This is a genomic window from Roseibium sp. AWQ4_290, assembly GCF_056160985.1.
The window spans coordinates 114458-171893 of record NZ_JBSWYG010000015.1 but is presented as its reverse complement, the minus strand read 5'-3'; the positions used below and the strand labels follow the sequence as shown (position 1 = coordinate 171893).

Below are 57436 nucleotides of genomic sequence, written 5' to 3'. Positions count from 1 at the left end.
CACCTTCAAAAGGCCCATGATGGTTTTCAAAAGGGTCGACTTGCCAACGCCGTTGCGCCCCATCAGGCCGACCACCGTTCCCGCCTCGAGCGACAGGGACAAATCCTGCAGCACGGCGCCTTCGCCATAACCGGCGGTCACATGGTCCAATTCAAGCAGGGGTTGGGCCAATATATGCCTCCTGCACGGCTTTCATCTGCCGGATCTCCTCAAAGCGGCCATCCGCAATGAGCTTTCCTTCCATCATCACGGCCACCCGGGCGCCCAGTTTTTCGACAAACCACATGTCATGTTCAATCAGGATGACCGAGACGGTTTTGGAGCGCATCAAAGCGGCGATGAGATCGGCCGTCTTCCGGGTCTCCTGCCGGGTCATGCCGGCTGTGGGCTCATCCAGAAGCACCAGGTCCGGCTCGGTGCACAGAACCATGGCGATCTCCAGCCATTGCTTCTGCCCGTGGGACAGATGTCCGGCGGTCACACGGGCAAGACCGGCCAGCCCGGCTGTTTCCAGGATCTCCGCCATGCGGGCCGCCTTGGCATTTTCGGAGGAGAAAACGCCGAGCAGCCCGCGCTGGCCCGCCTTGGAAAAGGCGGCCACGTTCAGATTGTCCTGAACCGTCAGGTCGTCATAGACGGACGGCACCTGAAACTTCCGCCCGATCCCGCACCGTGCAATCTGGTGCGGGGCAAGCCCTTTCAAGGGGCGGCCGCGAAAGGCAACACTGCCACCGGTGGGGGTCAGAAACCCGGAAACCAGATTGAACAAGGTGGTCTTGCCGCAGCCGTTCGGCCCGATGATGCATAAAAGCTCACCATTACCGACGGACAGGTCAAGCCCGGCAAGGGCCTTGACCCCGCCGAAGCTCATCGACAAGTCCCGTATTTCCAGACACGCTCGGGACATGAGGGGCTCTTGATCTTTCAGGTCACGAACACAGGGCGTCCGGCGCGAGGCTGCCAAGGTCTTTGACGACCACCAGCTCCTGTCCCTCGGTCTTGGCCAAATACATGTTCATTGTGACGTGATGATCGGCCGCCCCAATGGTCAGCGGGCCTGTCGGCGTGTCGATTGTCAGGCCCTGCAGCCCGTCCACGAGAGCTTCCTTGTCCACAGTCCCTGCCTTTTGAACGGCGGCCTGAACGGCTTTCAGGGAGTTGTAGTGGGTCATGACATAGTGGGAGATGGGCGTACTGTCCCCCGCTGTTTTCCGGATCTTGGCCACGAACTCCTCAACGCCGGGTGTCTTGAGCGATTCCGCAAAGGGCACCGTGACCCACATGTTCTGACCCTTGCCATCGCCAAAAGCACCGAGATAGGTCTCGGCAAATCCGAGGAAGCCGACCGTCACCTGGTCCATAAGTCCCAGATCTTCCGCTTGTTTGATGAAGGTGATGCCATCTGCGCCCGGCAGGGCGAACAAGAGTACCTTGGCGCCGGATTCTTTGATCTTGCGGATGACCGGGGCAAAGTCCTTCACGCCCCAGGGGGTGAATTCGGTGCCGGCCACTGTGCCGCCCAGACTGTCGATCAGCCCGCTGGCGGTCGCGAACATTTTCTGCGGCCAGACATAATCTGCGCCGAACATGTAAAAGCTGTCGCCTGCATTTTCCTTCAGCGCCGGGACCAGTTTTTCCAGTTCCTGGTTGGGAACCGTGTTGAAGGCGAAGATATACCGGTCGCAGGCGCCGCCTTCATAGTTTGTCGCGTAAAGAAGCGGCGTTTTCATGCGTTTGATGGTCGGTGCCATGGCATCGCGCGCATTTGAGGTGATCGGGCCGCTCAGGGCCAGCACCCCGTCGCGCCTGATCAGGGACGTGGTCCGTTCAACGGAGGTTTTCGGGTCCGTCTTGTTGTCTTCATAGACCAGTTCCACAGGCTGTCCGAGAAGGCCACCGGAGGCGTTTATTTCCTGGGCCGCAAGATCCAGTCCGAGTTTGGCCTGGTTGCCGAACAGTTCCAACCCACCGGAAAACGGCAGCACTGCTCCGATCTTGACCGGCTCTGCAGAGGCAAGGGCCGGGGCCGGCAGATGCGAGGCGGCAAGGGCGCCGCCGGCTGTGGTGAGCGTTGCCGACAAGAACCGGCGCCGAGACATATTTCCCATCAAATTGATCCCCTCTCTCATTCATGGAATTGCACAGCAGGTCTTCTGAACGCGCCTGATTAATTGTGTGTATACTAACAATTAAAGTGTGGCATGACAACGCCAGGCCGCCTGAAAATGCGGCGTGGCGAAAAAATGAGCAAAATTTAATGATTTGACGGCCACTCCCGATCCTTAAAGGAGTTTCTTCAAAAGCCGGGAGAGGGTGCGCCGTTCATTCATGGTCAGCGGGGCGATTGTGTCGGCGGAGACTTTGAGGCCAAGGGGGGCGTTGCGCAGAAAGTGCGCGCGCCCGTCTTCGGTCAAAGAGATCAATTGCCGGCGCTTGTCGGTTGGGTCTTGATCAGAGCGAAGCAGACCGCGCGCGCCGAGGCGGTCGACAACCCCTTTTGTGGTGGCCACATCAAGCCCGACGGTCCGGCCCAGACGGTTTTGCGAGACCGAACCGAGTTCCGCCAGCCGGGCCATGACGGCAAACTGGGTCGGGGTCAGGTCTTCAATCGTGTCGGAGAAGATGACCGCATTGCGCTGATAGGCTTTTCTGAGAAGATAGCCGATCTGTTCGTCGAGCACATAAGGGGCGTCGGCGGTCTCCCCGCCTTCAGATGCTTCCGGAAAGGGTTGGTTCAGCCTGTTTTCGGCGCGATCTGTCACTGATGTCCCCAATCCCGGATGCCTGCTGGAGGGTCACACTGTCAGATAGGCATCTCGAATGTCCGGTTGGCTTTCAAGTTCGGCAAATGTGCCGTCGAACTTTTTCTCACCGCTTTCGATTATAACCGCTCGGTCCGCAACAATCCCGGCAAAATGCAGGTTTTGCTCGGAAATCACAACCGTCAGGCCCTCTTGCTTGAAGCGCAGGATGGTCCTGGCCATCTGTTCGACAATCACCGGGGCAATGCCTTCTGAGGGCTCGTCCAGAAGCAGAAGCTTGGGATTGCCCATCAGGGTCCGGGCAATGGTCAGCATCTGCTGTTCTCCGCCGGACAGGGCCTTGCCCCGGTTGTGGCGCCGCTCCAGAAGATTGGGAAAGATGTCGAACAGGGCTTCAAGCGTCCAGACTGGAGCTCCGTCCCGGGCGGGCTGGCGGCCCACTTCAAGGTTCTCCAAAATGGTTAGGTCCGTGAAGATGCGCCGTTCTTCGGGCACATAGCCAAGCCCCATGCGGGCGATCTTATGCGCCGGCAGTCCGCCAATCTCGGTGCCCTCGAAGCGGATGGTGCCGGATTTCGGGCGCACCAGTTGCATGACCGACTTCATGGTGGTCGACTTTCCGGCGCCATTGCGGCCCAAAAGCGCGACCACTTCGCCCCGCCCGACGCTGAAACCGAGATCGTTGAGAATGTGCGCCTTGCCGTAAAAGCTGTTTAGCCCGGAGACCTCAAGCATGGGCGTCTTCCTTTTCATAAAGCATGCCGCCGCCGAGATAGACGTCCTGCACCTTCTTGTTGTTGCGCACCTCTGAGGCGGTGCCATCGGCAATCAGAACGCCCCGGTTCAGCACCATGATGTGATGGGCATGGGCGAAAACCACGTCCATATCGTGTTCGGTAAAGAGCACGCTGACCCCGCGCTGCTTGACGATATCGGCGGTGAGCTGCATCAGCCGGATCCGCTCCTTTGGCGCCATTCCGGCCGTGGGCTCATCCATCAGCAGAAGGGTGGGGTCATGGGCAAGGGCAATGGCCAGCTCCAGACGTTTGAGGTCGCCATAGGCCAGAATGGCGCAGGCCCGGTCGGCCTGGTCCATCATGCCGACAATCTCCAGAAGGGCCAGGGCTTCGTCCCGGTAGAGTTTGTAGGCATAGGGGCGGATGGCAAACAGCTTGCGGTGATGAGACAGCAGCGCCATTTGCACATTTTCCGCCACCGTCATGCTCTGGTAGGTGCCGGTGATCTGAAAGGTCCGCCCGACGCCGCGCCGCCAGACCTGCCGGGGCGGCTTGCCGGTAATGTCCTCGCCATTGAGGAGAACCCGTCCCGAGCTGGGTTTCAACTGGCCCATGAGCATGTTGAAACAGGTGGATTTCCCCGCCCCGTTGGGGCCGATCAGGGCCTTCAATTCGCCGGGGGCGACCTCAAAGGAAACCCCGTCGACGGCCTTGATGCCGCCGAAGGATTTTTTCAGGTCGTCGACACGCAAAACAGCCGTCATCAGACAAACTCCCCGTTGCGGCCCCGGGTGACCCGGTCCTTGAGTTTGCGCAAGGTGCCGACAATCCCGTCCGGAGCGATGATGACCACGGCGATGATCAGAAGCCCCATGACAAGCCGCCAGTATTCCAGCCGGGTCAGCCAGTCCTTGATGCTTTCCATGAAGGCGGCGCCCACAACGCCACCTGAGAGGGTTTTCACCCCGCCGAGAAAGACAACAATCAGGGCATCGAAGCTTTTGGCGATCTCCAGCTCATTGGGAAAGACGGAGCCCTTGGAAAAGACGAACAGGCCACCCGCCAGTCCGGCCATGGCTCCGGCCACTGCGAAGCCGGTCCATTGCACGGTTTTCACATTGATCCCGGTGGCTTCCGCCTGCCGGGCACTGTCGCGGGTGGCGCGCAAGGTGTAGCCGAGCGGGGCGTGGTTCAGGTGACGCAGGGCAATGATCCCGCCGACAGCCACGATCAAGGTGAAATAATAATAGGCGGTGGTGTCCGACAGCCATTTTGCCGGCCAGATATTGACCAGCCCGTCATCGCCGCCCGTCACGTCATACCATTGGAACACCAGGGACCAGATCAACTGGCTGAAGGCCATGGTCAGCATGGCGAAATAGACCCCGCTGAGACGGATGCAGAACCAGCCAAAGAGGATTGCCAGCATGCCGGCGGCGACCGGCGCCAGCAGGAAAGCCAGTTCCATGGGCGTATTCGCATAGGTCACGAGCAGGGCGGCCGCATAGGCGCCGCCGCCGAAATAGGCCGCATGGCCGAAACTGACCAGACCGCCGGTACTCAGGATGAACTGGAGCGAGGCGGCAAACAGGCAGAAGATCAGGATGTCGATGATCAGCACCTGCTCGAAATTGCCGCCAAAGACCGGCACCAGCGCGAGCACACCCAAAAGCGCTGCCACAAGCAGCCGGCCTGTGGTGCCTGCCGGGCGGATTGGCCGGTCCGGTTCACCGACCTGGCCGTGTTCCCCTGCCTTTTCCTCCCGGCCGAACAGGCCATAGGGGCGGATCAGCAAGACAACGGCCATGACCACATACATCAGCACCAGGGTGCTTTGCGGAATGTAGGCAACGCCGAAAACATTGAGCACGGAGATGAGGACAGACGCCACAAAGGCGCCGGGGATGGATCCCATGCCGCCAATGACCACCACCACAAAGACCGCTGCGATGATGTTGAAATCCATTAGAAGATCAGCGCCCCCCTTTGGCAGCTGAATTGCGCCGCCCAGGCCCGCCAGGGCAGAGCCGAGAAAGAAAACACCGGTAAACAGCCAGGCCTGGTTGACGCCGAGTGCCCCGACCATCTCCCGGTCCTGGGTGGCTGCGCGCACCAGAACGCCAACACGGGTCCTGGCAATAAGCCACCACAGGCCGAACAGGATGAAGGGCGTGATGGCGATCAGCGCCAGGTCATATTGCGGCACCGGCTCGCCCAGAATACGCACAACGGATTTCAGTCCGGGGGCTCGTGGTCCCAGCTGGTCCTCCGCGCCCCAGATCATCAGGGCCAGGTCCTGGATCACCAGAATGACGCCGAAGGTTGCCACAAGCTGGAACAGTTCCGGGGCCCGGTAGACCGGGCGCAGCACACAGATTTCGATCACGGCCCCGATCAGGCCGACAATCAGACCGGACAGCAGGATCGAGCCCCAGAAGCCGAAGGCGCCGGGCAGGATCTGCATCAAGGTGACGCCAAAATAGGCGCCGAGCATATAGAGCGAGCCATGCGCGAAATTCACGATCCGCGTCACGCCGAAAATCAAGGACAGTCCGGAGGCAACAAGAAACAGCGCCGCCGCGTTTGCAAGCCCCGTCAGGAGCTGCGCCACAAAGAGACCCATAGCGTCGTATCAATCCAAATGGAGGCCAAAAGCCGGGAAGGGGCCGAAGGGAACAAGGGCGCTCCGGAGCGGCCAGAAAGTCCGGTCCGGAGCGTCGCTACCACCGTGTCGGTTTATTTGGCCGGACGTTTGGCCTTCACTTCCTCATCGCTCGGCATATAGGGGACCGGGTTCTTGTATTCCCAGTCGACCATGACCCCCTTGCCGTCCTGAAGGGCGGTGGTGCCCACATAGGCTCCCATCGTGGACTGATGATCCAGGGCCCGGTAAGTGATTTCACCCATCGGGGTGTCGACGTTCAGGCCTTCAAAGGCCTTGCGCAGGGCTTCTGTGTCGGTGGACCCGGCCTTTTCCAGGGCAGCGGCAATGCTTTCTACGGTCATATAGCCGACCAGCGAGCCGATTTTTGGTGTCTCGCCCGGATAGGCGGCCATGTATTTGTCGACAAATTCCTTGGCGGGGCCTTCAGTGAAACCGTACCAGGGATATCCGGTGACGAACCAGCCTTCGGGAGCCTCATCGGCCAGCGGCTCAAGATATTCCGGCTCCCCGGTGAGAAGGCCATAAACCTTGCGCCCCTCAAAAAGGCCGCGCGTCGTGCCTTCACGGACGAATTTCTGCAAATCGGTTCCGAAGGTCACGTTGTAGATCGCGTCCGGCTTGGCCGCTTCGATCGCCTGGACTTCAGCGCCCGCATCGATCTTGAACAGGGCCGGCCACTGTTCGGCGACAAATTCGACTTCCGGCTTCAGCTTCTTCAGGTTTTCCTTGAAAGCGGCAACGGCGGCCGTGCCATAGGCATAGTTCGGCGCGATGGTCGCAAAGCGGACAGCGTCCGTCTTGGCGGCGGCTTCTGCCAGCATGGCGGCCTGCACATAGGTGGAGGTACGCAAACGGAAGGTGTAGGGATTGCCCGATTCCCAGACAATGGCATCGGCCAGTGGTTCGGCAGCCAGATAGACATAGCCCTTTTCTCCGGCAAGGGAGGAAATGGCGAGGCCGATATTCGACAGGATCGTGCCGGTCAGCATGACGGCGCCATCCCGCGTCATCAGCTCTTCGGCAATCTTGACCGCATCGCCAGGCTTGCCATTGTCATCGCGGAAAATGAATTCCAGTGGTTTGCCGAGGACACCGCCATTGGAATTGACTTCGTCCAAAGCCAGTTCAATACCCTTCTTGTAAGGCTCGGCAAAGGCTGCCAGGCGTTTGTAGTGATTGATTTCGCCGATCTTGATGCTGTCTTCGGCAAGCGCTGTTCCGGTGAGTGCCAGCAGTGCGGTTGCCGCGGCCACCCATTTTGTCATCTTCTTCATACTTGTCCCTCTTTCTGGTCAGTGTCGGCGGTTTTGACCGCTCGTTATACTGTTGCACCGCCCGGATGAGCGGCGAAGCGCTCCGTCAATCGTGATAGACGAAGGCGGGCGTCGGATTGGACGCCAGATCCTGGGTTCTTTCCCGTTCAACGAGATCGTTGATGCGTTTGCGGTAGACCATCGGTCCCTTGTCGATGGCAATACGGATGGGGCGGCGCTTGGCGGGCCTGTCCTCTTCCTTCTGGATGGCCTCCAGCACCTCCTTGTCCTCCTGAAAGGCGATGCGGAACATGGCATCCATGGTCTCGGATGCCGTGTCATCGTCGATGGCTGTGTTGCGGATATGCAGCCAGCGGTCGATGGTGTAGTCGGCCGTGACCGGGGTCAAGAGATGCAAGGCATAGATCCGGTTGCCCTTGTCGCGCTCGTCTTCGCTCAGATTGTCTTTCGTCAGCGCGCTGCCGAAATCGATCACCGCCGTGCAGGGCGTATAGAGATAATAATAGTGCCAGCGGTCCACATTTTCGGTGAAGCCGCCGAAGGTCTTGAAGAACCCGATCGGGTCCGCGTCCCGGATCCAGCGCCAGGCGACAATGGCCTCGCCTTCCGTCGATACATGCACCGGCACGTTTTCAGAGGCCGAATTGCCAAGCGTCGTCGGGTGCACGAAACTCACATGGGCCGGGTCGACCAGGTTTTCCGCCACATTCAGATAGTTCGATTTCAGATGCAGCGCATCGCCATGATGCACTGCCCAGGCGGGGTCGGTGAATTCGGGCATGTCGAAAATGGTATCCGGATCGGCCTTGTCCTTGTCCCCCATCCAGATCCAGGCAATGCCGTGCCGTTCATGCACCGGATAGGCCTCCACATATGCGGAGGCGGGCAGGTTGCTCTGCCCGGGAATGCGCACGCATTTGCCATCGCAGTCAAAGGTCATGCCGTGATAGCCGCACTGGATGTCATCCCCCTGGCGCTTGCCCCGGGAAAGGGGGAGCAGCCGGTGCGGGCACCGGTCCTCAAGGGCAGCGACCGTGCCGTCGGATTTGCGGAAGAGTACGATATGCTCGTCCAGAATGGTGAACCGGCGGAGCTCGTCGTCGATCTCCGAAGACCAGCCGGCGACGTACCAAGCGTTTCGAACGAATTCCATGTGCACTCTCCCTCCTGTCCGGTCTATTTCAAGCCGTCTGCTCCGGTGATGTCCTCATGTCTCAGCCCGCCGACCCGTGGCAAGGGGCGCCCAGAAGGGGCCAGCGCAATGGCGATGAGCAGTTCGTCTGCGCGAGGGGCATCCGGAACGCGCACCGGCATGCCATCGAAATGAGAGCGTACATAGGCGGCATCCTTGTGACCAAGGGGCACATCCAGCACATCTCCCAGCGTGCCGTATTTCTTGCTGGAGGGCACGAGGGCCTTGCCGCCGCCCAGAACCGTGCGCAAGGGCGCCCCCATGGACGGGTGCAGAACGGCCGCCGCATGTTCCAGCTCTCCGGCTTCCCCGACAAGGGCGGCCTTGCCGAAACTCTGGATCTGGCCAGCGCTCAGACCGCTTAAAGTCAGGCAGCGTTCCGCAAGCATAGTGCCCATTTCGGCGCCGATGGCCACCAGATCCGGCAGGTCCTCGCTGTAGCGGCCCGCATAGGGGTTCTTGACCACGGCCGCACAACAGACCCGAACCGCAGCCGGTGTGACCGCCTGCCCGGCCTCGCGGCCGGTTGTCTCGATGAAGGTGACGAGCTTGCGGATCGCGGCGGTCATCTCAGGCCGTCTTCTCCCTTGACGTCAGCGGCCTTCAGACCGCCAACCCTGGCATGGATGCGCGGGCCGGTGGTCATGACCAGCGCCATCAGGATCTCATCCGCCTTGGGGCCGTCGGGCAGGCCGACTTCCATGGAATCAAAATGGGACCGCACATAAGAGGCGTTGCAATGGGTGACGGGAATGTCCAGCCGTGTGCCCGGACCGCCAAGTTTCTTTGAGGACGGCACAATAGCATTGGAGGCGGGCAGGATCTCCCGCATGGAATAGCCGCCGGGCACGTGCCAGAGCGCGCCATGTTCGAGTTCGCCTCCGGCACCGACAATCGCGCCCTTGCCATAGCCTTCCACAACGCTGGCATCCCCACCAAGCGCGGCCACCATCTCTTTGGCCATTTGAAGGCCAAGCGGTTTCAGGTCATCCATGAACCCGCTGATATCTTCCACATATTTTCCCGCAAACGGGTTCTGGATCAGGCTGACCATGGCCACGCGGCGCAAGGGCGTGCCGGGCTTCGGGCCGCCTTCATGGAAAATCTCTTCAATCGTCAGCGCAGTCTTGCGCAGGATCGGTTCAGGCACGGGTGGCCTCCCTCACATCGTGTTGTGTCAAACTCTGTTCTGGTTCGGCCACCTTGCGCACGCCGTCAAGGGCAAGATAAGCCGTTTTGATCAGCCCGGCGGAGATAAAGGCCCGGGCCTTGTCCAGGCCCCGGGCAAGCGCCTCCTCGATTTCGCTTCCCTCCAGGGGGGCGACGCCGGTGGTCACCGGCCGGGCGCCAAGATCGCTGTCTGGCGAAAGCGTGTCCGCCGGCTGCCGGGTGATCTTGGGCGATCCGGGCAGATCCACCGCATTGGCAATCAAGGTGGCGGCCGCATCCGCCTCTGCGGCGGACCCCGCCAGAACGGTGACCGCATCGGCAATGCCGAGCGAGTGGGAGCGGCCCCGCCAGCCGCTGGTGGCCAGCCCGCCGGCACCCGTGACCGGGCCTTTGCCACCCGGGCGGGTGTGGCCGGTCCCGAAAACATCCACGGCGCGCAGCCGGATCACACCGCCTGCGGTGCCGGTGGCCGGATCATCGCAGATGCCGGTCCGCAGTTCGCCGGCGGCAACCGTGAAGGCAATGTCACCGCCATTGTTGACATAGGCCTTGTTGAGCATCCGTCCCTCTGTGAGACGGCTCAGGACAAAATCCGCAACGCTTCCGGCGACTGCGGCCATGGGGGTGATGAACTCATGGGAGGCGAAAAGCGCGGTTGCCGCGACCATGCGTCTTGCAACGGGGCCTGCCGGGGCGGGGCCATTTGCTGCGCGCAGCCGGGGCAGTTCGCCGACAAGCGCGGGAAGAAGACTGTCAAAGGCGGCGCGGGCCTGGTCATAGGCGCTGGAAATGTCAGCCTCCTGACCGTCAGCCTCCACGATCAGATCAATCGGCCCGTGCTGCAAATGCAGGCGGCGCCCGTCCGGAAGCAAGTGTGCCGTGGCGGTTTCTGCCCAGGCCCCTGGCGTCATCCCGAGCCCCCCTTCCAGCGGTAGGACCCGGCCCGTGTCGGCCAGGGATTGTCTTTGGAGGACGACACGCCGCGCCGTCCGGTCAGGATGTGGTCGTTCTGCGGTCCGGTCTTGCCGGACATGGCCTCGCTCAAGGGCATGACATAGTCCATATGTCCGCCGAGCGCGCGGTAGTCTTCTGCCCGCATGGTGAATTCGATCGGGGCCACCAGCGCGGGGGTCGGCACATAGCCGAAGGCGTTTTTGGGCATGCGCGTGACATCGGCCATTACGGTGATACCACCGCCGGGCCAGATATAGACCGGGGCGCCGCCGCAGCTGACATAGGTCAGGGATTGCTGAACCGATCGCGTCAGGCCCACAGGATGTTCGGTGACCCCGGAGCGCAGAGAGCCGCCCGCTCCCGCCATGAAGAGCACGGAGGTCAAGGCCGGTTCGCAATTCTCCTCGATCCGCTTCACGGAGGGCAGCAACCGGTCCGGCATGTCCTTCTCAACCGGGGTGAGGTCCTCGTCCAGTTCGAAATAGGCCGCGTGTTCCCCGGTGGTGGACACCATCAAAAGGGACAGGCCGGGCCGGGCGGTTTTGGGATTGAAGCTGCCGATAATGGCCAGAGGGTCCCGCAGATTGGTGCCGCCCCAGCCGGTGCCGGGCTCAGCCACCTGAAAGTAGCGCCCGGGGGTGGACCGGCGGCCATTGATCTTGATGCCTGTGGGCTCCCAGCCGATGACCTTGCCAGCCTGATGCTCGGACATGACCCCGGTGATGTGGTCGTCAACCACCACCACCTCGTCAACCAGCCCCTTCCACTGGGAGGCGAACATGCCAACGGTTGCCGAGCCGCAGCCGACCCGCATGCGTTCTTCCGGAACGCCGTTGATTTCCGGCGCTTCGCCGGCCTGCACCTTCAGCGCGGCGCCGCCGTCTATCTCCAGATCCACCGCCTCGCCATTGCACAGCGCCAGCATGGTGGAACAGGTCAGGCGGCCTTCTTTCTTCGAACCGCCTGTCAGGTGGTGCACACCGCCAAGGGACAGCATCTGGCTGCCATATTCGGAGGTGGTGACATGGCCGATAACCTCACCGTCCGCGCGTACGGACGCACATTCCTCGCCCAGATGCCGGTCCGTGTCGATCTTCAGCTTGACGCCGCAATAGCTGAAGATCCCTTCCGTCACTACGGTGATCATGTCGACACCGTCGACCTCGGAAGACACGATGAAGGGGGCTGGCTTGTAGTCCGGATAGGTGGTGCCTGCGCCGATGGCCGTCACAAACCCGTCCCGTGGGGTGACGATCTCCCCGTCCCATTCCTTTTCCAGAAAGGGCACCAGTTCGCCGCCGGAGGCTTCCGTCTTTTCCAGGATCTTCAAGGGGTCGAGCCGGATCAGCTGGCCGTTGTCGTTGGCATAGCGGTCACAGGCCCCGGAGCGCCCTTCGGCGATGTAGCACATCACCGGGCAAGCATCACAGCGGATCTTTTCAGGTTTCCCATCTGCGGCAGGCAAAGTCCTGTCTCCCCTCATGCAGTGCTTGCATTCGTTAGTATGCAAACATAATTTTGAAAAACGTGTCAATGCGGTTTGTGGCCGGAACGCGCCAAATTGCTGGGCAGGTTTGCTGCAATTGGCGCCAGATCCGTCAGTCGACGAAGGCCCGTTCGACCACAAATTGAGCCGGCTTGTTGTTTGCGCCCTCTTCCAGTCCGTGGCTGAGGCACAGCTCCTTAGTGTCTTTCAGCATGGCCATGGAACCGCAGATCATGGCACGGTCCTCTGCGGCTGTCATGCGGGGCAGGCCGAGGTCATCAAACAGTTTGCCGGTTTCAATCAGGTCGGTGATCCTGCCGGTGCGCGCGAAGTCCTCGCGGGTCACGGTGGTGTAGTGGACCAGCTTGTCCTGAACGAGTTCGCCCACCAGCGGATCGTCCCGCAGGGCGTTCACAAGGTCCTCGCCATATTTCAGTTCGGCGACCGTGCGGCAACCATGGGTCAGGATCACCTCATCGAATTTCTCATAGGTTTCCGGGTCCCGGATCAGGCTCGCAAACGGGGCAAGGCCGGTGCCGGTAGAGAACATCCAGACCCGCTTGCCCGGAATGAGCGCGTCATTGACCAGAGTGCCCGTTGATTTCTTGCGCATCAGAACCGTGTCGCCGGGCTGGATCTTCTGCAGATGAGAGGTCAGTGGGCCGTCCGGCACCTTGATGGAATAAAATTCCAGCTCCTCGTCCCAGGCCGGACTGGCCACCGAATAGGCCCGGAAGACCGGCTTATCCGCATTGGGCAGTCCGATCATGACAAATTCGCCTGAGCGGAAACGGAACTGGGCGGGCCGGTCGAGACGGAAGCGGAACAGGCTGTCCGTATAGTGCTGGACCTCTTTCACGGTCAGGGCGTAACATCCTGCCGGTACCTGGAACGGGGACGGTTTGCCCTGAAGAATGGGCGTGTCTGCATCGAGCGTGTCCGTCATGGTCGAGGGTCTCCTGGCTGTCGAAGGCGCGCGCTGGGCATTAATTTCATTAGTATACAAACAAAAAAATCAAAAAAGGCAAACAAAAAAAGCATGATGAAAATTTAAGCTTAAATTTCCGGGACCTGCCTTGACAGCCTAAATTGTTTGAGGCTCTAATTCGTTAGTATGCAAATGAAATGCATTGAGGACGCCGATGCAATTCCACAGACCGCAAACGGTTCGTGCTGCGCTGGATGTCTTGGCCGGTGAGCCGGTGAAGATTCTGGCTGGCGGGACGGATTTTTTTCCAGCCCAGGCCGGGCGAACCCGGCAGGAGCCGGTGCTTGATCTCAGCCGGATTGACGCGCTGCGGGGCATAGCCTGGCAAGATGATGTCTGGCGCTTCGGGGCGATGACCACCTGGACGGATATCCGCACCGCAGACCTGCCCTCCTGTTTCTCAGCCTTGCAGCTCGCGGCAGCCGAGGTCGGCTCCGTCCAGATCCAGAATGCTGGAACGATTGCGGGCAATCTCTGCAATGCTTCACCTGCGGCCGATGGGGTGCCGCCGCTGCTGGCGCTGGATGCGAGCGTGGAAATCGCCGGTCCGCTTGGGGTGCGGGTGCTGCCGCTTGCGTCCTTCCTGCAAGGGGTGCGCAAGACGGCGCTGGAGCCGGGAGAGTTTGTCACCGCCGTCCTCGTGCCCGGCCGTCCTTGGGAGCGGGCCGCGTTTCGGAAGCTCGGCGCCCGACGCTATCTGGTCATTTCCATCGCCATGGTTGCGGCCAATGTCGCCTGCGGCAGCGATGGCACCTTGTCCCGAGTGTCTGTTGCGGTCGGGGCCTGCTCGGCCGTAGCGCAGCGGCTGAGGGGGCTTGAAAACGCCCTTTTGGGGCTGGTACCCGGCTCGGACGCCTTTGCAAAGGTGATTGAAGAGACCGGATTGCCGGAAATCAAACCGATTGATGATGTCCGGGCTACGGCGGACTACCGGCTGGATGCGGTCAGAACACTCATAGCGCGGGCCATCACGGCTGCAGCCGAGGGAAGGGACTAGGTCATGGCGCTCATTGACGACGATACCCACACCGGCATTTCTTTCGATCTGAACGGCAAGCCCGTCCGTATTGACGGCCCGCCAAGCGAACGCCTGTCGCTTGCCCTGCGCGAGCGTGCCGGCGCAAGAGATGTCAAGGTCGGCTGCGATGCGGGGGATTGCGGGGCCTGTACGGTTCTGGTTGATAGCCTGCCGGTCTGTGCCTGCACAACGGCGCTGGGGCAGGTGGAAGACGCGAAGGTGGAGACCCTGGCGGGACTGGTTGACAACGATCCGCTGGCCGGAGCACTGGCCCAGTCGTTCCAGCGTCATCAGGCTGCCCAATGCGGCATCTGTACCCCCGGGATGATGGTGGCAGCGGTGCATCTTTTGCGCACAACGCAGCAGCCGGAGGAAGAAGCGGTCAAGGAGGCCCTCGGCGGGGTCCTGTGCCGCTGCACCGGTTACCGAAAGATCATCGATGCGGTGATGGAATGCGGACCGGATGCGGTCCCGGCGCCCGCCGGCTGGGTTGGTGCGGCCATGTCCCGCGTCGACGGCCTGCCCAAGGTGCGTGGCACGGAAAAGTTCGGCGATGATGTTGCGCCCGAAGACGCCCTGACCGTCCGGGTCGTGCGCTGTCCGCACCACCGGGCGGAGGTGGTCTTTGGCGATCTTGAGGCCTACCGGCAGCGCGAAGGGCTGGATCTTGTCCTGACGGCCGCCGACATTCCAGGCGCCAATTGTTTCGGAGTGATCCCGGGTTTTGAGGATCAGCCGGTTTTTGCCGAGGGTGAAACCCGGTTCAAGAATGAGGCTGTAGCAGCCATTGCCGGTCCCGGCGAGGTGGTGAATGCGCTTGATCTGACGCAATTCCCGGTCTCTTTCATGGCCCTGCCTCATGTCTTGCTGCCTGAAGGGGCTGAAGAGGCGGCGAAGCTTCATGCGGAGCGGGACGGCAACGTCATGTGCCGGGGCTTTGTCCGCCACGGGGCGCCGGAAGACGCGATGAAGACCGCCGCAGTTGTTGCGGAAGGGTCTTTTTCAACCGGCTTTATCGAACACGGCTATATCGAGCCGGAAGCCGCCTTTGCCCGGCGGGTGGAAGACCGGATCGAGGTGGCCTGCTGCACCCAGGCCCCGTTCATGAACCGGGACGGCCTTGCCGGGATTTTGGGCCTGCCGCGCGAGAGCGTGCGCATCATGCCGACGGCCACTGGCGGCGGCTTCGGCTCGAAGCTGGATTTAAGTGCCCAGCCCTATGCGGCGCTGGCCGCCTGGATCCTGAACCGGCCGGTGCGCATCACCTACAGCCGGGAGGAATCGATCACAACCTCCACCAAGCGGCACCCGTCCGAGATCACCATGAAGATCGGGGCGGATGCCAGGGGCAAGATTGTTGCGGTCGAATTTGACGGTGTTTTCAACACGGGCGCCTATGCGAGCTGGGGGCCGACGGTCGCCAACCGGGTGCCGATCCATGCCTCTGGCCCCTACCGGACGCCCAATTATGTGGCCCGTAGCGTCGGCCTGCACACCAACACGGCCCCCGCAGGCGCCTTCCGGGGCTTTGGCGTGCCGCAATCGGCCCTGGCCCAGGAACCGCTTTATGATGATCTGGCCAAGGCGCTGGGCATCGACCGGCTGGAATTCCGGCGCCGTAATGCGCTGAAAAACGGCGAGCCGACCGTGACCGGTCAGGTGTTCGAAAAGGGCATGGGCATTGCCGAATGCTTCGATGCGCTGGCCGGACCCTGGCGCCGGGCCCTGGACGAGGCAGCGGACTTCAACAAAAAAGGCGGCCCGCTGCGCCGGGGTGTCGGGGTGGCGGGCGGCTGGTATGGCTGCGGCAACACTTCCATGTCCAACCCGTCAATCATCCGGGCCGGGATTACCGCACGCGGCACTGTGGTGCTGCACCAGGGGGCGGCTGACATTGGCCAGGGTTCCAATACGGTCATTACCCAGATTTTTGCGACGGCTCTTGGCTTGCCTGTCGATCAGGTCGAGATCATTGGCCCGGACACGGATGTGACACCGGATGCGGGCAAGACGTCCGCAAGCCGCCAGACCTTTATTACAGGCAATGCGGCCCGGCTGGCCGGAGAGGCCTTGCGGGGAAGGATATTGCGGCTGGCCAATGTCGCGGAAACTGCCGAGATCCGTGCCGGTGATGGCGTGATCCGGGTCCGCGACACCGGCGGCGAACGGGATATTCAACTGGACACCCTGACGCCGGACAACGGCGATTATGTGCTGGAAGTTCAGGAAACCTATGATCCGCCCACCAAGCCGCTGGATGAAAATGGCCAGGGCGCGCCCTATGCGGTGTTTGGCACCACCGCCCAGATGGCGGAGCTGGAAGTCGATATGGAGCTGGGCACGGTCCGTCTTCTGAAGATCACCGCAGCCCATGATCTGGGCAAGGCTATCAATCCGCTGCTGGTGGAAGGCCAGGTGCATGGGGGCGTTGCCCAGGGCATCGGTCTGGCCCTGATGGAGGAATTCCTGCCCGGGCGCACGGAAAACCTCCATGACTACCTGATCCCAACCATCGGCGATGTGCCGCCGGTGGATACAATCATACTGGAAACCGGGGATGAACACGGGCCTTATGGTGCCAAGGGACTGGGGGAGCACTGCCTCATTCCAACAGCGCCCGCCATCATGAATGCCATTAAGGATGCCTGCGGCGCGCGGGTTGCCCACATGCCCGCCACCCCTGACAAGATCCGCGCCGCCATCAAGGCCGCAGCCAAAGCATAAGTGTGCTGCGGCTGCTGCCCGCCCTTTCCGGTCAAGACAAAGATTTAAGAGACATCCATGAACGTGCCCCCATCAAGTTCCACCGGCAGATCCGGGTCCAATGTGGCCGGGGTCGATGTTGGCGGAACCTTCACCGATCTCGTGCTTTATGACATGCACAGCCATACGGTGCGGCTCGCGAAGACGCCCACCACCCTGGACAATCAGGCCTTTGGGGTTCTGGCGGCGCTGGATCAGGCAGAGGCGCATCTGGCGGAGCTGGATCTGATTGTCCACGGCACCACCACGACCACAAACGCGGTTCTGGAGCGCACCTTGTGCCGCACCGGACTGATCACCACCACCGGTTTCCGCGATGTTCTGGAACTTGGCCGGCGCACCCGCCCCCAGCCCTATGGCATGAAGGGTGCGTTCCGGCCGGTGATCCCGCGCGATCTGCGCCTGGAAGTGCCCGAGCGCCTTTATGCCGATGGCAGCGTCTGCCTGGAGCTGGATGAAGAAGCCTTGAAGGACGCCCTGCTGGCACTGCTGGACAAGGGCTGCGAAGCCCTCGTGATCCACTTCCTGCATTCTTATGCAAATCCGGCCCACGAGATCAGGGCCGGGGAGATCGCTGCACAGATCTGGCCCAATCAGAACATCACCCTCGGCCATGCGCTGTTGTCGGAAAGCCGGGAATTTGAACGGGGTGTGACCGCCGCCATCAATGCCTCGGTCCAGCCGCTGCTGCGCCGCTATGTGGAGCGACTGGCCGAACAGCTGGCGGACAAGGGCTACCGCCATGATGTGCTGGTGATGAATGGCAATGGCGGCATGGTCTCTGCCCGGCATGTGGCGGCGGAAGCTGCCAAGACCGTCATGTCCGGCCCGGCCTCCGGTGTCATGGCGGCAGCCTATACCGGCCGCCGGGCCGCCATGCCCAACCTCCTGACCTATGACATGGGTGGCACCTCCACGGATGTTGCCCTGATCCGGGAGGCGGAACCGGCGGTCTCCAACGAGATCGAGATCGAATATGCCATGCCGATCCATGTGCCTATGGTGGATGTGCGCACGGTCGGTGCAGGAGGGGGCTCCATCGCCCGGATCACCGAGGCGGGCCTCCTTCAGGTTGGCCCGGAAAGCGCCGGGTCCACCCCGGGGCCGATCTGTTATGGCCGGGGGGGCAAAGAGCCGACCATTTCCGATGCCAATCTTCTGCTTGGCCGGATGAACCCGGAAAAGCTCAATTCTGTTGCCGCCCGTGTGTCCCTTGCCGATATTGCGGCCATCTTTGAGGAAAAGATCGGAACCCCGCTCGGCCTTAGCGCCGAAGAGGCCGCTGCCGCCGTGCTGCGCATCGCCAATGCCCGTATGGCCGATGCGGTGCGCATGGTCTCCATCAGCTTAGGGGAAGACCCGCGCGACTATGCGCTCTTTGCCTTTGGCGGTGCCGGCCCGCTCCACGCCACCGCCATTGCCCGCGAGCTTGGCGTGCCCAAAGTGCTGGTGCCCTCCCGGCCCGGCATTACCAACGCCCTGGGCTGTGTGGTTGCTGATTTGCGCCATGACTTCGTCAACACGATCAACCGGCCCCTGGCCGGGCTGGAGATTGACACCGTTCATACCCTGTTCGATCAGCAGGCCAAAGAAGGCCGGGCTCTGATTGAAAAGGAAAATGTCGAGATCGAGGATCTGCGCGAGATCTATTCCGTCGACATGCAGTTTATCGGCCAGACCCATCTTCTGCGCGTTGCCCTGCCGGGCCCGCGCCCAAGCCTTGAGGACCTGCAGGCCCGCTTCGAGGAAGTCTATTTCAACCGTTTCCATGTGACCTTGCCGGAAATCCGCGCCAATCTTGTCAATGTCAATTGCTCCGTCATCGGCCGCCGCGCCGAGATCGACCTGTCCCTGCTGATTGACCCGGCCGGGCGGGCGGCAACGCTGAACGCGGCACTGACTGGCCACCGCAAGGTCTGGTTTGACGGTTTGCTGGAAACGCCCGTCTATTGGCGCGACCGTCTGCCTCTGAATGCGGAGTTGACCGGCCCGGCCATTGTCGAGCAAATGGACACCACTATTGTGATCGGCCCGGGCGACCGGGCGGTGCAGGATGCCGACGGCAATATCATCATTGAACTTGGAGCGGCCTCATGAGCATCGATCCGATCACCTTGAGCGTCATCCAGTCCGGCCTGCAGCAGGTCTGTGACGAGATGGATCTGAGTTTTTCGCGGGCCGCCTTTTCCCCCGTGATTGCCGAAGCCAATGACCGGTCTGACGGGATCTATTCCGCCGTGGACGGATCCCTGATTGCCCAGGGTGCAGGCGGGCTGCCGGTTTTTGTCGGCACGATGCAATATTCCACGCGCACCCTGATCGAGATGATCGGCCGCGGCGAGGTGGCCGCCCCGGAGCCAGGCGATATCTATATTGTCAACGACCCGTATCTTGGCGGCACTCACCTGATGGATGTGCGTTTTGCCATGCCGTTCTACCGGGACGGAGAGATCTACTGCTGGCTGTCCAACACCGGCCACTGGCCCGATACGGGCGGGGCTGTGCCGGGTGGGTTTTCCGCCTCGGCCACCTCGGTAGAGCAAGAGGGCCTGCGTCTGCCGCCGGTGCGGCTTTTCAAAAAGGGCCAGCTGGACGCGGAAATCTACGCGATCATCTGTTCCAATATTCGGGTTGCCGAACAGCGCATCGGCGATGTGAAGGCCCAGGCAGCAGCCCTGCTTGTGGGTGCTGAACGGCTTGGCCGCATTCTCGACCGCTATGGCGATGAGGTGGTGAAGGAGGCGATCGAGGAGCTGCGCCAGCGCGCCAGCGATCAGATGCGCGCCAATCTGCGCCTCATCCCCGACGGCACCTACCGCTCCAGGGCATTCGTGGATTCAGACGGCGTGGTCAACGAGCCGCTGGTGATCGATCTGAAAATCACCGCAAAAGACGGCGAGTTGACCTTTGATTTTTCCGGTTCATCCGCCCCCTGTCGGGGTCCGATGAATTCCGTTCTCGCCACGACGTTGTCTTCGGTCTATCTGGCCATGCGCCACATCTTCCCCGACGTGCCGATCAGCGCCGGGGCCTTCGAGCCGCTCAAGGTGATCAGGCCCGAGGGCACATTTCTCGATGCGCAATATCCGCGCCCCGTCTCGGGCTGTGCAGCGGAAGTCAGCCAGCGCATTGCAGAAGCAGTGTTTGCGGCTTTGGTGGAGGCTCTGCCGGACCGGGTGACGGCGGCGCCTGCTGGCAGTTCCGGCAATTTCGCCCTGGGTGGGTTTGATCCGGCCCGTGGGCGCGGGTATGTCATGTACCAGATTTCCGGCGGCGGGTATGGCGGCAATTCCGATCATGACGGGCTCTCCAACGGCTGTTCCACCATCGGCATCTCCAAGGCCCCGCCGGTGGAAATCATGGAGCAGCAATTCCCGGTTCTCTATCACCGCTACGCGCTGCGGGAAGGTTCCGGCGGGGCCGGCAAACAGCGCGGCGGTTTCGGGCTGGACTATGAAATCGAGCTGTTGCGGGGGCAGGCCACTGCCAGCTTCGTCATGGATCATGGCCGCTTCGGCCCCCAGGGGGCCCTTGGCGGCAAGGATGGCGAGCCGAACACGGTGACCGTTTGGCAGAACGGGCAGGAGATTGTGCCCGAACATCTCTCCAAGGCCCAGGATATTCCCTTGAGCCCGGGCGACCGGGTTCGTGTCGGCACCCCGGGCGGCGGTGGCTATGGCCCGCCGGAACACCGGGATCCTGCCGATATCCGCGAGGATGTCCGCTTGGGATATTATACGCAAGACAAGATCCAATCGGCTTTCGGCGTGGAGCCGTAGGCGGCAGACGGCGGATTCTTTGACCTGCACATTGTTCCAGCCTCAACAAACAAGACGCAGCCAATAGGTTCTTGTTTGTTGAAGCCGGTACTTTTCCGTGCCGCCTTCCGATGGAGCCAAACCGATTTGTCTTTTGCGTTGACGTCTCTGATATCACACCGTGAAAGGCAAATCCGGTGACCTGCGATTTGCGCTAAACTTTTGGCTTTTCCGGGACTTCATTTGACGACTTCGTGCCCGGAGCGTTGTCCAACGTCTGGCCGAAATCGAGGAGGATGGCATCAAAGGCACCACTGGAAAGGATCTGTTTCAGCCCCCTGTTGAAGTCCGCAATAATCTGCTCACCGTTCTCCAGATCTCTGGATACGGCAATATGCAGGCCTGCGCGGTTGAGTGGCGGCTTCAGAATTTTGAAGTCGCCAAGAGATGGCCCGACAAGTTGCTTTAGCGCAAACAAGTTGGGGGCCTTGCTGCCGGCAACCATATCCAGGCGGCCATAGACCAGTTTTCTGATGTTGTCGTCATAGTTGGTGGCCTCGACCTTGTTCAGAAAATCGGCCTTGTCGAAATCAGTCTGGTAAGCAAAGCCGCGGCCAACACCGATCGTGTAACCCTGAAGGTCCCGAAGGCTGTTGTAAGTGTTCAGCGCCACGGTCTTGCGCGCGATGAACACAAGTTCATCGTAGTAGACCACGTCACTGAAGAGAAAGGTTTGTCTCCGGTCCGCTGTGCTGCGAACGCCAAGGAGGATATCTGCTTCGGTCTTTTCAACCAGAACCATGGCGCGTTTCCACGGCACGAACCTAACGGTGACGGGCTGGTCGACGGCTTTGAAAGCTGCGGCAACCAGCGCAGTGAGAAAGCCGTTCTTGGACAAATCTGCCGAATAGTAAGGAGGCCAGCTGGAGGTGACCATCTGCAAGGGGCGGGCCTGGATTTGCAGACAAGCAGAAAGCACCACTGAGAGATGTATAAACACGAGAAGAGATATGCGTTTTACGGCCACTTTCATAGTCGTCAAACCTGCAATTTTTCTGCTGTTGTCACACGCTACTCAGCCGTGACAAAAACGGCAACAGTGTAAGAACAAAAAAGAACTGTTGAAATTTCTTTAACAACTGAAGGAATTCAGTATTCAATTTCCTAGCGGAACTTTAGCAATTGACATTCCGGTGAAGGTTGTGAAGCGCGCGAGCCGGTTTTTATTGAACGCTCGCCAGGGCAGATTTGAGCAGCGTTTCTATCATGGGGCGCCGGTCGAGCAGGCGCCGGGCAAGCGCAGTGTCCAGCGTCAGGCCTGTGTCGGATGACGCAAGGCAGGCGTCCGTCTTGTCGAACGGTGTCGGATAGTCGGCAGTGGCGGCAAATGGCCCGAACCCGGCCCGGGACAGGATGATGGCACCCAGCATGGTATCGGCTTCGGCAGCGGGATATTCGCCGTTACCTTGCTGCGCCTGACGGGCGAGCGCCCCCATCAGCACGGGCGCTTCAGCTCTGGGATAGGCGATCATGGGTTTACGCCTGAGCGGGTCCGGATCGCCGTCAAAAAGTGCCATCGGCGTGGACAGCAAAAAGGTTTCAGACAGGCCTGGGGCGTGCAACGGCGGATGCAGAAAGGCAGCGTCGAGCGTGCCCTGTTCAAGGCGTTTTTCCAGCCCGGCGGTCGTTCCCTCAACCAGCCTGACCCGCGCATGGGGGTAGTGCTGCCGGAAGGCGGTCAGCGTCGGAATGAGGATCTGATAGGCCGCTACCTGGGTCATGCCGATCCGCAAGGTCTGACCTAGCCCGGCGTGGGCATTGCGCGCTGATTGCGCGGTTTCCAGCGCAGCGGCAATCACCCGCTCCGCCCCTTCGACAAATTGTACGCCGGCTGGCGTTGCGGCAACGCCGCTGCGGTCCCGGTCAAACAGTTTGACGCCAAGTTCTTCCTCAATGCGCCGAAGCCGAGAGGACAAGGCTGGCTGGGTGATATTCAACCGGCGGGCTGCCCTGCCGAAATGCGCCTCTTCAGCAATGGCAATCACACTTTCATAGTCGAGCAAGGCAAACATTCGATAACCTTTTTTTATCGAACTTCTCAGCTGAAAGCATCGAAACACGGCTTCCATATCCCAAACTTATATTCCGATCCTCCCGGATCAAGTTCTTTAGGACCCCGGTACATGGAGAACCTCGTGAAGACCTTGCTCATCAATCTGTTTCTATCCACCAGTCTGGCTGCCTCTGCTTCTGCTCAGGTGGCCGGATCTCGTGACGCACGCGGACCAATGGATTTTAAAGGCCGTTTTCTGGTGTCGGCGCAAGACGCCGACATGGTCGCCTCGGCCTATGTCAACGGTCTGTTGGGGCCGCGCGAGGGGCGCGATACGCTGGCCGTCATACCGCTGGAGGGCGATCCGCGCGGCTGGCGCGCCCAGGAGGTGTTTGCCTCCAATTCCGTCGGCGGGCCGCCCGCCGTGGTCGACCTGTCGCCGGATGGCCGTTATGCGGTGGTGATTGAAACCTGGACCGAGCGGCCTCAGACGGATGAGGTTCATCGCTTCAGCGATCTTGCCTTCGGCAACCGGCTGACGGTTGTTGACCTGTCAGACCCGGCCAGCCCCAGGACCGTGCAGGAAATAGAAGGCCCGGCGCGTCCGGAGGCTGTCCGCTTTTCCCCAGACGGCTCCCTCTTGGCGGTCAGCTACCATCCGGCCGGAGGGGGCAAGGATGCGCCCCTGGCTCTATACCGCTTTGCCGATGGCCGGCTTGGGGAGATGGTGCGCCCGGAGATCGACGGCTGGGACACGAGCCAGCGGCTGATTGATCTCGATTGGCACCCGGCCGAGCCCATTCTGGCGCTGGTCGACGGGACAGGGGGCGCAACGCTGCGCTTCGCGCGTGTCACGGAGGATCTAGCAGTCGAACCTTTCGGCAATGTGGTTGATATTGAACGGGCGCCTTTCCGCGCGATTTTCACGCCCAACGGCAAGCATGTTGTCCTGAGCGGTCTTTATTGGGGTCCCGACATTCAGGGTCTTTGGACGGAAGCGCCGCGCGGCTCGGTTCTGACCGTGCGCATGAATGCAGAAACGCGTGAAGACGGTACCGTGCGCCATGCTTTTGTTGACCGCAGTCTGACGGGAGTATCACCTGAAGGGCTCGCCGTGTCTCCGGACGGGCGCTGGGTGGCCACAACCAATCTGGAGCGCAGCTATCTGCCTTATGACGATAAGCGGATTACCTGGTATTCGTCCATCACCCTGGCAGCGCTTGACCAGGAGACCGGCGACCTGACCGAAGTGGGAACATTCGCTTATGACGGCATTCTGCCCGAAGCTGCGGTGTTCGACAATTCCAGCTCTTATCTGGCAGTCGCAAACTATGATCACTTTGATGACCGCAAAGAAGGCTCCAGTATCGACTTCTGGCGGCTTCAGAGCGATCCGCTGGATCCGGGCAACACCCAACTGATCAAGACCGGCTATACCGTGCCGGTGACGCGGGGCGCCCATTCCATGGTGATCGCGCGTTAGGGCGTCGGCCAGAGTCACGGACCCGGACTGTTCCGGCGGGGCGTCTGTCCGCACAAACGGGTAATAGCCTTGAAAGCAAGCCGCGTTTCATAAGGTGGGCCGTTCGCTGCCTGACTTCAAAGAGGTCAACGCAAAGGGCAGAACAGTCTATTTTCCTTGAAACGCGGCGCGCTTTGGTATGCCTTTGGCCTCCCGAGTTACAAGGCGCACTGACCGATGTCCCGGCCTGGCATCCAGCCTCGAGGGTTTGCCTCAGCCATCGTCCCGATGGGATGGCAGTCTTCTTGCTTGCGCCTGAGCGGGTCCTGATTGCCGTCAAACAGTGCCATCGGCCTGGACAGCAAGAAGGTGTCAGACAGGCCGGGGGTGTGTAGCGGCGGATGCAGAAAGGCGGCGTCGGGCATGCCCTGTTCGAGGCGTTTTCCAGCCCGAATTGCATAAAAACAACCATTTCTAGATGATTTTGTTCGATTTGCTTCGCTGTCTTTTATTTGTTTGAGGACACACTTCGAATGCAGGAATATCAGGGCGCTTTTGAGCAAGAACGGCGGCCTGCTTGCACGGCCAGGGCCTTTGTGAGGCGTCCTGTATTTCTCTAAAGTGTCACGATTTACGGTACAGTTATCGACTGCTCTTGGATGGAGTGCTGAGGGCGGACGTGGGTTGAGTCGTCACAAAAACGTCGTAAAATCGGGAAAATACTTCCTGATCCTTTAAAAAACTGTCGCATATCCATGATATGGCGCAGTCTTATTGTCCCGATAAACGGGACGATTATTTCAAAATACGTTTGCCTCTCTTCTTGCTGGCAACACGGGCGCTCCGCATAGTCGCGGGGCAACGGGCCAAGCAGTTTTCCCAGCCCCGCATTTCACAGGAGCCGAACAATGATCCGCATGTTTACGACTTCGATGCTCGTCCTGATGACGGCGACGGCCGCGTCCGCAGCAGACCTGACGGTCTACAGCGCCGGTCCGAAGCCGCTTTCGTCAGCACTGGCCGAAGCCTTCACCGCCAAGACTGGTATCAAGGTCAATCTCTTCCAGTCCAATTCGGGCAAGGTCATGGCCCGCTACCAGGCCGAAAAAGCCAACCCGCAGGCCGATGTCATCATCTCTGCCTCCTGGGGCCATGCCATCACCCTGTCGGAGGCCGGAGAGCTGGTTTCCTACAGCTCCCCCAATGCGGCAACCGTTCCAGACAGCCTGAAGACGGAAGACTATGTGGCCCAGGGCGCCGCGGCCCTCTCCATCGCCTATAACACGTCCCTGGGCCTGCCCGCGCCGGCCGAATGGACGGACCTGACCGCAGACGCTTACCGTGACATGGTCACCATGCCGGATCCGTCGGCCTCCGGCTCCGCTCTCACCCTGGTGCAGGGATTGGCCAGCCGCGACGCCGACGGCACCTGGACACTGCTGAAAGAACTGAAAGCCAATGGCATGATCGTGCCGGGCGCCAACAAGGCCGCCCTGAACCCGGTCCTTTCCGGCGCACGCGGCGTCGTCTTCGGTGCAGTGGACTATATCGCGCTGGGCCTGAAGGCCAAGGGCGAGGCCATCGAGGTCGTCTATCCGTCCAGCGGCACCGTTCTTGCGCCGCGCCCGATCATGATCCCGAAATCGACCGATCAGCTGGCAGACGCCGAGAAGTTCGTCGATTTTGTGCTCTCCGATGAAGGTCAGGCGCTCGTGGCCAAGCGCCTGATCCTGCCGGCGCGTACCGATGTCGAAGCGAAGCGGGCCGGCTGGGACGAGCTGAACCTGATCGAGTTTGACTATGTTAAAGCCGCAGCCGATGCGGCCAAGACCAAGGCAACGTTCAAAGGCCTGGTCGAGTAAGCACGTGATGCAAATGGCCCCCCGCAAACCGGTCCAGGTCCGGTCGGGAGGCGCGATCCGCGCCTCCCTTTTCACCGCGACCATGGGCACCGCCCTTGCCGTCGTGGCTCTGCCGATCCTGGCCATCGTCCTGTTTGCCATCTTTCCCAAACTGAACGAATTGTCCTTTGCCGGGGCCTTCACCAATCTGGGCCCGCATCTGGCGGACCCACGGCTCGTGCCTGCAGTTGTCAACTCCGTTTCGCTGGCTCTGTCGGTCTGCGCCATAGCCACCATCATTGCGGTGATTGCCGCGCTCATCCGGGTCAATCTGGGGCGCAGCGGCGCCATCTGGGATCTATGTTTCCTGGTTCCCTTCCTGATCCCGCCCTTTACCGGTGCCTTTGCCTGGATCCAGCTTGGCCAGCGGCACGGGTTCATCGAACAGCTGCTGGGGTTCAATCTCACCTTTGTCCTGTTCACCTTTTCCGGTGTTGTCGCGGTGATGGCGCTGAACCTGTTTCCGATTGTCTATTTCACCACGTCCAGCTCGCTGCAGATTGTCGGCAAGCGTTATGACGAGGTGGCCCGCGTCTTTGGCGCAGGCGCGTTGCGCCGCCTCTTCCGCATTGTTTTGCCGCTGGTCGGCACCGCGATTGTGTCGAGCAATCTTCTGGTCTTCATTCTGTCCATTGAGGAATTCGGCACGGCCGAAATCCTGGGCCGCCGGGCCGGTATCGATTTTGTGGTCACCTATATCCACGAAAAGCTCAGCGACTGGCCGATCGACCTTCCGGGCGCCTCGGTGCTGTCGCTGATCCTGATTGTCATCGCGCTTTGTGCCTATTTCCTGCATTTGCGGCTCACGCAGCACGTGGCAACCAGCGTCGATGAAGTTCAGGCGCAATCCTCCCGCCCGCAGTTCGGCCCGCTCTGGACCGCCCTCGGCCATGGGGTGCTGTCGGTGATCGCCTTTGTCGCTGTGTTCCTGCCGCTGCTTTCCATACTGCTCAGCGCCATGATGCAGCGCATGACGGCGGGGCTTACCCTCTCGAACCTGAATTTTTCCGCCTTTGTGGAGCTGTTCACCACCCAGGAAGATGCGCTGGATGCGCTGTTGACCAGTCTGCATCTGGCCACCGTGACCGCGTTGGTTTCGGTCGTGATCGGCGTTCTGGCAGCGTTTTTCATTGTAAGATGGCGCAGCGCCCTGTCGGCGCCTTTGGACTTTCTGTTAACCCTGCCCAACGCGATCCCGTCCATGACCGTTGCAGTCGGACTGATCCTGGTGTGGAACCAGGCCTTCTGGCCCTGGACCCCGTATAACACCTGGTGGATCATGCTGCTGGCCTATACCTGCATTCTGCTGCCCTATCCTGTGCGCATGATTACCGGCACGCTGCGCCAGTTGCCCATGTCCATGCAGGATGCTGCCGTGGTCTATGGGGCAACGGATCTCGGCGTGATCTGGCGGGTCAACGGCCCGGCGCTGCTGGGGGTGTCGGTCGCCGCCGGTTTCATTGTCTTTTCCATTGCCTCCCGCGAGCTGGTCACCTCGCTCATGCTCACCCCGCCGGGTTTTGAGACCGTCTCAACCTTTGTTTTCAACCAGTTCGACCAGGGCTCCGTGAACATGGCCATGGCGATGAGCATCGTTTCGGTCCTGATTTCCGGCAGTTTCATCGCCCTTGGAAATTATCTTCACAGCCTGCGCGGCGAGAAAGGGCACTGACCCGTGATCCAGATCGAGAACCTTCGCAAAAGCTTCGGGCCGGCCGAGATCCTCAAGGGCATTTCCCTGGATATTGAGGAAGGTGAATTCGTCACCCTTCTGGGCGCGTCCGGCTGCGGAAAATCAACCTTGCTCCGGATCCTTGCCGGGCTGGAGCGGGCAGACAGCGGCGCGCTGGTCTACAACGATACCAAGCTTGATGCGGCCGCCGAGGGCCGATTTGTCCCGGCCCAGGCGCGGAAATTCGGCTTTGTCTTTCAGGATCATGCCCTGTGGCCGCATCTGTCGATTGACGACAATATCGGGTTTCCTTTGCGCAGCTATGGCTGGGCCAAGGCCGACATCGCCCGCCGCGTTGCCGAGGTGCTTGCGCAGGTGCAGATGTCGGACCAGGCGGGCAAGTTTCCGCGCCAGCTGTCGGGCGGGCAGCGCCAGCGTGTCGGCATTGCCCGGGCGCTGGCCCTGTCGCCGAAAGTCATCCTGCTGGATGAGCCGCTGGCGAGCCTTGATTCCAACCTGCGCGACGATCTGGGCCACGAGATCCGCAAGCTGGCCAAGCAGTTCGGCCTCACCTGTATCAATGTCACCCATGACCGGCGCGAGGCGCAGATCCTGTCCGACCGCATCGCCGTGATGGTGTCCGGCCAGATCCAGATGGCCGGGGCGCCGCTGGACGTTTTTACCAAGCCCAGGTCGCGGGAAATTGCCAAATTCTTGAATGCGGGCAACATTCTGCCCAGCACGCTGCTGGCGCTTGAGGGCAGCGGTCCGGAGGCGGCGTCAGCGGAGTGGGGCCTTCTGCCCAGAAATGCGGTGCAGATTGTGGACAACAACGGAGACGTGACCGCCCGCATTGAGGACATGGTGTTCATTGATGGCCGGTTTGAGGTCACCGTGGGCCTGAAGGGCCACAGCATCACCTTCTTTTCGGACACACGGCCGGACCCAAGCAAAGAGGTCGCCTTGAGTATTCGCAAAGACCAGATTGTTCCCCTGGAAGCTTGATGTCCGGAACGCCAGATGCAGACCCTGAATGACCTCAAGATCCTGGACGCCATTGCCCAGTTCGGCTCCATCCGCAAGGCCGCCGACCACATGTCGATGACCTCGTCTGCGCTCAGCCGCAAGATCCTGGCGCTGGAGGCACATTTCGGCGTGGATCTGTTTGAACGCACCTCCAGGGGGTTGCGGCTGAACCCGTCCGGGCAATATCTTGCTGTCCATGCGCGCGCGCAATTGGCGGAGCTGGAAAAGGTGCGCGGTGAGCTTCTGGCCATCAAGAAGTCGACCATCGGCCATGTGCGGATCTGCGCGAGCCAATCGGTTTTGGAGAGCTTTCTGCCGGTGTATCTGGCCAAGTTCCAGCAGAAAAACCTGAAAGTGACCGTCGCCGTCAACCATTCCTCTTCCGCTCGGGCGCTCACCGATCTGCAGGAATTCCATTCCGACATTGCCCTTTGCCTCAATCTGCCGGACCACCCCGATTTGGCCGTCCTGGGGGCGGCGGACCAGGAGATTTATGCGGTCGTGTCTCCGGACCATCCGCTTGCCGGGCGCAAGGAAGCGGGTCTTCCGGAGATCGCAAAACACCGGGTTGTGCTGCCGCCACAGGGGTCTGGCCTGCGCCTGATGCTGGACCGGCAGGCCAGTGAAGACGGTGTCTCTCTTCATCCCGTGGTGGAGAGCAACACCTATGCGTCCATTGCCCGGGCCTGCCGTTCGGGCGGGCTGATCACCTTTGGACTGTCCCTTTATGACCAGGGCGGGGACGGCGACGGCGATGTTGCGTTGCTGCGGATCCGCAACATGAAACCGGCCAATGTGCGGTTGGTAAAGCTGCGCGAGCGCACCCTGTCGCCGGCTGCGGCCAAACTGGCCCAGTTCCTGGCCAAAAATCTGCGCAATGCCGGGCGGGAGAGCCCTCTTTCTCAGGCATCCGCCTAGAACAGGTCCTGCAACAGCGGGGCCGGTTTGCCGGCGGACGTGCGGAAGATCCCAAGCGCCGGGCTCTTGCGTCCCGCACCTTTCTTCCGGGCGCTGTCCTCAAGACACAAGGAAAACAAGATGACACTTTGGGTCACCGCCGACACTCATTTTGGAGATTGTGAGGTTCTTGGGGCAGGGAGGAACGGCTCCAAAACCGCCCGGGCGTTCCGCAGTCTTGAGGACATGAACGCATGTATCGCCGACAACTGGAACGACCGGATCAGCGATCAGGATGTCGTCTATCACCTTGGCGATGTCTTCAGCGGCGAAGGATGGCAGATGCTGGCGCGGCTAAAGGGCCGCAAGCATCTGATCCTGGGAAATCATGACAATCCAGCGTCACCTCATCTGACGGCGGTCTTCGCAAGCATCTCCTTGTGGAAGACGTTTGCGGACAGCAAAACGGTTCTGACCCATCTGCCCCTGGATCTTTCGGAGCGCAGCGGGCTGGGCCTGCGGTTCGAGCGCAACATCCATGGCCACTTGCACCACCGGCCCGCGCCAACGCTACGGCATATTTGCACCAGTGTCGAGCAGACAGCGTATAAACCGGTCAATCTGGAAGACCTGATGAGGGACCGGCAAGATCGCCCTCGCCAGCCACCCGCCCCGGAGGTGCCGCGCTCATAGGAAGGCAAACCCGCGCGATTGGATGCCACGCCGAACTTCGGCAAGGGCGCCTTATACCTTGGGAGGCCGAAGCTAAAGGGTCCTATCATCAAGCGCCCGGCTCAAGCCGATGGGAATGACTTCGAAGACAACCGTGAATCCGGTGGGAACAAAAGAGGCTTGGGGCTTGACCATTTGAACGGAATTAGACCACCAATCTCGCCCGATAGAGCACCCTCTGACCGGTTTTGGAGGGCTTGGCGAGGCGCAAATGGCAGCGCGATGCGGGTATCGGGCACGATCTTCAACAAGATCAGCGGTTGCTTATCCGCAAGCGGATCAGAAGTGCAAAACTGATCGCCACTAAAACGATCCGCATCTTTTGTTCGATCAAAGACCGGGCGATGCACCGGCCGAAGGTGCTGCAACAGCGGCCTTGTGTGGCGTGTTTCAACCTGCAGGACGGCGTTGCGATGCTTGAGCGGCCAATCGGCCGCGCTTCACTTCGCGCCTTGCCGGCAAATTGGAACAAGCCACCAGATGGGTCTCCATCAAGGGAGATTGCGACGAGGCGGCGGCGGGTGGTCTTGCGCTGCACAACGGAATTTAGTTGACGTTTTTGACGAACTGAAATTAATTTCATTTGTGGAATAAATTTCAAAATACGCACGGCTGGCTTGGGAGGGCCTTTTGGCGAAAGGTGTGTCGCATCTGAAACTGCAGGAAGAAACCGAGCTGGCCGCCCGGGCCGCCTGGTTGCACTTTGTCGGCGGGCTGACCCAGTCGGAAGTGGCTGTCAGGCTTGGCGTATCCGGAACGCGCGCGCATCGTCTGATCGTCAAGGCGCAGGGGCTTGGCTTCGTCCACATTTCCGTCGACGCCTCCGCCGCGCCCTGTGTGGAGCTGGAAAACACGCTGATCGACGCCTTTGGCCTGACCATGTGCCGGGTGGCCATGGATCTGGGCGAGCCGGGCCCGATCCCATTGAAAGCTCTCGGAGCTTTGGGCGGCCATTGGCTGACCCGGCTTCTGGACACGCAGAGCCACAAGGTCATCGGTGTCAGCCATGGGCGTACCATTGCCGCCTCCGTGGAGGCCATGCAACGCCGGGAGGCGGGCTCAACGGTGTTTGTCTCGCTGCTGGGCGGGTTGACCCGCTCGCTGGCGGCCAACCCCTATGATGTGATCCACCGGCTGGCGCAGGTGACCGGCGCAGAGGCCTATCTGATGCCGGCGCCGCTGTTCACGGATTCGCCAGAGGACAAGGCGGTGCTGGCGTCCCAGTCCATGGTCCGCGATGCGTTCCGGCGCATGCAGGATTGTGACCTTGCGGTGGTCGGCATTGGCGATCTGAAAACCTCGGCCGGGTCTCTTGCCTACGGGCCGGAGGGGATCGCGGGCGAGCTGGCTGGGCAGGGCGCGGCCGCGGAAATTCTGGGACAGTTTCTGGACGGCGCGGGCCGCCAGATTTCAACGTCGCTCGACGGCAAGGCCATGGCCATGCCGCTTGAGGACTTGCGCGGCCGGGAGGTGGTCGCGATTGCAGGAGGTCTCGGCAAGGTCGAGGCGGTCAGGGCCGCGCTCTGCAGCGGGCTTCTGACGGGACTGATTATCGACGAGGCAGCCGCCCGGTGTCTTGTTGAGGGTCTGAGCGGCCGCCGCGCCGCCGGAGCCGCTTAAACCCGCGGGCGATCTGGGAGGAACGTCATGTATGAGAAAGAGAAGGACCTCGTAAACGCCTATATCAGGGGTCAGATGAGCCGCCGCAGCCTGCTGCGCTCGCTGGCGGCCCTGGGCGTATCGGCCGCAGGCGCCGGAATGCTGGTGAACGCGGCGGCGACCCGCGCTCTGGCAGCGGATTTTGACTGGAAAAAACACTCCGGTAAATCGGTCAAGCTGCTGCTCAACAAGCATCCCTATACCGATGCGATGATCGCCAATCTGGACAATTTCAAATCCCTGACGGGCATGGATGTCACCTATGACATTTTCCCGGAGGATGTTTATTTCGACAAGGTGACGGCGGCCCTGTCCTCCGGCTCCAGCGAGTATGATGCCTTCATGACCGGCGCCTACATGACCTGGACCTATGGTCCGGCGGGCTGGATCGTCGATCACAATGAATGGCTGAACGACCCGTCCAAGACCAATCCGCAATACAACTGGGCGGACATGAATGAAGGCGTGCGCAAATCCTGCGCCTGGAACGGCAAGCCGGGCGGTGCCCTCGGCTCCGACGATGCCAAGCAATGGTGCATTCCCTGGGGATATGAGCAGAACAACCTGACCTACAATGCCGCCATGATGGAACAGGCGGGGGCGCAGGTGCCGACCAACCTGGATGAGCTGATCGAGGTGGCGGCCAAGCTGCAGGCGGCCAACAGCGGGACCTACGGCATAGGCGTGCGCGGCTCGCGCAGCTGGGCCACCATCCATCCGGGCTTCCTGTCCGCCTATGCCAATCTGGGCGAACATGACCTGAATGTCAGCGGCGATGGCAAATTGTCGGCGGCCATGAACACGGCCGGGTCCAAGGATTTCCATGCCAAATGGGTCAAGATGATCCAGGATTCCGGCGCGGCCGACTGGTCCACCCACACCTGGTATCAGGTCGGTACGGATCTGGGCGCAGGCAAATCCGGCATGATCTATGACGCCGATATTCTCGGCTATTTCATGAATGGCGGTGACAACGCCATGGCGGGCAAACTGGCCTATGCCCCCTTTGCCGCCTCCGGCAATGGCGCACCGACGCCCAATATCTGGATCTGGTCCCTGGCCATGTCGAAATTCTCCAAGGATCTCGATGCCACCTGGTACTTCATGCAGTGGGCATCGGGGCCCGAACACGCCCTGTTCGGGGCCACTCAGATGGACTTTGTCGACCCGGTGCGCAATTCGGTCTGGGCCGACAGCGGCTTCCGCGACCGCCTGAACAGGTCCTATCCGGGCTATGTGGAAATGTATGACGCGTCCGCACCGGGTGCATCCATCAAGTTCACCGCCCAGCCCCTGTTCTTCGATCTGACCACCGAATGGGCGGCCACGCTGCAGAAGATGGTGGCCAAGGAAGTGCCGGTGGATGAAGGGCTGGACCAGCTGGCCACCAGCGTCAACCGGCAGCTCAAGGAAGCCGGCCTCGGCTGAGCCCCCTTTCGCAAGGCGGGCCGGTTGTCCGGCCCGCCTCCTGTGACCCGACCAGGTTTTTAAGACATGGCCAATGACACCGTGGCCCGTGCTGCGCCGACGCGCATCCGGGTTTCGAGACAGCTGTTTCCCTATCTCCTGAGCCTTCCGGCCCTGCTGGTCTGTATCGGGATCCTGATCCCGTTCTTCACGGCGGTCTGGTTTTCGCTCCAGCGCTACCGTCTGTCCCAGCCCTGGAACAGGGGCATGAACTGGGGCGAGAATTATCTCAACTTCCTTACAGATCCCTCGTTCTGGAATACGCTGAAGGTCAGCCTGGTCTATGCGGGGCTGACGGTCGGGCTGGAGCTGCTGCTGGGCCTGGCCATCGCGCTTTTGTTGCAGAAGCGCTCCACCTTCAACAATTTCATCTCCATCATGCTGCTGATGCCCCTGATGACGGCCCCGGCGCTGGCCGCGCTCATGTTCAAGCTGATGACCAACCCGAATTTCGGGATCTTGAGCTATTTTGCGCAGGTTCTGGGGTTCGGCGACATGCGCTGGGGCTCAGATCCCTCTACCGCGCTTCTGACCGTGATTCTGGTGGATATCTGGGTCTATACGCCCTTCATCATGATCCTGCTTCTGGCCGGGCTCCGCTCCCTGCCCAAACAGCCCTTTGAGGCGGCTGCCCTCGACGGGGTGCCCCGGCTACAGCAGTTCTGGCGCATCACGCTGCCGATGCTGCTGCCCTATATCCTGACCGCCTCCCTGTTCCGCCTGCTCGATTCCATCCAGCAATTCGACATCATTTACGCCATGACCCAGGGCGGGCCCGGCGACCGGTTGATGGTGTTCCAGGTGGAGGCCTATCTGAACTTCTTCCAGTCCACCAATGTGGGCCGCTCTGCTGCCCTGCTTCTGATCCTGTGGGCGATCACCTTTGTCCTGTCCAATCTCTTCATCAAGAACTGGCTGCGCCTGCGCGAACGCGCCAGAGGGGAGGCTTGAGCCATGCACCAGTATTCACCGCTTGAGCGGGTGCTCCGGGGCATTGCCCTGACCGCGATCGTGATCTTCTTCATGTTCCCGATCCTCTGGATCGTGCTCATGAGCCTGCAGACCAACGAGACGATCCTGCGCTCGCCGCCTTCCATGGTGTTCCAGCCGACCCTGTCCAACTATGCGGCGATCATTGCCGGCCGGCTGGACAGCAATGTCGCCTCCATGGACATCGCCTTCATGCACAATCTGATGAATTCGGTGATCCTGTCGGTGGGCTCCGTCGCCCTGTCGCTGGTGCTGGGCGTTCCGGCGGCCTATGCCTTTGCCCGGCACAAGTTCCGCGGATCGGAGGACATTGCCTTCACCCTGCTCAGCTTCCGTTTTGCCCCGCCCTTGCTGGTGCTGCTGCCGCTGACCATGTATTTCCAGCAGATCGGCCTGGCCAACACCTATATCGGCCTGATCTGGGTCTACCAGCTGATCTGCCTGCCGCTTATCCTATGGATTGTGCGCGGCTATTTTGAGGATATCCCGCAGGATATCGAGCATGCCTACCGCATTGCCGGGCACAGCTGGCTGTCCACCTTCCGCAAGATTGCGCTGCCGCTGGCCGGGCCGGGCATTGCGGCGGCTGCGCTCCTGGCCTTCATCTTCGCCTGGAACAATTTTGTCTTCGCCCTCGTTCTGGCAAGCGCGGACAAACAGCCGGTGACCGTTGGCGCCCTCGCCTTTGTCACCGCCAGCGGCATTCAATATGGCCAGATTGCCGCTGCGGTCGTGCTGTCCATCACCCCCACTCTTGCTCTGGCGCTTTATGCGCAGCGCTATCTTGTCGAGGGCCTGTCCCTTGGTGCCGTGAAAGGATGAGGCCATGAGCGGTATTCAGATCCAGTCCCTGACCAAGACCTTCAAGTCCGAAAAAGTGCTCGATGACCTTACGCTTGAGGTCCCGAAAGGCGAGACCCTGGCCCTGTTCGGCCCGTCCGGTTCCGGCAAGACCGTGCTTCTGCGCTGCATCGCCGGGGCGGTTGATCCGGAAGAGGGCCGGATCCTGCTGGACGGCCGGGATGTGACGGACCTGCCGCCAGAAGCGCGCAATCTCGGCATGGCTTTTCAGAATTTTGCGCTGTTTCCGCACATGTCGGCGGCGGAGAACATTGCCAGCCCCCTGAGGGCCCGCCGCTCCACCAGGGAGCAGGTAAGTGCAGGGGTGCGCAAGATTGCAGAGCTTTTGAAGATTGACCATGTGCTTGGCCACGCGCCGAAAGCCCTCTCCAATGGGCAGAAACAGCGCACGGCCCTGGCCCGCGCCCTGGTGGCCGAGCCGGAGGTCCTGCTGCTGGATGATCCGCTGCGCAATGTGGATGCCAAGCTGCGCTTTGAAATGCGCCTGGAATTGCCCCGGCTTCTGGCGGGGCAGGGCGCAACGGTCATCTATGTGACCCAGGACTACAAGGAAGCTATGGCCCTTGGCCATACGATTGCGGTTCTGGATGCGGGCCGCATTGTCCAGATCGGCACGCCGGAAGACATCTATCTGCGCCCGGCCAACACCACGATTTCCCAGCTCTTCGGGGATCCGGTGATTAATCTTCTGGATGTAAAACCGGAGCGCGACGAACTCGGGGTCTTTGTCCGCCTGTCGGACCAGAAAGTGCGTCTGGCCGCAGGCTATGACGCCTTTGTCGGCAGCGAGGCCATCGTCGGCCTCCGGCCGGAAATGCTCAGCTTTGCCGGTACCGGCATTCCGGTGGAGATCGAGGCCGAAACTCCGTTCAACGAGAAAATCGTCACCCTGACCCAGACCAAGCGGGGGCGGGAGATTTTCGTCTCCCGCCCGGCGGGCATAGAGGCTCCGTCCTCCGGCTTGGCCTGTCTTGAGGTGGACGGTGATGGGGCAATCCTGTTTGACCGGGCAACCGGCGAGCGGATCGTGCCCGTGCCCGATGCAAAGGAGCAGGCCGCATGAGCTATCTGACGCTTTCCGGGGTGAACAAGGTCTATGGCGGCGTAGTTCATGCGGTCAAGGATCTCGATCTGGAGATCGAAAAAGGCGAGATCGTTGCCCTTCTGGGCTCGTCCGGCTGCGGCAAGACCTCAACTTTGCGCATGATTGCAGGGTTCGAGGGGGTGACAGGAGGCGCCATCGCGCTCAATGGCAAGCAGATCCACACGCTGCCACCGGCACGGCGCGGGGTGGCGATGGCCTTTGAAGGCTATTCGCTCTATCCGCCGCTGACCCTTTACGAGAACATCGCTTTTGCCCTGAAAGGCGAGCGGTTGGCGGCAGGCGAGGTGGACAACCGGGTGCGGGACGTGGCCCGTCTGGTGGAAATTGAAGACATTCTGGAGCGCTATCCTTCCTCCATCTCGGGGGGGCAGCAGCAGCGGGCTTCGCTCGCACGCGCCCTTATCCGCAACGCGTCCCTGCATCTGCTGGACGAGCCCATGGGCCAGCTGGAACCCCAGCTGCGGGCGTTGCTGCGCGGGCGGGTCAAGCATTTCATTCAGGAGCGGGGCCTGACCGCCATTCTTGTCACCCATGACCAGACGGAAGCCAATGCGCTGGCCGACAGGATCGCCGTCATGGAAAATGGCGAGCTGCAGCAATTCGACAGTCCGGCGGCCTTGAAGACACGGCCGGCCAATCTCTTCACCGGCACGTTTATCGGCGAGCCGCCGATGAATGTCTTTCCCGCAAAGGCCAGTCTGCGCCAGGGCCGGGTTCAGTTCGATCTGGAGGGCGGGGTGGCTTTGGACTTCGAGCAAGGCGCGTTTCCGGACCAGGTGGTCGGCCATCTTGATGCAGGGGCGGAGGTGACGGTCGGCATCCGTCCGGATGCGGTCCGCCTGGACACGAGCGGACAACCCGCAAGGGTGTTCGTCAATCAATGGCTTGGCGATCAGTCCCATATCGCTGCCGAATTTGCCGGACGCGCGATTGTCTCCGTCGAGCATGCCCGTCTCCCCCTCAAAGAAGGGGAAACCATCGGTATCGCCATCGCGGCTGAGGACCTGCACCTGTTTGACAGCGCCAGCGGCGAGGCGCTCAGCCATGGCAAAAGCCCCGGCGCCCGTCTTGGAGGGGCTGCCGGATGAGCGGCGACGTTCTAATCGGTGTCGATGCGGGCACGTCCGTCATCAAGGCGGTGGCGTTCGATCTGAGTGGCCGTCAGATTGCGGCAGCAAGCCGGCGCAACACGTATGAGAGCCTACCCGGCGGCGGGGTGGTTCAGGATATGCGGCGGACATGGGCAGACACGGCAGCGGTGCTGCGCGAAGTCACCCAGACCGTTGGGGCGGGGCGCGTGCTGGCCCTCGGGATCACCGCTCAAGGGGACGGCACTTGGCTGGTGGATCGGGACGGGGACCCGGTGCATGACGGCTGGCTCTGGCTGGACGCAAGGGCGGCAAGGGAGGCGGAGGAGCTGAGCGCCTCATCCGGGATCGAGACGATCTACAGTTCCACCGGGGCGGGGGTAAATGTCTGCCAGATGCGCACGCAGCTTTTGTGGATGACCCGTCATGCACCAGAGCTTCTCGAAAAAGCCGAGACTGCGCTTCACTGCAAGGAATGGCTCTATCTGTGCCTCACCGGCGAGCGGGCCAGCGATCCGACCGAAGCGGTTTTCACCTTTGGGGACTACAGGACACGGACCTATAATGACGAGGTTCTGGAGGCCCTTGGCCTTGCCCCTCTGCGCCCGATGCTGCCGCCCATCGTCGATGGCGCCGAAACGGCTCATGGCCTGTGCCGCAGGGCTGCCGCAGAGACTGGTCTGCCCGAGGGACTGCCCGTTTCCCTTGGTTATGTGGATGTGATCTGCACGGCCCTTGGCGCCGGGCTCCATGACGCTGAGGCGATGCCAGGCTTTTCGGTTCTGGGGTCCACCGGCATGCATATGCGCTTTGCCCCGGATGCGGCCTCTGTCTGCCTGAATGCGGACCGGTCGGGCTACACCATGGCGTTGCCGGGTAAAGCCTTCGGCCAGATGCAGACCCACATGGCGGCAACGCTCAACATTGACTGGCTGCTGGATCTGGCGGCCGGGCTTCTGGCCAGCGAAGGCGTAAGCCGCAGCCGGTCTGATCTCCTGGCCGGTCTGGATGACAAGGTTCTGGCGGCCCGGCCGGGCGCAGCGCTTTACCACCCCTATATTTCCGCAGCCGGGGAGCGGGGCCCGTTCGCCAACCCGGCTGCCCGGGCCAGCTTTACCGGCCTTCATCAAGGCTGCGGCTGGTTCGATATGGTGCGGGCGGTTTATGACGGCCTCGTGCTGGCCACCCGCGATTGTTACACCGCCCTTGGTGAGACCCCGCGCGAGATCCGCTTGAGTGGCGGCGCAGCCCGCTCTTCTGCCCTCGTCCATCTGCTGGCCTCGGCCCTGAACCGGCCCGTGCGTACGGTCAACCAGCCAGAGGCCGGGGCGGCCGGGGCGGTCATGATCGCAGGTCTTGCCCAGGGGATCTTTGAGGATGCGGCCGAAGCCACCTGCCGCTGGGTGCATCCGCTGTTGAACGGCCCGCACCAGCCTGACAGCAGCTTGACCGGAACCTATGACGCGCTTTTTGAAGGCTATCTGGCCACGCGACAGGCCATGGGACCGGTCTGGCAGGCGCAATCCAAGATGCGGGAGGCATTGGCATGACCACCAGGATCGCCATCATCGGGGACCGGTTCATGCTGCCCGACATGTTCGAAACGGCTCTTCAGGAGGCCTGCGGGGCGCAGGTGGCCTGTCACAAGCTGGAGCAGCCCTGGCCCGACAAGCCCATGGAGCATGGTTACGCGGTCGCCGGTATGGACGGGTTGAAGGAATATATGGGCACAGCTGAAGAGGTGATTGCCCATGTGGAAGATGCGCCGGTTCTGGTCACCCATCTGGCGCCCCTCTCACGGCAGATGTTTGAAGCCCTGCCTGCGCTCAAGCTGGTTGCAGTCTCACGGGGTGGGCCGGTCAATATCGACATGGAGGCCGCCCGCGAGCATGGCGTTACAGTGGTGAACACGCCGGGCCGAAATGCGTCTGCAGTGGCCGAATTCACCATCGGCGCGATCATTGCCGAAACCCGCAACATCACAAAAGGTCATGATGCCCTGCGCAAGGGCGACTATCGCGGCGACCTTTACCGGGCCGATGTGACCGGGGACGAATTATCCGACATGACCGTCGGCATTATCGGGTATGGTGCGGTCGGCACAAGGGTGGTCAAGCTGCTGCGGGCCTTCGGCTCCCGGGTTCTGGTCTGCGACCCTTATGTCCAGCTGGACCCAGACGATGCCAAGGGCGGCGTGGAAAAGGTGGATCTGGCCACGCTGCTCAGCCTGTCCGACGTGGTCAGCCTGCACCCAAGGGTGACGGCAGAGACCAGCAACATGATGAATGCGGACACGCTTCGGGCCATGAAACCGGGGGCTGTTCTGGTCAATACGGCCCGCGGGCCGCTGATGGATTATGACGCGCTCCATGAGGTTCTGGCGGAGGGGCATTTGGGTGGCGCCATGCTGGAGACCTTTGCCATCGAGCCGGTGCCGCCCGACTGGCCGCTGCTCGGGCTGCCCAATGTCACCCTGACCCCGCATATCGCGGGCGCGTCCTTAAAAACTGTCCGGATCGCGGCTGCCAAGGCAGCTGAAGAAGTCAGACGCTGGCTGGCCGGTGAGCCGCCACTCAATCCGTGTTGAGGAGAGAAACTTGAAAAAAGCTGAAAAAGACCTGCGCGAGGCCATTATCGACAAATGCCGGTTCATGAATGCCTCCGGCCTGAATCAGGGCACATCCGGCAATATTTCGGCCCGGTTCGAGGACCGGATGCTGATCACCCCGTCGGCGACCCCCTATGAGGCGATGACGCCGGACATGATCGCCTCCATGCCCTTTGAGGCGGACTATGGCACCTGGGAGGGGCCGCTGAAACCCTCGACCGAATGGCGCTTTCACTTCGACATTCTGAAAGCCCGGCCGGAGGCGGGCGCTGTGGTGCATGCCCACCCGACCTATTGCACCACTTTGGCAATTGCCCGCAAACCGATCCCGCCGGTCCACTATATGATGGCGGCCTTCGGCGGCACGGATGTGCGCTGCGCGCCCTATGCCACGTTCGGGACGGCGGCCCTCTCCAAACATGCGATTGATGCCTTGAAGGACCGCTGCGCCTGCCTTTTGGCCAATCACGGTTCGATTGTGGTGGGGGAAAATATCGAAAAAGCCATGTGGCTGGCGGTCGAACTGGAGACCATCGCCAAGCAATATTACAACACGCTGCTGATCGGCGGGCCGGTGCTGCTGTCCGAGGCCGATATTGCCGAAACCGCCAAGGCGTTCGGCTCCTATGGCGTTCAGGACGACCACAAGAAACTCGCCAAACCAGCCCCTAAATCCAAGAAACCTTCCAAAAAGGCCTGATCTGATGGCAACCCCTTATGATCTCGTTGTGATTGGCGGCGGTATCAACGGAGCTGGCACTGCCCGGGATGCGGCGGGGCGGGGCCTGAAAGTGCTGCTGGCGGAAAAGGATGATCTGGCCCAGGGCACCTCGTCGAGATCGGGAAAATACATCCATGGCGGGCTGAGATATCTGGAATATTATGAATTCCGGCTGGTGCGCGAAGCCTTGATCGAGCGGGAAGTGGTGTTGAATGCCGCCCCGCATCTGGCCTGGCCGCTCCGGCTTGTGCTGCCCCATTCCCCGGGGCAGCGGCCGCGCTGGCTGATCCGTCTCGGACTGTTCCTCTATGACCATCTGGGCCGGCGCCGGAAGATCCCTGGAACCAGTGCGCTCCGGCTCGACCGGGAGCCGGAAGGCGACATGCTGCGTGAGGCCTATAAACACGCTTTTGCCTATTATGATGTCTGGGTGGATGATGCCCGGCTGGTGATCCTGAATGCTGTGGACGCGGCCCGCCGGGGCGCGGAGGTCCGGCCGCGTACGGAAGTCACCTCGGCCCGCCGGGAGGGAGATCTGTGGCGGGTGAGCTTGCGGGGGCAGGAGGGCACCAGCGAGGTGATGGCCCGTGCAGTCTTCAATGCGGCCGGGCCTTGGGTCGAACAGGTGATCGGTCAGGCGGCCGGGGTGAACTCGGCCAAGAGCATCCGTCTCGTGAAGGGCTCCCACCTGATCCTGAAACGCTGGTGGCAGGGCAATCACGGCTATGTGCTGCAGGCCCCGGACAAACGGCTGATTTTCGTCAATCCTTATTTTGACGATCTTGCCCTTGTCGGCACGACGGACATTCCCTTTTCCGGCCAGCCCGAGGAGGTGGCCGTTGATGCGGCGGAAACCGGCTATCTGCTGGAAATCCTCAATACGTATTTCAAGACGGATCTGACCTCTGACGACGTTGTCTCCGCCTATTCCGGTGTGCGCCCGCTCTTTGACGATGACAGTTCAAAAGGCGCTTCGGCCGTCACGCGGGACTATACGTTTGAGCTGGATGGCGGCACAGACGGGCGGGCTCCGCTCCTGTCGGCCTTTGGGGGCAAACTGACCACCTATCGCAAGCTTTCCGAGGCTGCTCTGGATCATTTGCGCCCGCTCTTCCCGCAGATGGGGGGGGCATGGACCGGAGCAGAAGCGCTGCCGGGAGGTGACCTGCCGCAGGGGGAGTTTATGTCTTGGTTTGAGGGCTTTCAGACGGCTTACCCCTGGCTGCCGCCGGCGCTGGCCCGCCACTATGCGCACAGCTATGGCACGGAAGCGGAAAAGCTGCTGGGCAGGGCCGGGGAACTGGACGATCTCGGTCAGCATTTCGGCGGACTGTTTTATGCGCGTGAGGCGGAATGGATGATGGAGCATGAATGGGCCCTGACCGCCGAGGACATGCTGACCCGCCGCTCAAAGCATTATCTGTTTTTGGACGGTTCGGAGCGTCAGGCGGTAGAAAAGTGGCTTGAAAGAAAGTGTGCTGCATGACGATTGACGCGCTATCCCGCAGTCCGGAATTCAGTGCCCTGAAAGCAGCTGCCGTGCGCCTTGGCACCAACCCGCTGCAGATCCAGGGGCCGGGCGGCAATGTCTCCTTGAAGGCTGATGGGCAGATGCTGGTCAAGGCTTCCGGAACCTGGCTGGCCGACGCCCAAAAGGACACTATTTTTGCGCCAGTCGATGCGGCAGCGATGAAAACGGCTCTCTTGCAAAAGAGCCCGGCGGCGGACACGCCCGGTGCGTTTCTGCTGGGCGGTGATCTGCGCCCCTCCATTGAGACCAGTTTCCATGCGGCCCTTGACGAGCCCGTTGTGTTGCACACCCATTGTGTGGCCACGCTGGCCTGTTCCACTGGCCCTGTGTCCGCTGCCGCTCTGGACCGTCACAAGCTGGTTCTGGTGCCCTATTGCAAACCCGGGGCGGAGCTGGCGGCTGCCATTCTGGACGCTTGGAGACCGGGCACCAAAGGGGCCGTATTGCAGAACCACGGCCTGATTGTGACCGGGGAGACCGTGGCGGACGCGGAAGCCCGTTTGAATGAGGTTTCCCGGCAATTTGACCCCGGTCCTGTGCCGGAGGCCGCTCCGGCCCGGGAGCTTGCTCAGGCCCTTGAAGGGACGGGTTGGTCGGCGCTCGGCGCCGGGGCGACAACTGCGCTTGCCTTTCATCCGGCGGTTTTGAAAGCAGCTCTCGGGGCGGCGCTCTTTCCCGATCAGGTGATCTTTCTGGGGCCGGAACCGTTCAGCAGCGGCTTGCCGGTCACCCCGCCGCCGGGGCCGCCGGCCAAGCTGGCGTTTTTAGAAGGGCTGGGCGCGGCCCTTCCGGAGGATGCGACCCCGGCCTGCTGGGCGGTGGCTGAAATGATGGGCGAGGTGGTGTTCCGCCTGCCGGAAGCCCCGACGCGGTTGACCCATGAGGACGTGTCCCAGCTCCTGGGGTGGGATGCGGAAAAATACCGTCAGGCGCTTGAAAACCAGCGCACAGCGAGACTGGCGCAGAAGACGCCATGACCGGGTCCCATGCGCTCGGAATTGATATTGGCACCTCCGGCGTCCGGGGCGTTGTGCTGGGCCCGGACGGGGAGATCACGGCGGAGGCTGGAGCCCGCATGGAGGCCTTTGGTGCCAGCCGGCGCGCCCCGCAGATCTGGCAAGCAGCTTTGGAAAAGGTGCTCGCGGACCTGCGCGCCGAGGGTGCGCTGACGGCGGTCGGGGCCGTGTCTGTCGACGGAACGTCCGGAACGGTGCTGGCGCTGGATGCGGCAGGCGCGCCCATTGGTGAGGCGTTGATGTATAATGATGCGGTGGATAATCCGGCAATCGTTGACATGATAAAACGCGCGGCCCCGCGCGAGAGCGCTGCCCATGGGGCGGCTTCCGCGCTGGCGCGGGCCATCGTGTTGCAGGACCGGCCCGGTACGGCGCGGATCGTGCATCAGGCGGACTGGATTGCCGGGCTTCTTGCCGGAGCGCCGGTTCCGTCCGATGAAAGCAATGCCCTGAAGACGGGCTATGACCCCGTTGCCCGGACCTGGCCTGCGTGGCTCGCGCAAACGCCCTTGCGTTTGCAGCTTCTGCCTGAAGTCGTTCCGGCAGGCACCCGCTCAGGCACGGTTTATGGGGGCCATGGCATTCCGGCAGGAGCGATGCTGATCGCAGGCGTTACCGATGGCTGTGCGTCTTTTCTGGCAACAGGCGCCTCCCGGCCCGGGGACGCGGTGACTGCCCTTGGCACGACGCTGACGCTGAAACTCTTGTGCGAACAGCCGGTCTTCGCCCCTGAATATGGCATCTACAGCCACCGGATCGGCGACATGTGGCTTGCGGGCGGGGCGTCCAATACAGGGGGCGGCGTGCTGGCCCATTTCTTTTCCGGCGAGGTGCTGGACAGTCTGTCCGCCCGCATTGACCCGGCAATTCCGTCCGGCCTAGACTATTATCCCCTACTCAAGCTTGGAGAGCGGTTTCCGGTCAGTGACCCGGATCTTGCCCCAAGGCTGTCCCCCCGGCCCGCAGATGACGCCCTGTTTCTGAAAGGCATGCTGGAAGCCATGGCCCGGATCGAAGCGGATGGATACCGCCGTCTTGTGGAGCTCGGCGCTCCGGCTTTGCGGTCTGTGCGGACGGTCGGTGGCGGTGCAGGCAACGCTGTCTGGCGTGCCTTGAGGTTTGCCGCCCTCGGGATGGATGAGGCGCCCGCGCGCTCTGATCAGGCGGCTGCCGGGGTTGCCCGTCTGGCTCTTGCGGGCCTTCAGCCATGACCCGGGAAATTGCTGGCCTGTCCGGGATCATATCTGCATTCGACGCCATCATTGTTGACCAGTATGGGGTGCTCCATGACGGGGAAAGGGCCTTTCCGGGTGCTGTTGAAACCCTTTCAGCGCTGAAGGCAAGAGACATTCCCGTTGCCGCTCTGACCAATTCCGGCAAGCGGGCACGGACCAACGCAGCCCGGCTGGCCCGGCTCGGGTTTCCCGAAGATCTCTTTTGCGCAGTCATCAGCTCCGGCGAGTTGGCCCGGCAGAAAATCAGGACATATTCCGGATCCCCTTCGGTGCTGCTGATCGCCCGGGAGGGGGAAACGGAGTTGCTGGACGGGCTTGATTTGGTCCAGGTGCAGCCGGGCGACCCTGCGGACCTGATTGTCCTGGCGGCTGTCGAACCGTTTCAAAAGAGCCGGGAGACATATGCGGACAGTCTGCGGCCCTATGCTGAAAGCAAGGTTCCGGTGCTTTTGGTGAACCCGGATCTTCTGCTGGCCGACAAGGGACGCAGCGGTTTTGCCCCCGGGGCGGTGGCTGCCGACTACGCGCAAATGGGCGGGCCGGTGGAGGTGGTCGGCAAACCGGCACGCACCCTGTTTGCCGCAGCGCTGGAAACTCTTGGAAACCCGGCTCCCGGACGGGTGCTGATGATTGGAGACAGCCCGACGCATGACATTGCCGGTGCGGCAGCGGTGGGCCTGAAAACCCTGCTTGTGCGCGGCGGCGTCCAGGCAGGTCTTGAGGGAGCCCCGCCGGATTTTGCGCTTGACCGGCTGGTCTGGGCCTGATCCTGATGCTGGAAAGGTTCGCGCGTCTGACCGGGTGAGTGTTCCGATTTGCTCTGGCGGGCCGCATTCCAGCGGTGTAAGAGCAGAGCATCTCCTGCCGGTCAGACTGCGTCAGCCCCGTCCTGGCGGTTGATCCGGCAGCTTCCCGATCCGTCTGCCGCCCTGGATGCCCCCATGTCCCAGTCTCTTTCCTTCACGTGTGAAAAACAGCCGGCCTATGGCCCGAACGGCATGGTGGTGACAAACCATCCGCTTGGCAGCGCCGCCGGGGCGCAGATGCTTGCCGCCGGGGGGAATGCCATTGATGCGGCTGTGTCTGCGCTTTTGACCCTGACCGTGGTTGAGCCGATGATGGTTGGGATCGCCGGGGGCGGCGTTTCCCATGTGCGCCTCAGCGATGGCTCCCATGTCGTGATGGATGCGCTCGCCTGTGCTGCAAAGACCATGCATGCGCAGATCTATGAGCCGCTGTCTGACAGTCCCCATTCCATGGATGTGACAGACCGGCGCAACACGGTCGGCCCCTCTGCAGTGGCGGTCCCAGGCAATCTGGCCGGCTGGTGCAAACTGCATCAGGCCCATGGCAAACTTCCCTTCGCCGATCTGGTGGACCCGGCGATCCGGGCCGCTGAAAAGGGCTTTCTGGCAACCCATTATCTGGGCGGTGCCATTAGCGAGACCCAGGCCGATCTGGCGGCTGACCCGGCCATGGCAAAGGTGATGCTGCCGGAAGGCCGCCCGCCGCGCTTTGGCGAGCGTGTGTTCATGCATGACTACGCCGACAGCCTGCGTCTGATCGCGAAGGAAGGCGCTGGCGCCCTTCACGGCGGCGCTTTGGGGGAGGCGCTGGTGGAATGCCTGGCCACCGGCGGACCGGATGCAGGCTGGGTGACCTCGCAGGACCTGCGCGACTATGCGCCGGTGGAACGTGGGGTCATTACCGGCAGCTATCGCGGTTTTGAGATTGCAGGGCCGCCACCTCCAGCCTCCTCCGGGGTTCATATCACCCAGATGCTGAACATCCTGGAAGCCTTCGACGTGAAGGCCATGGGTTTTGGAACTCCGGACAGCCTGGATCTGCTTGTGCGTGTCATGGCCCTGGCCTTTGAGGATCGGCGGGCGGCCTCCGGCGATCCGGATTTTGTCGATGTGCCAGTGGAAAGACTGACCTCCAAAGCCTACGCTGACGAGTGCCGCGCACGCCTGGAAGCCGCTGGAGCGCCGGGTGCTGCGCCCGGCGCCTATGAAAGCCGGGACACGACCCATGTCACGGTGGCGGACCGGGACGGCAATATCGTTTCGGCCACCCACACGATCAATGGCCTGTTCGGGGCACGCATCATGGTGCCGGGCACCGGGATCGTCCCCAACAATTACATGATGAATTACGACCCGCGTCCAGGCCGGGCGCTCTCCATTGCACCGGGCAAACGGGTGCCGACGTCGATGGCGCCCATGATCGTGAGCAAGGACGGGGCGCCCCGCTTTGCGCTCGGCCTGCCGGGGGGCTTGAGGATTTTCCCGTCTGCGTTCCAGGCCATCGTCAACCTGATTGATCACGGCATGAGCCTTCAGCAGGCGGTCGAAGCGCCGCGGCTGTGGACCCAAGGTGCGGAAGTGGAACTGGAACAGGCGTTCGCACCGGTGGCTGGCGCGCTTGAGACCAAGGGGCATGAGGTCAAAATGGTGCCCCATGTTGGTGGCGGCATGAATGCCGTTGGTTTTGACGAAGAAGACATGGCGGGCGCGGCCTGCTGGCGTGCTGACGGCACAGTGATGGCCCTTGGCGGGGGTTTGGCGCGCCCCGGCGTGCGCTTCTGGCCGGACAAGGCGCCGGACGAGGACAAACATTCCCGACAAGAGGCAAAGATGCAAGAGGGAGGCGCCGCATGACCCGGCTGGTTGTTCTCGACCCGATGCCGCAAGAGCGGCTGGAGCGGATGCAGGCCTTGATGCCGGAGGGGTGGCATTTGGCCACGGCCGCCTCCAGAGATCCGGATGCGCAGCGGCAAGCGCTGGAGGGCATGAGCTTTGCGATTGTCTCCGATGTTCCGGTGACCGCCCAGATGATGGCAACCCCGGGGCTAAAGGCGGTCCATAAATGGGGGGTGGGCTATGATGCGATTGATTGCGCGGCGGCCAGGGACCACGGCGTCCGGGTGCTGCGCACTACCGGATCAAATGCGGTTGCTGTTGCGGAAACAGCCCTAGGCCTGATCCTGGCCCTTAACCGCAATCTGGTGCGCGGCCATGTGGCAGTCGCTGCCGGAGGCTGGCCCAAGGGGGACCTTGCGGCGACGTCCATGCGGCTTTCGGACAAGACGGTCGGCATTGTCGGGCTTGGCCATGTGGGCAAGGCGCTTGCCCGTCTGCTCGCGGGCTTTGGATGTGAGATCCTTTATACGGGCAGAGCGCCGCAGCCAAAGGAGACGGAAGAGGCGCTGGGCGTGCGCTATGCGCCGCTGGAGACGCTCTTGCAAACCGCCGATGTGGTCAGTCTCAATTGCGCTCTGACGGATGCCACACGAGGCCTGATCAACACGCGCACGCTTGGCCTGATGAAGCCGGGCGCGCTCCTGGTCAATGTGGCGCGGGGCGGCGTTGTGGTGGAGGCGGATCTGGCAGAAGCCTTGCGGAGCGGGCATCTGCGCGGCGCTGCAAGTGATGTCTTTTCCCAGGAACCGGCGGCCCCGACCAACCCGCTGATTGGCCTGGACACGGCCATCAACACCCCGCATATCGCGGCTGTCTCGGCCGATGCGTTTGCCCCAAGTGTCACCCGCATGGTCGCCAATCTGACCGCTCTGCTTGAGGGCCGGGACCCGCCGGAGATCGACGTGGTGGTCTGAAGGGCACAAGCCGCGTCAGGCTGCAATCGTGGTTGAAATTGCCCCCAGCCCTTCGATGGAAACAGTACAGGTGTCCCCTTTCACCAGCGGGCCAACCCCTGCCGGGGTGCCAGTCATGATCAGGTCGCCCGGTTTCATCTCGATGGAGCGGGACAGGATGGCGATGATTTCTGCAACGGACCAGATCATTTCCGCCAGGTTGGCTTCCTGTTTCGTGTCATTGTTGACGGCCAGGTGGATTGATCCCTCCTCCGGGTGGCCGACCCGTTCCACCGGATGGACCGGCCCGACAACCGCAGAGCGGTCAAATGCCTTGCCCAGATCCCAGGGATGTCCCTGGGCACGGGCGGCCAGTTGCAGGTCTCTTCGGGTCAGATCGTTGCCGACGGCATAGCCCCACACATGGGCGAGGCTGTCGGGCTTGGCAATGTTGTTCCCGCCTTTGCCGAGAACCACCACGAGTTCAGCTTCATAGTGCAGATGGTTGGTGTCGAGCGGATAGGGGATCGTCTGCCCCGAATCCACGACCGCATCGGCCGGTTTGGTGAAGAAAAACGGGGGATCCCGGTCCGGATCATTGCCCATTTCACGGGTATGGGCGGCAAAGTTGCGCCCAACGCAGAAGATCCGGCGCACGGGTATGCGGTGCTCAGAGTCCTGAACGGCCACGCTGGGCCTGTCATGGGGTTCGAAAATATATGCCATTTCGCCTCCTTCCGTTTCTGAGCGGGTCGGGGACGGTCAACCTTGGTCACGGGTCTGGCAACAGCTTGACGTGCCAGATGACAGGAGACAAGGCCGATTTGCGCCGTTGCCACAACAGGTCCTTGCGGACCCGGTTATGCACCCAGTCTGAAACCGAATGTCATCCATCCGGCACAGTGTTGATGCGCCGTAGCGGGCGGGGAATGGAGAACGCCGGAAAATGCGGCGGACCGAGTCTGTGCCTGGGTCCTGTATTAAATGCCTCCCAGCACATAGCCGGGCCATTCATCCCCCTCAACAAATGTGCCGACTGACTGAAAAAGTAAAATGCTTTTCTATATTGCGCAATTCATTTCACCATTTAGAAATTTGAAAAATATGCTGACCTCGTATCAAATTTCCTTTGCGTGAGTGAGCGGGAATTAAAAATCAATAAATCCAATAATTTGAAGATTTTAACGCCACGGACTTCGACAATTTTTGAACTGTAGTGGTGAATTTTTTTTGTTGTCGCCCATGATGTCTGGCTCGGTGAAGTTGAGGTGTGGTGCCTGGTGTGACTTTAGATTGCGGCGCGTAAGATGCCTGTGGCCGGGAGTCTCCTATACGATTTCCGCTGCAGATTTGGCCGCGCGGGACGTCCGCCTCGATAGCAAAGCAGAGCGGAATAGCAACCTCACTAGATAGAAACCCATCTGATGGCGCTGGTCCGGCTTGGCCGTCAAGGCGCGTTGCGCAGGACGGCCTGGTTGGCCGTTCAAGCGGCGCAACGCAGTCCGGCGGGCCGGAGCAGGCCACCGAGGCCGTGTTTGAGGACTGTTCAGCTGCGTCCCAGGTTTTGAACGATAAACCATATCGCCCTGCAACCTGCTCCTTGCCGAACAGTCCCCAAACACCGTCAGATCGATTCCTAGCTATTGAGGTTGGTATAAACAGAAGGCTGGAACAGGTTCCGGGAAAATGGAATGACTGTGGATGCCGGCCAGAGCAGTGGCCTGATATCCCTTGATGCGGCGCCTGGTTGTCTAATTCCGGCCTCGCAGTCAAGTCCCAAGCCCTTTTGCCTGTCCACCGGGTCCACGGTTGTCTTCGAAGTCGCTGCCAGCAGGGTCTGTGGAGCGCTTCATGATAGGACCCTTTGACTTTGGCCTCCCAAGGTATTAGGCGCCCTTGCCGATGTCTCGGCTTGGCAACCAAGAGCGCGGGTTCGCCTCAGTCATCGTCCCGGTGGGGGCGACAGTCTCCGCGCTGGCGCGGATCTCTTTTGTTGTTTGTCTCCCCTATGCAGCGGCTTCTTCTTGGGTCTGCGGCCAGCGGAAGGCTTCCCCGCTCACCAGCATCTTGTGCAAGATCACAGCAAGCTTGCGGGCCAGCGCGACGCAGGCTTTCTTGTGGCTGGTCCGCTTCCTGATCCGGCGCGCCCAATCCTTCAGGGGATGGGCCTTGCGCACGACGGTCAAAAGGCTGCTGGCCGCCTCAAAGAGCAGGCTGCGCAGCATCGCATCGCCATGCCTTGATATGCGCCCGGACCAGTCCATCTCCCCCGACTGGTTGCGCCGCGCGGTCAACCCGGCATAGGCCCCCACCGAGCGCGATTTGGCAAACCGGGCCGGATCGTCGATGGTCGCCGCGAAAGCCAGCGCCGTCACCGGACCCACGCCTGGTGCCGTCATCAGCAGCCGGCAGGCCGGGCTCTGCGAAGCGCGCTCCCTGACCGTGCCGTCCAGCTCGTCCAGGCATCTGATCAAAGCCGTTCGCGCCTCAAGCAAGGGACCGACAATGCCGGTCAGAGCAGGGCATGTCTGCAGGACCGCCTGCACACGGGCCGCGAACTTGCCAACTCCCTTGGGCAGGCGGTGCCCGAACGCGCCAAGCAGCCCACGGATCGCATTTTCCGTATCGCGGCGCTGGCGGACCAGGTGCTGACGGGCCTTCAGCACCGTCCGGTCCATTTGGGCGGCCTCGCTCTTCACCGCAACAGGACGGCAGAACCCGGTGCGGGCGATCTCCGCCAGAAGCTCCGCATCATTGGCATCCGTCTTGTTGTGCTGCAGCTTCATAACCGCATGCGCCTGACGGGCGTCGATAAGATCAACACAAACGCCAAGTCTGCCAAGTTCCCTTACCAGCCAATGTCCCCAGGTGCCCGTTTCCATCACGATCCGCTCAGGACAAAGGCAGGTCGCCTTCAGCGCCTCAAACATCGACACAGGGTCAGTTGCAACCTTGCCACGACCAACGACCTTCCCATCCCGGTCCTTCACACAGAACGAAGTCTCTTCCTTCGAAACATCAAATCCAACATACTCTGACACGGTCACTCTCCTTTTATGCCTCTTGGGGCGTGTGCTACGACCCCGCATCATAGGCTCAGGAGAGTGGCCGCCGGAATTACGCTATGTATAAGTGCGCCGGGCTGCCCGCCGTCCGTCCCGGGCGCCCGGCCTTCCGGTTACCAAGGCGGAGGTTTCCGAACTGGTCGATGCGGTACGCATCAAAGAGTATGCATCGGTTTCCGGGCGCCAGATCCCCGGACTGGTGGCCGCCGCCGCCCTGATTCTGGACTGGCAGAACGAAGCTCAAGCCGTTGTAACCCTGGTCGGCACCAACCCGCTGACAATCAAGCCGGATGCGCCCCGGATCGCCGCCTTGAAGGCGTTTTGCGCGCGGCAATCCATGTTCCGGTCTCAATGTGCCACCCTGCTTGGCTGAGAGGCTCAGCGGAGCAGGGTGCGGGCATCCTTTGCTTTCTGCCGGAGCGCCGTGGCAAGCAGAAGAACATCAATCGCGGTGGCCACGAAGGTGGCGCCAAGATCAAGGCATTTTTTCTGCATCACCGGGTCAAGGGTCAGGATGCCGCCTGCCTTGCCGCTGGCAATGATCTTTTCCAGAGCGGACAGGACAGCTGCTTCGACCTCCGGATGTCCGGCTTTGCCGATATGCCCCATATCGGCAGCCAGGTCCGACGGGCCGACAAACACGCCGTCCACGCCTTCGACCGCGAGAATGTCGTCCAGAGCGGCCAGGCCTTTCAGGTTCTCGACCTGAACCAGCAGGCAGATCTCGTCCTGCGCTGTGGTGAGATAGTCGGGAATGTCAGAAAAGCGGGAAGCCCGGGCCAGAGCCGATCCGACGCCCCGGACACCCTCAGGCGGATAGGTGACGGCTTTGACCAGCGCCTGGGCCTGATCGGCGCTTTCCACCATCGGAACGAGAAGCGACTGGGCACCTGCGTCCAGAAGCTGCTTGATCATCCAGGTCTCGCCAATCACCGGCCGGACAACCGCATGGCTGTTGGAGGCGGCAATCACCTGAAGCTGGGCGGTGATGGAGCGCAGGTCATTGGGGGCGTGCTCGCCGTCAATCAGCAGCCAGTCGAACCCGGCGCTGGCGCCGATTTCGGCCGCATAGGGATCAGCCAGACCGAGCCAGCAGCCCAGCTGGGGACGGCCTGATTTCAGAGCAGCTTTGAAAGGATTGTGCGGGGCAGGCATGAGCCGGTCTCCTCAGGCGAAGGTGATATCAACGGTTCCGAACGAGCCGAAATCCGCATGAATTGCGGTTCCGGAGGGACATTCCACCGGCCGGATGAAGCTGCCCGAGAGGATGACCTGGCCCGGTTCAATACTCTGGCCGTATTGGGCCATGCGTCTTGCCAGCCAGACCACGCTTTCAACCGGATCGTTCAGAACCCCGGCCCCCAGGCCGGTTTCCTCGATTTCGCCATTGCGGAACACCAGGGCGCCGACCCAGCGCAGGTCGCAAGACCCAACATCGTGTTTTTCCCGGCCCAGCACAATCCCCGCATTGGCGGCATTGTCGCTGATCGTGTCAAAGATCACCCGGGCCTGTCCGGTGGCCGGGTCCTTGCGCAGAATGCGGGTGTCGAGAATTTCCAGGGCCGGGGCCACGTAGTCCGTTGCTGCCAGAACTTCCTCGCGGGTGACGGCACTGCCACCGACTGGGGTCTTCATTACAAAGGCAATCTCCGCCTCCACCCGGGGCTGGATGAAGCGGCTAGCAGGAACAGTCGCGCCCGTGTCAAACGCCATGTCATCAAACAGAATGCCGCTGTCCGGAATCTCGATGTTCAAGGCATATTGCATGGCCTTGGACGTCAGGCCGATCTTCCAGCCGATGACCTTGCGCCCATCGGCCAGTTTCTGCCGGTAGAGGGCGTTTTGAATGGCATAGGCGTCATCCATGCTGATCCCGGGATGGCGCAAGGATAAAAGCCCGATCTGGGTGCGGCTGCGTTCCGCCTCCAGAAGGTCCGCGGCTGCGCGTGCGTGATCCTGCGGTGTCATGGTCTTTCGTCCTCCACGCCGTTGCGCAGAACTCCAATGCCTTCGACCTCTACTTCCACAATGTCTCCTGGCTCCAGGTAGCGAGGCGGGTCGAACCGGGCCCCGGCGCCGGTCGGCGTGCCGGTAACGATGATGTCGCCGGGCTGCAGGGTCATGAAGGTGGAAATGTAGGCGATTTCCTCGCGGATCGGGAACATCATCCGCTTCAGGTAATCGTCCTGTCGGACCTCGCCATTGACCCGCGTGATGATGCGGGCCTCATCCAGTTGGGAGGCATGGGTGAAGGGCACCAGCCACGGGCCAATGGCGCCGGACCGGTCCCAGTTCTTGCCCTGGGTAACATTGAATTTTGCATGGCGTACCCAGTCGCGGATCGTGCCCTCGTTGCAAAGGGTCAGGGCAGCGATGTGGTCATAGGCGTCTTTGGCCTTGATCCTGCGCCCCGCTTTTCCGATCACGATGGCAACTTCGCCTTCATAGTCGAGCGTGTGGTTTTCCGGCGGCCGGATCAGCGGGCGGTCATGGCCGGTGAAGCCGGAGGCGAAGCGGGGGAACAGCGACATGTATTTCGGCTGGCTGCTGCCGTCTTTGTATTCGGCATTCCGGTCCGGAAAATTCACCCCAACACACAAGATCCGGCGGGCGGTCGGCATCACCATGTCGTAGGTGAAGGTGGTGTGAGTGACCGGCTTGGCTTCAGCGGCCGTTTGAAGCTCGCCCAGGCCTCCGGCGGCCACCGCATCATAAAGGGTTGGCCATTCGGGGAAACTCTCCGACAGGCAGATCATGCCGGCGCCGGCAACGGCGCCATAATAGGTTTTGCCGTTTGCGGAATAGGTTGCAAATTTCACACTTGTGTCCTCCAGACATCTTCAATGACTTCGCCAGCCATCATGACGTCTTCTCGTGTTGTATCGAATTGACCGGCCTGGAACCGGATCACCTTGCGCCCCTCGAGGCTTCCTTGAGTGAGGTAAATGCGGCCGTCGGCGTTGAGAGCGTCCACCAGACGCTGCTGTGAGTCGTCATCGCCGGGACAGCGGAAGGAAAACAGGCTCAGGACCGGCTCGCTCACGATCTCAAAGCCATCGAGCTTCCGGATGTATTCGCACAGGTCACGGGACCATGCGATGTGGTTCCGGATCCGCCGACGCAGTCCTTCAAGTCCGTAAGAACGAATGAGAAACCAGATCTTCAGGGCCCGGAACCGGCGGCCGAGGGGAATGGTCCATTCAGAATAGTTGGTCACCGCGCCGCCCGAGGTTTTCAGATAATCCGGCTCGATCTTCAGGGTGTTGAGCTGCGGCTTTGGGTCTGCCAGAAACTGGACGGAGCAGTCGAATTGGGCACCGAGCCATTTGTGCGGATTGAAGACGATGCTGTCGAAACCCTCCACGCCGTTCCAGAAATCTGCCCGCAGCTCCGGGCAGATCATGGCGGCTCCTGCCCAGGCGGCATCAAGATGGGTATAGAGCTTGTATTCCCGGGCAACAGCCAGAACGGAGCTCAGTGTGTCGGACGCGCCGATCCCGGTGCCGCCAGTGATCGCGATGAGGCCTGCGGGGATGTGGCCAGCGGTCCGGTCAGCGGCAATCGCGTCACGCAGTGCGCTGACCTTGAGTCCATGGCGCGGGCCGGACGTGGGCAGCTTGATCAGGTTTTCCTGGCCGATCCCGGCCACCCAGGAGGCCCGGTCGATGGAACTGTGCACCTGATCGGAACAATAAAGGCGCAGGTTGCCCTTGCCCGAAAGACCGTCCCTGTTGCCGGTATAGCCCGTTGCGCGTTCGCGCATGGTCAGGACGGCTGACAGAGTTGCGGAGGAGGCGCTGTCCTGGAGGACACCGGTATAGACTTCCGGCAACTTGAGCGCCTGGCGCAGCCAGTCGATCATGACGCCTTCCATTTCAGTGGCCGCAGGCGAGGTCTGCCAGAGCATGCACTGGGGGGCAATCGCCGTCACCAGCATGTCGGCAAGCATGGAGGGCGGTGCGGCATTTGCCGGGAAATACGCAAAGAACCGCGGATGCTGCCAATGGGTGATGCCGGGCATGACGATGCGCTCGAAATCCGACATTACCGTTTCCATGGCCTCGCCTGTCTCCGGCGGGGCCTTGGGAAGCTGTGCGGCGATCTCGCCAGGCCGTGTCTGCGCACGCACGGGGCGGTCAGACAGGGTCTTGTGATAGTCTGCCGCCCATTGCGAGATGTGTTTGCCCCAGTGTGCAAACGTGGTCCAGTCCATGACCTCTTCCCAATCGCTTTCCGTCTCAGTCAAGCGCGATTATTGAACCTAATTCAGGGCGCGACAATCGGTTGGGCGGAAAGAGTGGGCGCTTTCAGTTCCGCGCCCCTGAAGGTGGAGCCTTCCTCGAACCAGCTTTTGGGCGCAGGAGCGCCCCAAAGGGTCTGGCGCTGCGGGTCTTTCAGGTCCCATTTGATCGGCTCCAGATCTGGATCAACCGTCTGATAGTCGGAGCAGTAGATCTCGATCCGGTGGCCGTCCGGGTCGCGGATATAGAGGAAAAAGGCATTGGAAATGCCGTGGCGGCCGGGTCCGCGCTCGATATTCGACACCCAGCCCGTGGTCGACATGAGGTCGAGCAGGTCAATAATGTTGAGCGGGGTCGGCACCCAGAAGGCGGTGTGGTGCAGACGGGGGCCCTTGCCGTTGGTGAAGGCAATGTCGTGAACGCCGCCCTTGCGGTGGGTCCAGGCCGCCCAGAGCCGGCCACTGTCCTCATCTTCGGTGTATTCAGTCACCCGGAAGCCAAGCTCGTTGTAGAAGGCAACGGACTCGTCAACGCTAGGGGAGAAGCAGTTGAAATGGTCGATCCGCAGGGGCTTCACACCTTTGTAGAGTTCGTATTTCTGGTGAATGGGCGGCAGGCGGTCCATGCGGGCGTAAAATTCCAGTGGAATGCCATGGGGATCCCGCGTGCGGAAGGTGCGGGACTGGTGCGGTCGTTCCACCCAGTCGACCGGCAGGCCCTTGCGTTCAAAAAAATGGGCGGCCTTGTCCAGGCTGTCTTCGTCATAGACCTTGAAGCCAAGTTCACCGGCTTCTGCAGTGCCTGCCTGACGCAATACGATACAATGGTGCCCGCGTTCCTCCATGGCGCGCAGGAAAATCTTTTCGTCGGTTTCGTCGGTCACCTGCAGGCCGAGCGTGTCGACATAAAAGGCCCGGCTTTTAGATAGGTCCGTAACGGCCAGCTCCACGTGGCTGAGGCGCACTATGTTGAAGGGCGGATAGAGATTGGGCGCCGGAATCGGCATGGCGGTCTCCTGCTAGTCTATTGGACAGGGAAAATGACGTTGGTTTGTCCGGTGCCGGAGCTTGGGAAATACTCCGTAACCACCTCGCATTTGGCCGTGTAGGCATCCCAGCCCAGGGCGCCGTAGAGCATGGCAGTGTCATGCATGGAGCCTTCACCGCAGCAGTGATCGGCATATTCGGACAGCATCTTCAGGAAGGTGGCGTGGTCGCCGCGCTGCCACATGTCCAGCACATGCAGATCCATCTGCCGGTTGAACTCGGAGCTGATGGTAAAGGTGCCGTTGTTGGCGGCATAGTCCTTGTTGGCCCAGATCTTGTGAGACAAGGACCCGGAGGCCAGCAGCAGAACCTTTTCGTCGCTGGCCTCGACGGCCTCGCGGATCGCTTCGCCGATCCTGCGGCTTTCGTCGTGAGCGTGCACCGTGCACCAGGCCGCCACGGAGACAACCTTCATCTTGTGTTCCCGGCTCATGAAGCGCATCGGCACCAGGGTGCCGTATTCCAGTTCCAGGCTGTCGAGCTGGTGCGACAGGGTATAGGTGCCCTTGTCGCTGGCTGCTTTTGCAATCGCATCGCCAAGGGCCGGATTGCCTTCATAGCTGTAGGGCAAATTCTGAATGAATTGCGGGAATTCATTCGAGGTGAACAGGCCTTCGAACTGCTTGTTGGCATTGATGTGAAACCCGGCATTGATCACCCAATGGGTGTCGCAGACAACAACGCTCGTCGCCCCGAGC

At 61.5% G+C, this 57436-nt stretch carries 51 protein-coding genes (2 of these 51 cut by a window edge); 26 read left to right on the top strand and 25 right to left on the bottom strand.

Translation table 11 applies throughout. The annotated features are described in order from the left end of the window. The 14 genes from ACXAH0_RS16470 to ACXAH0_RS16405 form a co-directional block, all read right to left on the bottom strand. On the bottom strand, positions 1–171 hold the 5' end (the start) of the coding sequence (locus ACXAH0_RS16470) for an ABC transporter ATP-binding protein (RefSeq protein WP_475184846.1). Its footprint begins 540 nt before the window's first position; the window shows 171 of its 711 coding nt (coding positions 1–171); its start codon is at positions 169–171; its stop codon lies beyond the left edge, outside the window. Next, on the bottom strand, positions 152–907 hold the full coding sequence (locus ACXAH0_RS16465; protein ID WP_475192955.1) for an ATP-binding cassette domain-containing protein: 756 nt from the start codon (positions 905–907) through the stop codon (positions 152–154). Before ACXAH0_RS16465 ends, ACXAH0_RS16470 begins: the two co-directional genes overlap by 20 nt. A 22-nt stretch (positions 908–929) precedes the next feature. After that, positions 930–2108, bottom strand: coding sequence for a substrate-binding protein (locus tag ACXAH0_RS16460; RefSeq protein WP_475184853.1), 1179 nt, complete (start codon positions 2106–2108; stop codon positions 930–932). Positions 2109–2282: 174 nt separating this feature from the next. Beyond that, entirely contained in the window at positions 2283–2762 is a 480-nt protein-coding gene (locus tag ACXAH0_RS16455) for a MarR family winged helix-turn-helix transcriptional regulator (RefSeq protein WP_475192951.1), read from the bottom strand. Positions 2763–2795: 33 nt separating this feature from the next. Continuing rightward, positions 2796–3497, bottom strand: coding sequence for an ABC transporter ATP-binding protein (locus tag ACXAH0_RS16450; protein WP_475184858.1), 702 nt, complete (start codon positions 3495–3497; stop codon positions 2796–2798). Continuing rightward, complete coding sequence (locus ACXAH0_RS16445; RefSeq protein WP_475192947.1) at positions 3490–4263, bottom strand: ABC transporter ATP-binding protein; 774 nt, start codon at positions 4261–4263, stop codon at positions 3490–3492. The genes ACXAH0_RS16450 and ACXAH0_RS16445 overlap by 8 nt, the downstream gene beginning before the upstream one ends. Further along, positions 4263–6122, bottom strand: a complete 1860-nt coding sequence (locus ACXAH0_RS16440) for an ABC transporter permease (RefSeq protein WP_475184867.1) — start codon at positions 6120–6122, stop codon at positions 4263–4265. Before ACXAH0_RS16440 ends, ACXAH0_RS16445 begins: the two co-directional genes overlap by 1 nt. A gap of 113 nt (positions 6123–6235) precedes the next feature. After that, positions 6236–7438: an ABC transporter substrate-binding protein gene (locus ACXAH0_RS16435; protein ID WP_475192942.1), complete on the bottom strand. Its 1203-nt coding sequence runs from the start codon at positions 7436–7438 to the stop codon at positions 6236–6238. 85 nt (positions 7439–7523) lie between these two features. After that, positions 7524–8591, bottom strand: a complete 1068-nt coding sequence (locus tag ACXAH0_RS16430; RefSeq protein ID WP_475192938.1) for an aromatic ring-hydroxylating dioxygenase subunit alpha — start codon at positions 8589–8591, stop codon at positions 7524–7526. Positions 8592–8614: 23 nt separating this feature from the next. Continuing rightward, on the bottom strand, positions 8615–9199 hold the full coding sequence (locus tag ACXAH0_RS16425) for an amino acid synthesis family protein (RefSeq protein ID WP_475192936.1): 585 nt from the start codon (positions 9197–9199) through the stop codon (positions 8615–8617). Further along, positions 9196–9780, bottom strand: a complete 585-nt coding sequence (locus ACXAH0_RS16420) for an amino acid synthesis family protein (RefSeq protein WP_475184882.1) — start codon at positions 9778–9780, stop codon at positions 9196–9198. Before ACXAH0_RS16420 ends, ACXAH0_RS16425 begins: the two co-directional genes overlap by 4 nt. Then, positions 9773–10711 carry a UPF0280 family protein gene (locus tag ACXAH0_RS16415; RefSeq protein ID WP_475192933.1) on the bottom strand — a complete coding sequence of 313 codons (939 nt, stop codon included), beginning with the start codon at positions 10709–10711 and terminating at the stop codon, positions 9773–9775. Before ACXAH0_RS16415 ends, ACXAH0_RS16420 begins: the two co-directional genes overlap by 8 nt. Then, positions 10708–12237 (bottom strand): 6-hydroxynicotinate reductase, encoded by a 1530-nt coding sequence (locus ACXAH0_RS16410; protein ID WP_475184890.1) that lies wholly within the window; start codon positions 12235–12237, stop codon positions 10708–10710. The genes ACXAH0_RS16415 and ACXAH0_RS16410 overlap by 4 nt, the downstream gene beginning before the upstream one ends. Positions 12238–12352: 115 nt before the next feature. After that, positions 12353–13186 carry a ferredoxin--NADP reductase gene (locus tag ACXAH0_RS16405; protein WP_475192930.1) on the bottom strand — a complete coding sequence of 278 codons (834 nt, stop codon included), beginning with the start codon at positions 13184–13186 and terminating at the stop codon, positions 12353–12355. 196 nt (positions 13187–13382) lie between these two features. On the opposite strand from ACXAH0_RS16405, the gene ACXAH0_RS16400 reads away from it, so the two are divergent. The 4 genes from ACXAH0_RS16400 to ACXAH0_RS16385 are packed head-to-tail and all read left to right on the top strand — an operon-like array spanning position 13383 to position 20788. Further along, positions 13383–14225 carry an FAD binding domain-containing protein gene (locus ACXAH0_RS16400; protein ID WP_475184899.1) on the top strand — a complete coding sequence of 281 codons (843 nt, stop codon included), beginning with the start codon at positions 13383–13385 and terminating at the stop codon, positions 14223–14225. A gap of 3 nt (positions 14226–14228) precedes the next feature. Then, entirely contained in the window at positions 14229–16970 is a 2742-nt protein-coding gene (locus tag ACXAH0_RS16395) for a molybdopterin-dependent oxidoreductase (RefSeq protein WP_475192926.1), read from the top strand. 57 nt (positions 16971–17027) lie between these two features. Beyond that, on the top strand, positions 17028–19106 hold the full coding sequence (locus tag ACXAH0_RS16390) for a hydantoinase/oxoprolinase family protein (protein WP_475192922.1): 2079 nt from the start codon (positions 17028–17030) through the stop codon (positions 19104–19106). Continuing rightward, on the top strand, positions 19103–20788 hold the full coding sequence (locus ACXAH0_RS16385) for a hydantoinase B/oxoprolinase family protein (RefSeq protein WP_475192918.1): 1686 nt from the start codon (positions 19103–19105) through the stop codon (positions 20786–20788). The genes ACXAH0_RS16390 and ACXAH0_RS16385 overlap by 4 nt, the downstream gene beginning before the upstream one ends. A 193-nt stretch (positions 20789–20981) precedes the next feature. Here ACXAH0_RS16385 and ACXAH0_RS16380 read toward each other — a convergent pair whose 3' ends face one another. Together ACXAH0_RS16380 and ACXAH0_RS16375 are read right to left on the bottom strand one after the other, a co-directional pair. Further along, the gene (locus tag ACXAH0_RS16380; RefSeq protein ID WP_475192914.1) at positions 20982–21800 is read right to left on the bottom strand and encodes a substrate-binding periplasmic protein; all 819 of its coding nucleotides are present in this window, start codon (positions 21798–21800) and stop codon (positions 20982–20984) included. Positions 21801–21990: 190 nt separating this feature from the next. Then, positions 21991–22839, bottom strand: a complete 849-nt coding sequence (locus ACXAH0_RS16375) for a LysR family transcriptional regulator (RefSeq protein WP_475192910.1) — start codon at positions 22837–22839, stop codon at positions 21991–21993. A gap of 111 nt (positions 22840–22950) precedes the next feature. Here ACXAH0_RS16375 and ACXAH0_RS16370 point away from each other — a divergent pair, with 111 nt between their 5' ends. The 6 genes from ACXAH0_RS16370 to ACXAH0_RS16345 all read left to right on the top strand — a co-directional run bounded on the left by ACXAH0_RS16370 (position 22951) and on the right by ACXAH0_RS16345 (position 30471). After that, entirely contained in the window at positions 22951–24303 is a 1353-nt protein-coding gene (locus ACXAH0_RS16370; protein WP_475184932.1) for a lactonase family protein, read from the top strand. A gap of 887 nt (positions 24304–25190) precedes the next feature. Beyond that, a complete protein-coding gene (locus ACXAH0_RS16365) occupies positions 25191–26144 on the top strand; it encodes an ABC transporter substrate-binding protein (protein WP_475192906.1) in 954 nt (317 codons plus the stop codon). Positions 26145–26157: 13 nt separating this feature from the next. Continuing rightward, positions 26158–27855 carry an ABC transporter permease gene (locus tag ACXAH0_RS16360; protein WP_475192903.1) on the top strand — a complete coding sequence of 566 codons (1698 nt, stop codon included), beginning with the start codon at positions 26158–26160 and terminating at the stop codon, positions 27853–27855. Positions 27856–27858: 3 nt separating this feature from the next. After that, the gene (locus ACXAH0_RS16355; protein ID WP_475184949.1) at positions 27859–28860 is read left to right on the top strand and encodes an ABC transporter ATP-binding protein; all 1002 of its coding nucleotides are present in this window, start codon (positions 27859–27861) and stop codon (positions 28858–28860) included. A 15-nt stretch (positions 28861–28875) separates the two neighbouring features. Further along, positions 28876–29799, top strand: coding sequence for a LysR family transcriptional regulator (locus tag ACXAH0_RS16350; RefSeq protein ID WP_475192899.1), 924 nt, complete (start codon positions 28876–28878; stop codon positions 29797–29799). Positions 29800–29919: 120 nt separating this feature from the next. Further along, positions 29920–30471: a metallophosphoesterase gene (locus tag ACXAH0_RS16345; RefSeq protein ID WP_475192893.1), complete on the top strand. Its 552-nt coding sequence runs from the start codon at positions 29920–29922 to the stop codon at positions 30469–30471. Between the two features lie 292 nt (positions 30472–30763). On the opposite strand, the gene ACXAH0_RS16340 is transcribed toward ACXAH0_RS16345, so the two are convergent. Further along, a complete protein-coding gene (locus ACXAH0_RS16340) occupies positions 30764–31120 on the bottom strand; it encodes a hypothetical protein (protein ID WP_475192889.1) in 357 nt (118 codons plus the stop codon). 20 nt (positions 31121–31140) lie between these two features. On the opposite strand from ACXAH0_RS16340, the gene ACXAH0_RS16335 reads away from it, so the two are divergent. The 15 genes from ACXAH0_RS16335 to ACXAH0_RS16265 all read left to right on the top strand — a co-directional run bounded on the left by ACXAH0_RS16335 (position 31141) and on the right by ACXAH0_RS16265 (position 48407). After that, positions 31141–32130, top strand: coding sequence for a sugar-binding transcriptional regulator (locus ACXAH0_RS16335; protein WP_475192883.1), 990 nt, complete (start codon positions 31141–31143; stop codon positions 32128–32130). A 27-nt stretch (positions 32131–32157) separates the two neighbouring features. Continuing rightward, positions 32158–33597 carry an ABC transporter substrate-binding protein gene (locus tag ACXAH0_RS16330; protein ID WP_475192882.1) on the top strand — a complete coding sequence of 480 codons (1440 nt, stop codon included), beginning with the start codon at positions 32158–32160 and terminating at the stop codon, positions 33595–33597. Positions 33598–33663: 66 nt separating this feature from the next. After that, positions 33664–34587, top strand: coding sequence for a carbohydrate ABC transporter permease (locus ACXAH0_RS16325; RefSeq protein ID WP_475184985.1), 924 nt, complete (start codon positions 33664–33666; stop codon positions 34585–34587). 3 nt (positions 34588–34590) lie between these two features. After that, positions 34591–35448, top strand: a complete 858-nt coding sequence (locus ACXAH0_RS16320; protein ID WP_475184988.1) for a carbohydrate ABC transporter permease — start codon at positions 34591–34593, stop codon at positions 35446–35448. A gap of 4 nt (positions 35449–35452) precedes the next feature. Further along, positions 35453–36550, top strand: a complete 1098-nt coding sequence (locus ACXAH0_RS16315) for an ABC transporter ATP-binding protein (protein WP_475192880.1) — start codon at positions 35453–35455, stop codon at positions 36548–36550. Continuing rightward, positions 36547–37680: an ABC transporter ATP-binding protein gene (locus ACXAH0_RS16310; RefSeq protein WP_475184997.1), complete on the top strand. Its 1134-nt coding sequence runs from the start codon at positions 36547–36549 to the stop codon at positions 37678–37680. Before ACXAH0_RS16315 ends, ACXAH0_RS16310 begins: the two co-directional genes overlap by 4 nt. After that, on the top strand, positions 37677–39230 hold the full coding sequence (locus ACXAH0_RS16305) for an FGGY family carbohydrate kinase (RefSeq protein WP_475192877.1): 1554 nt from the start codon (positions 37677–37679) through the stop codon (positions 39228–39230). The genes ACXAH0_RS16310 and ACXAH0_RS16305 overlap by 4 nt, the downstream gene beginning before the upstream one ends. Continuing rightward, the gene (locus ACXAH0_RS16300) at positions 39227–40267 is read left to right on the top strand and encodes a 2-hydroxyacid dehydrogenase (RefSeq protein ID WP_475192873.1); all 1041 of its coding nucleotides are present in this window, start codon (positions 39227–39229) and stop codon (positions 40265–40267) included. The genes ACXAH0_RS16305 and ACXAH0_RS16300 overlap by 4 nt, the downstream gene beginning before the upstream one ends. 10 nt (positions 40268–40277) lie before the next feature. After that, complete coding sequence (locus tag ACXAH0_RS16295; protein WP_475192871.1) at positions 40278–40988, top strand: class II aldolase/adducin family protein; 711 nt, start codon at positions 40278–40280, stop codon at positions 40986–40988. 4 nt (positions 40989–40992) lie between these two features. After that, positions 40993–42495, top strand: coding sequence for a glycerol-3-phosphate dehydrogenase (locus ACXAH0_RS16290; RefSeq protein WP_475192866.1), 1503 nt, complete (start codon positions 40993–40995; stop codon positions 42493–42495). After that, positions 42492–43517, top strand: a complete 1026-nt coding sequence (locus tag ACXAH0_RS16285) for a class II aldolase/adducin family protein (RefSeq protein WP_475192861.1) — start codon at positions 42492–42494, stop codon at positions 43515–43517. The genes ACXAH0_RS16290 and ACXAH0_RS16285 overlap by 4 nt, the downstream gene beginning before the upstream one ends. Next, positions 43514–44767, top strand: a complete 1254-nt coding sequence (locus ACXAH0_RS16280) for an FGGY-family carbohydrate kinase (protein WP_475192857.1) — start codon at positions 43514–43516, stop codon at positions 44765–44767. Before ACXAH0_RS16285 ends, ACXAH0_RS16280 begins: the two co-directional genes overlap by 4 nt. Further along, positions 44764–45558, top strand: coding sequence for a TIGR01459 family HAD-type hydrolase (locus tag ACXAH0_RS16275; RefSeq protein ID WP_475192853.1), 795 nt, complete (start codon positions 44764–44766; stop codon positions 45556–45558). The genes ACXAH0_RS16280 and ACXAH0_RS16275 overlap by 4 nt, the downstream gene beginning before the upstream one ends. 174 nt (positions 45559–45732) lie before the next feature. Next, entirely contained in the window at positions 45733–47451 is a 1719-nt protein-coding gene (gene ggt, locus ACXAH0_RS16270; RefSeq protein ID WP_475192849.1) for a gamma-glutamyltransferase, read from the top strand. Then, a complete protein-coding gene (locus ACXAH0_RS16265; protein WP_475192846.1) occupies positions 47448–48407 on the top strand; it encodes a 2-hydroxyacid dehydrogenase in 960 nt (319 codons plus the stop codon). The genes ggt and ACXAH0_RS16265 overlap by 4 nt, the downstream gene beginning before the upstream one ends. A 15-nt stretch (positions 48408–48422) precedes the next feature. Here the strand turns inward: ACXAH0_RS16265 and ACXAH0_RS16260 are convergent, their stop codons facing one another. Together ACXAH0_RS16260 and ACXAH0_RS16255 are read right to left on the bottom strand one after the other, a co-directional pair. Continuing rightward, the gene (locus ACXAH0_RS16260) at positions 48423–49112 is read right to left on the bottom strand and encodes a fumarylacetoacetate hydrolase family protein (RefSeq protein WP_475192840.1); all 690 of its coding nucleotides are present in this window, start codon (positions 49110–49112) and stop codon (positions 48423–48425) included. A 1280-nt stretch (positions 49113–50392) separates the two neighbouring features. Next, positions 50393–51427, bottom strand: coding sequence for an IS110 family RNA-guided transposase (locus ACXAH0_RS16255; RefSeq protein WP_475192836.1), 1035 nt, complete (start codon positions 51425–51427; stop codon positions 50393–50395). A 91-nt stretch (positions 51428–51518) separates the two neighbouring features. On the opposite strand from ACXAH0_RS16255, the gene ACXAH0_RS16250 reads away from it, so the two are divergent. Further along, the gene (locus tag ACXAH0_RS16250; RefSeq protein ID WP_475182425.1) at positions 51519–51824 is read left to right on the top strand and encodes a hypothetical protein; all 306 of its coding nucleotides are present in this window, start codon (positions 51519–51521) and stop codon (positions 51822–51824) included. Between the two features lie 5 nt (positions 51825–51829). On the opposite strand, the gene hpaI is transcribed toward ACXAH0_RS16250, so the two are convergent. The 6 genes in view from hpaI to hpaD (ACXAH0_RS16220) are tightly spaced (at most 53 nt apart) and all read right to left on the bottom strand, a layout consistent with a single transcriptional unit that may run on beyond the window. Beyond that, positions 51830–52606 carry a 4-hydroxy-2-oxoheptanedioate aldolase gene (gene hpaI / locus ACXAH0_RS16245; RefSeq protein WP_475192832.1) on the bottom strand — a complete coding sequence of 259 codons (777 nt, stop codon included), beginning with the start codon at positions 52604–52606 and terminating at the stop codon, positions 51830–51832. Between the two features lie 12 nt (positions 52607–52618). Continuing rightward, positions 52619–53419, bottom strand: a complete 801-nt coding sequence (gene hpaH / locus ACXAH0_RS16240) for a 2-oxo-hept-4-ene-1,7-dioate hydratase (protein WP_475192829.1) — start codon at positions 53417–53419, stop codon at positions 52619–52621. Next, on the bottom strand, positions 53416–54270 hold the full coding sequence (locus ACXAH0_RS16235) for a fumarylacetoacetate hydrolase family protein (protein ID WP_475182436.1): 855 nt from the start codon (positions 54268–54270) through the stop codon (positions 53416–53418). Before ACXAH0_RS16235 ends, hpaH begins: the two co-directional genes overlap by 4 nt. After that, positions 54267–55664: a pyridoxal phosphate-dependent decarboxylase family protein gene (locus ACXAH0_RS16230; protein WP_475192826.1), complete on the bottom strand. Its 1398-nt coding sequence runs from the start codon at positions 55662–55664 to the stop codon at positions 54267–54269. The genes ACXAH0_RS16235 and ACXAH0_RS16230 overlap by 4 nt, the downstream gene beginning before the upstream one ends. Positions 55665–55717: 53 nt before the next feature. Further along, on the bottom strand, positions 55718–56698 hold the full coding sequence (hpaD, locus tag ACXAH0_RS16225) for a 3,4-dihydroxyphenylacetate 2,3-dioxygenase (protein ID WP_475192824.1): 981 nt from the start codon (positions 56696–56698) through the stop codon (positions 55718–55720). A gap of 17 nt (positions 56699–56715) precedes the next feature. Next, on the bottom strand, positions 56716–57436 hold the 3' portion of the coding sequence (hpaD, locus tag ACXAH0_RS16220; RefSeq protein ID WP_475192821.1) for a 3,4-dihydroxyphenylacetate 2,3-dioxygenase. It continues 134 nt past the right edge of the window; only the last 721 of its 855 coding nucleotides appear in the window; its start codon lies beyond the right edge, outside the window; its stop codon occupies positions 56716–56718.

Bases quoted from the DNA above. Each gene is read 5' to 3' on its own strand.
- ACXAH0_RS16465 (WP_475192955.1), bottom strand. From the start codon at position 907: ATGTCCCGAGCGTGTCTGGAAATACGGGACTTGTCGATGAGCTTCGGC.
- ACXAH0_RS16460 (WP_475184853.1), bottom strand. From the start codon at position 2,108: ATGGGAAATATGTCTCGGCGCCGGTTCTTGTCGGCAACGCTCACCACA.
- ACXAH0_RS16450 (WP_475184858.1), bottom strand. From the start codon at position 3,497: ATGCTTGAGGTCTCCGGGCTAAACAGCTTTTACGGCAAGGCGCACATT.
- ACXAH0_RS16445 (WP_475192947.1), bottom strand. From the start codon at position 4,263: ATGACGGCTGTTTTGCGTGTCGACGACCTGAAAAAATCCTTCGGCGGC.
- ACXAH0_RS16440 (WP_475184867.1), bottom strand. From the start codon at position 6,122: ATGGGTCTCTTTGTGGCGCAGCTCCTGACGGGGCTTGCAAACGCGGCG.
- ACXAH0_RS16435 (WP_475192942.1), bottom strand. From the start codon at position 7,438: ATGAAGAAGATGACAAAATGGGTGGCCGCGGCAACCGCACTGCTGGCA.
- ACXAH0_RS16430 (WP_475192938.1), bottom strand. From the start codon at position 8,591: ATGGAATTCGTTCGAAACGCTTGGTACGTCGCCGGCTGGTCTTCGGAG.
- ACXAH0_RS16425 (WP_475192936.1), bottom strand. From the start codon at position 9,199: ATGACCGCCGCGATCCGCAAGCTCGTCACCTTCATCGAGACAACCGGC.
- ACXAH0_RS16415 (WP_475192933.1), bottom strand. From the start codon at position 10,711: ATGACGCCAGGGGCCTGGGCAGAAACCGCCACGGCACACTTGCTTCCG.
- ACXAH0_RS16410 (WP_475184890.1), bottom strand. From the start codon at position 12,237: ATGAGGGGAGACAGGACTTTGCCTGCCGCAGATGGGAAACCTGAAAAG.
- ACXAH0_RS16405 (WP_475192930.1), bottom strand. From the start codon at position 13,186: ATGACGGACACGCTCGATGCAGACACGCCCATTCTTCAGGGCAAACCG.
- ACXAH0_RS16400 (WP_475184899.1), top strand. From the start codon at position 13,383: ATGCAATTCCACAGACCGCAAACGGTTCGTGCTGCGCTGGATGTCTTG.
- ACXAH0_RS16395 (WP_475192926.1), top strand. From the start codon at position 14,229: ATGGCGCTCATTGACGACGATACCCACACCGGCATTTCTTTCGATCTG.
- ACXAH0_RS16390 (WP_475192922.1), top strand. From the start codon at position 17,028: ATGAACGTGCCCCCATCAAGTTCCACCGGCAGATCCGGGTCCAATGTG.
- ACXAH0_RS16385 (WP_475192918.1), top strand. From the start codon at position 19,103: ATGAGCATCGATCCGATCACCTTGAGCGTCATCCAGTCCGGCCTGCAG.
- ACXAH0_RS16380 (WP_475192914.1), bottom strand. From the start codon at position 21,800: ATGAAAGTGGCCGTAAAACGCATATCTCTTCTCGTGTTTATACATCTC.
- ACXAH0_RS16375 (WP_475192910.1), bottom strand. From the start codon at position 22,839: ATGTTTGCCTTGCTCGACTATGAAAGTGTGATTGCCATTGCTGAAGAG.
- ACXAH0_RS16370 (WP_475184932.1), top strand. From the start codon at position 22,951: ATGGAGAACCTCGTGAAGACCTTGCTCATCAATCTGTTTCTATCCACC.
- ACXAH0_RS16365 (WP_475192906.1), top strand. From the start codon at position 25,191: ATGATCCGCATGTTTACGACTTCGATGCTCGTCCTGATGACGGCGACG.
- ACXAH0_RS16360 (WP_475192903.1), top strand. From the start codon at position 26,158: ATGGCCCCCCGCAAACCGGTCCAGGTCCGGTCGGGAGGCGCGATCCGC.
- ACXAH0_RS16350 (WP_475192899.1), top strand. From the start codon at position 28,876: ATGCAGACCCTGAATGACCTCAAGATCCTGGACGCCATTGCCCAGTTC.
- ACXAH0_RS16345 (WP_475192893.1), top strand. From the start codon at position 29,920: ATGACACTTTGGGTCACCGCCGACACTCATTTTGGAGATTGTGAGGTT.
- ACXAH0_RS16330 (WP_475192882.1), top strand. From the start codon at position 32,158: ATGTATGAGAAAGAGAAGGACCTCGTAAACGCCTATATCAGGGGTCAG.
- ACXAH0_RS16325 (WP_475184985.1), top strand. From the start codon at position 33,664: ATGGCCAATGACACCGTGGCCCGTGCTGCGCCGACGCGCATCCGGGTT.
- ACXAH0_RS16320 (WP_475184988.1), top strand. From the start codon at position 34,591: ATGCACCAGTATTCACCGCTTGAGCGGGTGCTCCGGGGCATTGCCCTG.
- ACXAH0_RS16315 (WP_475192880.1), top strand. From the start codon at position 35,453: ATGAGCGGTATTCAGATCCAGTCCCTGACCAAGACCTTCAAGTCCGAA.
- ACXAH0_RS16310 (WP_475184997.1), top strand. From the start codon at position 36,547: ATGAGCTATCTGACGCTTTCCGGGGTGAACAAGGTCTATGGCGGCGTA.
- ACXAH0_RS16305 (WP_475192877.1), top strand. From the start codon at position 37,677: ATGAGCGGCGACGTTCTAATCGGTGTCGATGCGGGCACGTCCGTCATC.
- ACXAH0_RS16300 (WP_475192873.1), top strand. From the start codon at position 39,227: ATGACCACCAGGATCGCCATCATCGGGGACCGGTTCATGCTGCCCGAC.
- ACXAH0_RS16290 (WP_475192866.1), top strand. From the start codon at position 40,993: ATGGCAACCCCTTATGATCTCGTTGTGATTGGCGGCGGTATCAACGGA.
- ACXAH0_RS16285 (WP_475192861.1), top strand. From the start codon at position 42,492: ATGACGATTGACGCGCTATCCCGCAGTCCGGAATTCAGTGCCCTGAAA.
- ACXAH0_RS16280 (WP_475192857.1), top strand. From the start codon at position 43,514: ATGACCGGGTCCCATGCGCTCGGAATTGATATTGGCACCTCCGGCGTC.
- ACXAH0_RS16275 (WP_475192853.1), top strand. From the start codon at position 44,764: ATGACCCGGGAAATTGCTGGCCTGTCCGGGATCATATCTGCATTCGAC.
- ggt (WP_475192849.1), top strand. From the start codon at position 45,733: ATGTCCCAGTCTCTTTCCTTCACGTGTGAAAAACAGCCGGCCTATGGC.
- ACXAH0_RS16265 (WP_475192846.1), top strand. From the start codon at position 47,448: ATGACCCGGCTGGTTGTTCTCGACCCGATGCCGCAAGAGCGGCTGGAG.
- ACXAH0_RS16260 (WP_475192840.1), bottom strand. From the start codon at position 49,112: ATGGCATATATTTTCGAACCCCATGACAGGCCCAGCGTGGCCGTTCAG.
- hpaI (WP_475192832.1), bottom strand. From the start codon at position 52,606: ATGCCTGCCCCGCACAATCCTTTCAAAGCTGCTCTGAAATCAGGCCGT.
- hpaH (WP_475192829.1), bottom strand. From the start codon at position 53,419: ATGACACCGCAGGATCACGCACGCGCAGCCGCGGACCTTCTGGAGGCG.
- ACXAH0_RS16230 (WP_475192826.1), bottom strand. From the start codon at position 55,664: ATGGACTGGACCACGTTTGCACACTGGGGCAAACACATCTCGCAATGG.
- hpaD (WP_475192824.1), bottom strand. From the start codon at position 56,698: ATGCCGATTCCGGCGCCCAATCTCTATCCGCCCTTCAACATAGTGCGC.